The sequence below is a fragment of the Streptococcus pseudopneumoniae genome, from assembly GCF_001068775.1.
Taxonomy (GTDB): domain Bacteria; phylum Bacillota; class Bacilli; order Lactobacillales; family Streptococcaceae; genus Streptococcus; species Streptococcus pseudopneumoniae_N.
Window position 1 is genome coordinate 1 of the sequence record NZ_JWAJ01000106.1, and the last position, 57,671, is coordinate 57,671.

55 protein-coding genes and 1 riboswitch (1 of these 56 running past the window's edge) are annotated in these 57,671 nt (G+C 40.3%); of the genes, 33 read left to right on the forward strand and 22 right to left on the reverse strand.

What is annotated here, in order from left to right; all coding sequences use genetic code 11:
• Positions 1-153: 153 nt before the first annotated feature.
• The 3 genes from serS to ADF68_RS05640 form a co-directional block, all read right to left on the reverse strand.
• Positions 154-1,428 (reverse strand): serine--tRNA ligase, encoded by a 1,275-nt coding sequence (gene serS / locus ADF68_RS05630; protein WP_000884217.1) that lies wholly within the window; start codon positions 1,426-1,428, stop codon positions 154-156.
• Between the two features lie 213 nt (positions 1,429-1,641).
• Positions 1,642-2,013, reverse strand: coding sequence for a DUF956 family protein (locus tag ADF68_RS05635; protein WP_049548975.1), 372 nt, complete (start codon positions 2,011-2,013; stop codon positions 1,642-1,644).
• A gap of 2 nt (positions 2,014-2,015) precedes the next feature.
• Entirely contained in the window at positions 2,016-3,380 is a 1,365-nt protein-coding gene (locus ADF68_RS05640) for an aspartate kinase (protein WP_049548976.1), read from the reverse strand.
• 159 nt (positions 3,381-3,539) lie between these two features.
• Between ADF68_RS05640 and ADF68_RS05645 the strand changes: the two genes are divergently transcribed.
• From ADF68_RS05645 to ADF68_RS05720, 15 genes are all read left to right on the forward strand, one after another.
• Positions 3,540-4,100 carry a hypothetical protein gene (locus ADF68_RS05645; RefSeq protein ID WP_049548977.1) on the forward strand — a complete coding sequence of 187 codons (561 nt, stop codon included), beginning with the start codon at positions 3,540-3,542 and terminating at the stop codon, positions 4,098-4,100.
• A 110-nt stretch (positions 4,101-4,210) separates the two neighbouring features.
• A complete protein-coding gene (locus tag ADF68_RS05650; RefSeq protein WP_049548978.1) occupies positions 4,211-4,996 on the forward strand; it encodes an enoyl-CoA hydratase in 786 nt (261 codons plus the stop codon).
• Between the two features lie 90 nt (positions 4,997-5,086).
• A complete protein-coding gene (locus tag ADF68_RS05655) occupies positions 5,087-5,521 on the forward strand; it encodes a MarR family winged helix-turn-helix transcriptional regulator (RefSeq protein ID WP_049548979.1) in 435 nt (144 codons plus the stop codon).
• Positions 5,521-6,495, forward strand: coding sequence for a beta-ketoacyl-ACP synthase III (locus ADF68_RS05660; RefSeq protein WP_049548980.1), 975 nt, complete (start codon positions 5,521-5,523; stop codon positions 6,493-6,495). Before ADF68_RS05655 ends, ADF68_RS05660 begins: the two co-directional genes overlap by 1 nt.
• A gap of 56 nt (positions 6,496-6,551) precedes the next feature.
• Positions 6,552-6,776, forward strand: coding sequence for an acyl carrier protein (locus ADF68_RS05665; protein WP_000257840.1), 225 nt, complete (start codon positions 6,552-6,554; stop codon positions 6,774-6,776).
• A 221-nt stretch (positions 6,777-6,997) separates the two neighbouring features.
• Positions 6,998-7,972: an enoyl-[acyl-carrier-protein] reductase FabK gene (fabK, locus tag ADF68_RS05670; RefSeq protein WP_049548981.1), complete on the forward strand. Its 975-nt coding sequence runs from the start codon at positions 6,998-7,000 to the stop codon at positions 7,970-7,972.
• Positions 7,965-8,885, forward strand: a complete 921-nt coding sequence (gene fabD, locus ADF68_RS05675; protein ID WP_049548982.1) for an ACP S-malonyltransferase — start codon at positions 7,965-7,967, stop codon at positions 8,883-8,885. Before fabK ends, fabD begins: the two co-directional genes overlap by 8 nt.
• A gap of 31 nt (positions 8,886-8,916) precedes the next feature.
• A complete protein-coding gene (gene fabG, locus ADF68_RS05680) occupies positions 8,917-9,651 on the forward strand; it encodes a 3-oxoacyl-[acyl-carrier-protein] reductase (RefSeq protein WP_049548983.1) in 735 nt (244 codons plus the stop codon).
• A gap of 22 nt (positions 9,652-9,673) precedes the next feature.
• A complete protein-coding gene (fabF, locus tag ADF68_RS05685) occupies positions 9,674-10,909 on the forward strand; it encodes a beta-ketoacyl-ACP synthase II (protein ID WP_049548984.1) in 1,236 nt (411 codons plus the stop codon).
• Positions 10,910-10,911: 2 nt separating this feature from the next.
• Entirely contained in the window at positions 10,912-11,355 is a 444-nt protein-coding gene (accB, locus tag ADF68_RS05690; protein ID WP_049548985.1) for an acetyl-CoA carboxylase biotin carboxyl carrier protein, read from the forward strand.
• Entirely contained in the window at positions 11,352-11,774 is a 423-nt protein-coding gene (fabZ, locus tag ADF68_RS05695) for a 3-hydroxyacyl-ACP dehydratase FabZ (protein WP_049548986.1), read from the forward strand. Before accB ends, fabZ begins: the two co-directional genes overlap by 4 nt.
• A gap of 11 nt (positions 11,775-11,785) precedes the next feature.
• Positions 11,786-13,153 (forward strand): acetyl-CoA carboxylase biotin carboxylase subunit, encoded by a 1,368-nt coding sequence (gene accC / locus ADF68_RS05700; protein WP_049548987.1) that lies wholly within the window; start codon positions 11,786-11,788, stop codon positions 13,151-13,153.
• A 185-nt stretch (positions 13,154-13,338) separates the two neighbouring features.
• A complete protein-coding gene (gene accD / locus ADF68_RS05705; RefSeq protein WP_049548988.1) occupies positions 13,339-14,202 on the forward strand; it encodes an acetyl-CoA carboxylase, carboxyltransferase subunit beta in 864 nt (287 codons plus the stop codon).
• Positions 14,202-14,969, forward strand: a complete 768-nt coding sequence (locus tag ADF68_RS05710; protein WP_049548989.1) for an acetyl-CoA carboxylase carboxyl transferase subunit alpha — start codon at positions 14,202-14,204, stop codon at positions 14,967-14,969. Before accD ends, ADF68_RS05710 begins: the two co-directional genes overlap by 1 nt.
• A gap of 345 nt (positions 14,970-15,314) precedes the next feature.
• Entirely contained in the window at positions 15,315-16,040 is a 726-nt protein-coding gene (locus tag ADF68_RS05720) for a CPBP family intramembrane glutamic endopeptidase (RefSeq protein WP_049548990.1), read from the forward strand.
• A 54-nt stretch (positions 16,041-16,094) separates the two neighbouring features.
• On the opposite strand, the gene nusB is transcribed toward ADF68_RS05720, so the two are convergent.
• The 7 genes from nusB to gatC form a co-directional block, all read right to left on the reverse strand.
• Positions 16,095-16,517, reverse strand: a complete 423-nt coding sequence (gene nusB / locus ADF68_RS05725) for a transcription antitermination factor NusB (RefSeq protein WP_049548991.1) — start codon at positions 16,515-16,517, stop codon at positions 16,095-16,097.
• Positions 16,510-16,899 (reverse strand): Asp23/Gls24 family envelope stress response protein, encoded by a 390-nt coding sequence (locus ADF68_RS05730; protein WP_049548992.1) that lies wholly within the window; start codon positions 16,897-16,899, stop codon positions 16,510-16,512. Before ADF68_RS05730 ends, nusB begins: the two co-directional genes overlap by 8 nt.
• A gap of 28 nt (positions 16,900-16,927) precedes the next feature.
• Positions 16,928-17,488: an elongation factor P gene (gene efp / locus ADF68_RS05735; RefSeq protein ID WP_000568646.1), complete on the reverse strand. Its 561-nt coding sequence runs from the start codon at positions 17,486-17,488 to the stop codon at positions 16,928-16,930.
• Between the two features lie 376 nt (positions 17,489-17,864).
• Positions 17,865-18,908, reverse strand: coding sequence for a 2,3-butanediol dehydrogenase (locus ADF68_RS05745; RefSeq protein WP_049548994.1), 1,044 nt, complete (start codon positions 18,906-18,908; stop codon positions 17,865-17,867).
• 124 nt (positions 18,909-19,032) lie between these two features.
• The gene (gatB, locus tag ADF68_RS05750) at positions 19,033-20,475 is read right to left on the reverse strand and encodes an Asp-tRNA(Asn)/Glu-tRNA(Gln) amidotransferase subunit GatB (RefSeq protein ID WP_049548995.1); all 1,443 of its coding nucleotides are present in this window, start codon (positions 20,473-20,475) and stop codon (positions 19,033-19,035) included.
• Positions 20,475-21,941 (reverse strand): Asp-tRNA(Asn)/Glu-tRNA(Gln) amidotransferase subunit GatA, encoded by a 1,467-nt coding sequence (gatA, locus tag ADF68_RS05755; protein WP_049548996.1) that lies wholly within the window; start codon positions 21,939-21,941, stop codon positions 20,475-20,477. Before gatA ends, gatB begins: the two co-directional genes overlap by 1 nt.
• Positions 21,941-22,243: an Asp-tRNA(Asn)/Glu-tRNA(Gln) amidotransferase subunit GatC gene (gene gatC, locus ADF68_RS05760; protein WP_049548997.1), complete on the reverse strand. Its 303-nt coding sequence runs from the start codon at positions 22,241-22,243 to the stop codon at positions 21,941-21,943. The genes gatA and gatC overlap by 1 nt, the downstream gene beginning before the upstream one ends.
• Before the next feature lie 212 nt (positions 22,244-22,455).
• Here gatC and ADF68_RS05765 point away from each other — a divergent pair, with 212 nt between their 5' ends.
• Positions 22,456-24,000 carry a peptide chain release factor 3 gene (locus tag ADF68_RS05765; protein WP_049548998.1) on the forward strand — a complete coding sequence of 515 codons (1,545 nt, stop codon included), beginning with the start codon at positions 22,456-22,458 and terminating at the stop codon, positions 23,998-24,000.
• A gap of 549 nt (positions 24,001-24,549) precedes the next feature.
• Here the strand turns inward: ADF68_RS05765 and ADF68_RS05770 are convergent.
• From ADF68_RS05770 to trkA, 9 genes are all read right to left on the reverse strand, one after another.
• Complete coding sequence (locus tag ADF68_RS05770; RefSeq protein WP_049548999.1) at positions 24,550-25,887, reverse strand: dipeptidase; 1,338 nt, start codon at positions 25,885-25,887, stop codon at positions 24,550-24,552.
• A gap of 17 nt (positions 25,888-25,904) precedes the next feature.
• A complete protein-coding gene (locus ADF68_RS05775; protein WP_049549000.1) occupies positions 25,905-27,413 on the reverse strand; it encodes a YfcC family protein in 1,509 nt (502 codons plus the stop codon).
• Between the two features lie 94 nt (positions 27,414-27,507).
• Entirely contained in the window at positions 27,508-28,455 is a 948-nt protein-coding gene (arcC, locus tag ADF68_RS05780) for a carbamate kinase (RefSeq protein WP_049549001.1), read from the reverse strand.
• 281 nt (positions 28,456-28,736) lie between these two features.
• Positions 28,737-29,750 (reverse strand): ornithine carbamoyltransferase, encoded by a 1,014-nt coding sequence (gene argF, locus ADF68_RS05785; protein WP_186823206.1) that lies wholly within the window; start codon positions 29,748-29,750, stop codon positions 28,737-28,739.
• Between the two features lie 67 nt (positions 29,751-29,817).
• On the reverse strand, positions 29,818-31,047 hold the full coding sequence (gene arcA / locus ADF68_RS05790; protein WP_049549003.1) for an arginine deiminase: 1,230 nt from the start codon (positions 31,045-31,047) through the stop codon (positions 29,818-29,820).
• A gap of 355 nt (positions 31,048-31,402) precedes the next feature.
• Entirely contained in the window at positions 31,403-32,095 is a 693-nt protein-coding gene (locus ADF68_RS05795; RefSeq protein ID WP_049549004.1) for a CPBP family intramembrane glutamic endopeptidase, read from the reverse strand.
• 60 nt (positions 32,096-32,155) lie between these two features.
• A complete protein-coding gene (locus tag ADF68_RS05800) occupies positions 32,156-32,788 on the reverse strand; it encodes a hypothetical protein (RefSeq protein WP_049549005.1) in 633 nt (210 codons plus the stop codon).
• A gap of 163 nt (positions 32,789-32,951) precedes the next feature.
• Positions 32,952-34,391 (reverse strand): TrkH family potassium uptake protein, encoded by a 1,440-nt coding sequence (locus ADF68_RS05805; RefSeq protein WP_049549006.1) that lies wholly within the window; start codon positions 34,389-34,391, stop codon positions 32,952-32,954.
• A 3-nt stretch (positions 34,392-34,394) separates the two neighbouring features.
• Entirely contained in the window at positions 34,395-35,744 is a 1,350-nt protein-coding gene (gene trkA, locus ADF68_RS05810; RefSeq protein ID WP_049549007.1) for a Trk system potassium transporter TrkA, read from the reverse strand.
• 393 nt (positions 35,745-36,137) lie between these two features.
• Between trkA and ADF68_RS05815 the strand changes: the two genes are divergently transcribed.
• From ADF68_RS05815 to ADF68_RS05875, 13 genes are all read left to right on the forward strand, one after another.
• A complete protein-coding gene (locus ADF68_RS05815; RefSeq protein WP_049549008.1) occupies positions 36,138-36,641 on the forward strand; it encodes a tRNA (cytidine(34)-2'-O)-methyltransferase in 504 nt (167 codons plus the stop codon).
• Positions 36,642-36,689: 48 nt separating this feature from the next.
• A riboswitch (FMN riboswitch) is annotated at positions 36,690-36,908 on the forward strand.
• A 156-nt stretch (positions 36,909-37,064) separates the two neighbouring features.
• Positions 37,065-37,628, forward strand: a complete 564-nt coding sequence (locus tag ADF68_RS05820) for an ECF transporter S component (RefSeq protein WP_049549009.1) — start codon at positions 37,065-37,067, stop codon at positions 37,626-37,628.
• A complete protein-coding gene (locus tag ADF68_RS05825; protein ID WP_049549010.1) occupies positions 37,618-38,268 on the forward strand; it encodes a phosphatase PAP2 family protein in 651 nt (216 codons plus the stop codon). Before ADF68_RS05820 ends, ADF68_RS05825 begins: the two co-directional genes overlap by 11 nt.
• Before the next feature lie 27 nt (positions 38,269-38,295).
• On the forward strand, positions 38,296-38,715 hold the full coding sequence (locus ADF68_RS05830) for a ParB N-terminal domain-containing protein (RefSeq protein ID WP_049549011.1): 420 nt from the start codon (positions 38,296-38,298) through the stop codon (positions 38,713-38,715).
• Complete coding sequence (locus ADF68_RS05835) at positions 38,690-39,172, forward strand: GNAT family N-acetyltransferase (protein WP_049549022.1); 483 nt, start codon at positions 38,690-38,692, stop codon at positions 39,170-39,172. The genes ADF68_RS05830 and ADF68_RS05835 overlap by 26 nt, the downstream gene beginning before the upstream one ends.
• Positions 39,173-39,365: 193 nt before the next feature.
• Positions 39,366-39,791: a 50S ribosomal protein L11 gene (rplK, locus tag ADF68_RS05840; RefSeq protein ID WP_001085808.1), complete on the forward strand. Its 426-nt coding sequence runs from the start codon at positions 39,366-39,368 to the stop codon at positions 39,789-39,791.
• Between the two features lie 96 nt (positions 39,792-39,887).
• Entirely contained in the window at positions 39,888-40,577 is a 690-nt protein-coding gene (gene rplA / locus ADF68_RS05845; RefSeq protein WP_001085672.1) for a 50S ribosomal protein L1, read from the forward strand.
• A gap of 212 nt (positions 40,578-40,789) precedes the next feature.
• On the forward strand, positions 40,790-42,490 hold the full coding sequence (locus ADF68_RS05850; RefSeq protein WP_049549012.1) for an acetolactate synthase large subunit: 1,701 nt from the start codon (positions 40,790-40,792) through the stop codon (positions 42,488-42,490).
• Positions 42,483-42,959 carry an acetolactate synthase small subunit gene (gene ilvN, locus ADF68_RS05855; RefSeq protein WP_001253809.1) on the forward strand — a complete coding sequence of 159 codons (477 nt, stop codon included), beginning with the start codon at positions 42,483-42,485 and terminating at the stop codon, positions 42,957-42,959. Before ADF68_RS05850 ends, ilvN begins: the two co-directional genes overlap by 8 nt.
• 218 nt (positions 42,960-43,177) lie before the next feature.
• Positions 43,178-44,200 (forward strand): ketol-acid reductoisomerase, encoded by a 1,023-nt coding sequence (gene ilvC / locus ADF68_RS05860; RefSeq protein WP_000290683.1) that lies wholly within the window; start codon positions 43,178-43,180, stop codon positions 44,198-44,200.
• Positions 44,201-44,280: 80 nt separating this feature from the next.
• Positions 44,281-45,531: a threonine ammonia-lyase IlvA gene (gene ilvA, locus ADF68_RS05865; RefSeq protein ID WP_049549013.1), complete on the forward strand. Its 1,251-nt coding sequence runs from the start codon at positions 44,281-44,283 to the stop codon at positions 45,529-45,531.
• An 82-nt stretch (positions 45,532-45,613) separates the two neighbouring features.
• Complete coding sequence (locus ADF68_RS05870) at positions 45,614-46,510, forward strand: SPFH domain-containing protein (RefSeq protein WP_000243418.1); 897 nt, start codon at positions 45,614-45,616, stop codon at positions 46,508-46,510.
• 105 nt (positions 46,511-46,615) lie between these two features.
• Positions 46,616-46,831 (forward strand): hypothetical protein, encoded by a 216-nt coding sequence (locus ADF68_RS05875; RefSeq protein WP_001140700.1) that lies wholly within the window; start codon positions 46,616-46,618, stop codon positions 46,829-46,831.
• Between the two features lie 444 nt (positions 46,832-47,275).
• Here the strand turns inward: ADF68_RS05875 and ADF68_RS05880 are convergent, their stop codons facing one another.
• Positions 47,276-48,016 (reverse strand): amino acid ABC transporter ATP-binding protein, encoded by a 741-nt coding sequence (locus tag ADF68_RS05880; protein WP_049549014.1) that lies wholly within the window; start codon positions 48,014-48,016, stop codon positions 47,276-47,278.
• Entirely contained in the window at positions 48,016-49,581 is a 1,566-nt protein-coding gene (locus tag ADF68_RS05885) for an ABC transporter substrate-binding protein/permease (RefSeq protein WP_049527370.1), read from the reverse strand. Before ADF68_RS05885 ends, ADF68_RS05880 begins: the two co-directional genes overlap by 1 nt.
• 130 nt (positions 49,582-49,711) lie before the next feature.
• Here ADF68_RS05885 and ADF68_RS05890 point away from each other — a divergent pair, with 130 nt between their 5' ends.
• On the forward strand, positions 49,712-51,604 hold the full coding sequence (locus ADF68_RS05890; protein ID WP_049549015.1) for a DUF2207 domain-containing protein: 1,893 nt from the start codon (positions 49,712-49,714) through the stop codon (positions 51,602-51,604).
• A 61-nt stretch (positions 51,605-51,665) separates the two neighbouring features.
• A complete protein-coding gene (locus tag ADF68_RS05895) occupies positions 51,666-52,511 on the forward strand; it encodes an undecaprenyl-diphosphate phosphatase (RefSeq protein ID WP_049549016.1) in 846 nt (281 codons plus the stop codon).
• Between the two features lie 37 nt (positions 52,512-52,548).
• Here ADF68_RS05895 and dinB read toward each other — a convergent pair whose 3' ends face one another.
• Entirely contained in the window at positions 52,549-53,610 is a 1,062-nt protein-coding gene (gene dinB, locus ADF68_RS05900; protein WP_049549017.1) for a DNA polymerase IV, read from the reverse strand.
• A 237-nt stretch (positions 53,611-53,847) separates the two neighbouring features.
• Between dinB and pflB the strand changes: the two genes are divergently transcribed.
• A complete protein-coding gene (gene pflB / locus ADF68_RS05905) occupies positions 53,848-56,163 on the forward strand; it encodes a formate C-acetyltransferase (protein ID WP_049549018.1) in 2,316 nt (771 codons plus the stop codon).
• A gap of 403 nt (positions 56,164-56,566) precedes the next feature.
• A protein-coding gene (locus tag ADF68_RS05910; protein WP_049549019.1) for an AAA family ATPase crosses the window boundary here: on the forward strand, positions 56,567-57,671 show its 5' portion. It continues 998 nt past the right edge of the window; the window shows 1,105 of its 2,103 coding nt (coding positions 1-1,105); the start codon lies at positions 56,567-56,569; its stop codon lies beyond the right edge, outside the window.

The following is a 57,671-nucleotide window of genomic DNA, read 5'->3' on the forward strand; positions in this document are numbered from 1 at the left end:
TGCCAAGTTGTAGTACTTTTTTCGAGGCTCTTTTGTCTTGTTCTTGTTTCAATTGACTATAAATAAAAACAGGTAGAATGAAAGATTTCTACCTGTTTCTTTTGAATTACTCAAAAAGAGGAAGCTCAGCCTCCTCTTTTTACATCTACTTAATTATGGTTTGATAACTTCAGCTCCACCCATGTATGGACGAAGAACTTCTGGAATGGTCACAGAACCATCTTCGTTTTGATAGTTTTCAAGGATAGCAGCGACGGTACGTCCAACAGCAAGTCCAGAACCATTCAAGGTGTGAAGAAGTTTAACCTTACCATCTGCTTCATCACGGTAACGGATTTGGGCACGACGTGCTTGGAAATCTTCTGTATTTGAACAGCTTGAGATCTCGCGGTAGGTATTTTGCGCTGGAATCCAAACTTCCAAGTCGTAAGTCTTAGCAGCTGAGAAGCCCATATCTCCTGTAGAAAGAGCAACTACACGGTATGGTAAGTTTAGTTTTTGAAGAATGTTTTCAGCGTTGGCTGTCATCTTTTCTAATTCTTCGTATGATTCTTCAGGTTTGGCAAATTTCACCATTTCAACCTTGTGGAATTGGTGCAAACGAATCAAGCCACGAGTATCACGACCAGCAGAACCAGCTTCTGAACGGAAAGATGGGCTCATAGCAGTAAAGTAGATTGGCAAGTCTTTTCCGTCAAGGATTTCATCACGATAGTAGTTTGTCAGAGGAACTTCAGCGGTAGGAATGAGGACGTAGTTCGTATCTTTCAATTCAAACGTATCTTCCTTGAATTTTGGATATTGTCCTGTACCAAACATTGAATCATGGTTAACCATGTAAGGTGTGATGACTTCAGTATAACCTTCCTTTCCATGCTCATCCAACATAAAGTTGTAGATAGCACGTTCCAAACGAGCCCCAAGTCCTTTGTAGAATAGGAAGCGCGCTCCAGTTACCTTTCCACCGCGTTCCCAGTCAAGGATACCAAGGTCTTCACCAAGATCCCAGTGGGCTTTTGGTTCAAAGTCAAACTCGCGAGGAGTTCCCCAACGGCGAACTTCTACGTTATCATCCTCGTCAGCACCGATAGGCACGCTATCAGCTGGGATATTTGGAAGAGTAGTGGTAAATTCTGTCAATTTAGCATCAATCTCCGCCAACTCAGCATCAAGAGCTTTTACCTCGGCAGAGAGGGTTTGCATAGCTGCAATCTTGTCGTCTGCATTTTCTTTGTTTCGCTTAGCTTGGGCAATTTCAGCAGAAACTGTGTTACGCTCTGCCTTGAGAGTTTCAACCTTAACCAAGATGTCACGTCGTTTGGCATCGATTTCTTTCATCTCATTCAAGATAGCAGCATCTACACCACGTGTAGCTAGTTTTTCAGCGACAGCATCAAAGTCTGTACGAATACGTTTGATATCTAACATATAAACTCCTTTGTGAAAAAAGCACACCTGACAACGCGTTGGAGTGGCAGGGCCACGGTTCCATCCAACTTCACAGGTGTGCACTTGATTCTGTATTTGATTTAAAATAACGGTAGAATTTCAATTAAATCCTCTATCTGCTCGCAGCACCCGCAGACTTTCTGAAAGAAGGAAGTAACCTACTTATCCGTTGCTATGATTATACTAAACTTTTTATTTTTTTGCAAATAGATTTTTAATTTTTTGACCAATGATTTGGACTAAGGTAGGAAGTTTGACTACCTTGTCATTTCCCAATTTTTCACGAGCAATCTTAAGGATTTTTCCAGAGTCTTTTGAGGCGAAGAGGAATTTTCCTTGATCTGTAAAGATTTCAAAATGACGACTGACCTTGCGGCCTGAAACATTGGCTCCGATTTGGTTAACGCTGGACCATGGGATTTGAATATAGTCCTCGACATTACGATCTGCGTAAAATTCTAGCGCATGATCTCCAACCAGAAATTTTCCAACCTTTCCTGTAATGGAGAGATAGGAGGTTCCAGTTGTTTGCAAGTCGACGACCTTGTTGAGGGATTGTGCCATGTTTAGTCTTCCTTATTTTCACCGAAAAATGCTTGGTAGAGAGCTTTAAGAGCGGCTTTTTCTTGGTCTTTTTGGACAACAAACATGATAGAAACTTCACTAGAACCTTGTGACATCATTTGGATGTTAATGTTGTTTTCAGATAGGGCACGAGTGGCTGTAGCAGTTACCCCGATATGGCGCTTCATTTTTTCCCCAACAATCATAATGATAGAGAGGTCGTGTTCGATTTCAGCGTGGTCTACCTCTGCTTTTTGAACTAACTGACGAAGGATTTCTTCTTCTTTAATAGGAGTTAATTCTCGTGAACGTAAAATGATAGATAGGTCATCGATACCAGTTGGCATATGTTCCCAACCAATATTAAGGTCCTCAAGAATCTGAAGAACTTTACGACCAAAACCGATTTCGCGGTTCATCAGATACTTAGACATATTAATGCTGACAAAGCCAGAATCACCAGCGATCCCAACAACTGGGAATTTGTCGCTGCTATGTTGTAGCACAATGCGAGTACCTGGGTGGTCTGGATTGTTGGTATTTTTAATGACAAGAGGAATTTTCCCACGGTAGGCTGGTAGAAGTGCTTCATCGTGTAGTACAGAGAATCCAGCATAGGCCAATTCACGCATTTCACGGTAGGTCAACTCAGGGATCGAGTGTGGTTGGTGTATAATACCTGGGTGGGCTGCAAAGATACCATCAACGTCTGTAAAGTTTTCATAGAGGTCTGCCTTAACACCGGCAGCAATGATAGAACCTGTAATGTCTGATCCTCCACGTGAGAAGGTACAGATTTGATCCTCCTTAGTAACACCGAAGAAACCAGGGATAACAAGAACTTCAGTTGAATTTGTCAATTCCTCGATTTTATCGTAACTTGATGGGATGATACGTGCATTTCCAGGTTCGCTCGTAACGACGATACCAGCTTCTCTAGGATGAACATAACGCGCCTCCAAGCCATTTTGGTTAAAGTAGGCTGCAATCAACTTGGCATTGTTATTTTCTCCAGCTGCTAGAAAGGTATCATAGAGAAACTTATTATCTTCAATTGGAAGAGTTGCAAGAGCACGGATGCTTTTTGAGATTTTTTCTAGAACTGTTGGTTTGAGTTTTAGCTCACTAACCATGGCAGCATAACGATCAATAATCCAGTTTTGACGTTTACTGATATCGTTACCAGCTACATAGTCGCGGTAGTATTTAATTAAGGCATCTGTCACCTTAGTATCCTCGGCGTCACGTTTGCCTGGAGCAGATACAACTACGAAACGACGTTCAGGGTCACTTTTTACAATGTTTAGAACTTTTTCTAACTGACTAGCAGAGGCAAGTGAACTTCCACCAAATTTTACAACCTTCATAAGAACTCCTAAAGTAAGTATTTTATACGATTATAGCAGAAAGAGGGGCTTTTTTCAATCTGGAAAATATCCTATACAATTGTTTGAAAGTCTCATCAGGAAAGCTTATAATAAAGATGTAGGAGGAAAGACTCTTCTGATGAAAGGAGTTGGGGGAAGATGATTAAAAGAGTGGTTTGTTTAATTTTACTAGTCCTTACCTTCGTGATGATTCCTACAAATATTGGAGCAAGGTCTCATCCTCTTCCCAGTGGTCGTTTGACGGGAGAAGAATTAGCGATGGAGTATGCTCAGGAGCGTCATATTTCAGTTGAGAGGGCTAAAATTATCTTATCTATCGGCTTGTCAGATAGTAAGGCAAGGACCTATCGAATTCTCTCTGAAAAGATTATCGTTAATCCTGACTATGAAGCTAGAGTCAAGTTTTATTGTCGAACAGATGAAAGTGGACAATTTAGAGGAATCACGAAACTCTTAGCTACAAGTCTGGTCACCAAGGACGGGGATAAGGAAGCTCCTTTTACAGGCAATTTTTTTGCCTACCTTGAAGATCCAAATCGTGTTTTTTACATGGTTTCAGGAGAATTCTACCACAAGGGATCCAACCAAGAACAGCTCTATCAGAGAGAAGGAGGACGAATGCTTGAAGTGATTTATGATTTCATGGATGATACAAGTACTGGTTTTCCTGTATTTTTAGAGACCAAACTAAGATTTTAAAATCGGCCGAGACACTTTCGGTCGATTTTTCTCTTGTTTAAAAAGTCAGAAAAAGATATAATTTGAAAATAAAACAATTTAAATATCATTGTAATTTAAAAGGAGTGGCTATGAATCATATTATCTATCAAGTTCAGGACGATCTAGCGATGCTTACTCTGAATCGTCCCGAGGTAGCAAATGGTTTTCATATTCCTATGTGTCAGGAAATTTTAGAAGCCTTAGAATTAGCTGAAAAAGATAGTGCTGTTTCCTATATTCTCATCAATGCAAGAGGCAAAGTTTTTTCTGTCGGAGGAGACTTGGTAGAGATGAAACGAGCTGTCGATGAGGATGATATTGCATCCTTGGTTCAGATTGCAGAATTAGTCAATGCCATTTCTTATAAACTGAAGCAAATTCCTAAGCCTATCATCATGGAAGTAGACGGAGCAGTTGCTGGAGCTGCGGCTAATATGGCTTTAGCAGTTGATTTCTGTATTGCTTCTGACAAAGCTAAATTCATTCAAGCCTTTGTAGGCGTGGGCCTGGCTCCAGATGCGGGTGGTTTATTCTTGCTGACACGATCACTAGGAGCGGCTCGGGCAACGCAACTGGCTATGACCGGTGAAGCTTTTACAGCTGAGAAGGCTTTAGAAGTAGGAGCTGTCTATCGTCTGTGTGCTAGTGAGCAACTGGAAAAGGCAAGAGAGCAACTATTGAAGAAGTTGAGAATAGGATCTACTAACTCATACGCAGCCATTAAGAAATTGGTCTGGGAGAGCGAGTTTAAGCAGTGGCATGAATATGCCAAATTGGAACTGGAGCTACAGGAAACTCTATCTTATACCGAAGATTTTAAGGAAGGTGTTCGTGCACATTCTGAAAGAAGACATCCAAAATTTTGGGGGAAATAATAAAATACTTGCGCAATTCTTTGAAGTTTGATATACTTTTTTTGTCAAATGTTTTGATAGTTAAACTTTTTGATGAGGGAGGGAAGAAAATTGGACTACCAACGGATCAATGACTATTTAACATCTATTTTTAATAACGTCTTGGTGATTGAGGAAATGAGTTTGAGAGGTAGTCGTTTCAAGGATATCTCCATCAAGGAAATGCACACGATTGATGTGATTGGCAAGTTTCCAGATGTGACTCCAAGTCAAGTGTCTAAAGAGTTGATGGTAACTCTAGGAACCGTGACAACTAGCTTAAACAACTTGGAACGAAAAGGTTATATCGAGCGCTTGCGATCAGATCAGGATCGTCGTGTAGTACATCTGCATTTGACCAAGAAAGGTCGACTCGTACATCGTCTCCATAAACGTTTCCATAAGGCCATGGTCGAAAGAATTATCGAAGGCATGAGCCCAGAGGAACTGGATGTTATGAGTAAAGGTTTGACCAATCTTTATCAATTTTTGGAGGATTTGAAATAATGGCTTTTGCAAAAATAAGCCAGGTTGCTCATTATGTACCAGAGCAGATTGTCACAAATGAGGATTTAGCTCAGGTTATGGATACGAGTGATGAATGGATTTCAAGTCGAACTGGGATTAAGGAACGTCGCATTTCTAAGACAGAATCAACAGGAGATTTGGCAACGGCAGTTGCAAAACAACTCCTAGAGAAGGCAGGGATTTCTGCTGAAGAGTTGGATTTTATCATCCTAGCTACGATGACACCTGACTCAATGATGCCTTCTACTGCAGCACGTGTACAGGCTCGTATTGGTGCTCGTAAGGCCTTTGCATTTGATCTAACCGCCGCTTGTAGTGGCTTCACCTTTGCCCTTTCAACTGCTGAGAAATTCATATCATCTGGACGATTTGGCAAGGGCTTGGTCATCGGTAGTGAAACTATGTCCAAAACCTTAGACTGGACAGATCGTTCAACAGCTGTCCTATTTGGAGATGGAGCTGGTGGCGTCTTGTTAGAAGCAAGCGATAAGCAACATTTCCTAGCGGAAAGTCTCAATAGCGATGGTTCACGTAGTGAGTGCTTGACCTATGGGCAGACAGGTTTGACTTCCCCATTTTCAGTTCAAGAAAAGCCAGATGCTTTCTTGAAAATGGATGGCCGAGCAGTTTTTGATTTTGCAATTCGAGATGTTGCTAAGTCTATCAAGGAGACCATAGAGATGAGTCCTGTATCTGCAGAAGAACTAGACTATCTCCTGCTTCATCAGGCCAATAACCGTATCTTGGATAAGATGGCTAGAAAAATCGGTGTAGATCGTGATAAGCTTCCCGCAAATATGACCAAGTATGGCAATACTAGTGCGGCAAGTATTCCGATTTTACTTTCAGAGTGTGTAGAAGAAGGGCTCATCCATTTGGATGGTAGCCAAAAAATACTCTTGTCAGGCTTCGGTGGAGGTTTGACATGGGGCACGCTTGTTGTTACAATTTAGGTAATCATGTGGTAAACACATTGTTATAAAAACTATTTATTTTAAAGGAGTCTATCATGGCAGTATTTGAAAAAGTACAAGAAATTATCGTTGAAGAACTTGGAAAAGATGCATCAGAAGTAACGCTTGAATCTACTTTTGATGATTTGGATGCAGATTCATTGGACTTGTTCCAAGTAATCTCTGAAATCGAAGATGCTTTTGATATCCAAATCGAAGCAGAAGACAACTTGAAAACAGTTGGTGACTTGGTTGCTTATGTTGAAGAGCAAACAAAATAATTTATACTCTTCAAAAATCAAATTCAAACCACGTCAGCTTCGCCTTGCCGTACTCGAGTACAGCCTTCGGCTAGCTTCCTAGTTTGCTCTTTGATTTTCATTGAGTATTAAATAAATGGAGAAGGAGTAGGGAAACCCGCTCCCTCTTGTTCAGGTAATAGTTTGACAGTCAAAGTATAATATGGTCGAACTATTACCTAAGCAAGACTCATGGAGGCACTATGAAAACACGTATTACAGAATTATTGAATATTAAATATCCTATCCTTCAGGGAGGAATGGCCTGGGTTGCTGATGGTGACCTAGCGGGTGCTGTTTCAAAGGCAGGTGGTTTGGGTATCATCGGTGGAGGAAATGCTCCCAAGGAAGTGGTTAAGGCCAATATCGATAAGATTAAATCATTAACAGACAAGCCATTTGGTGTCAACATTATGCTTTTGTCTCCATTTGTTGAAGATATCGTTGATCTTGTGATTGAAGAAGGGGTTAAGGTTGTTACAACTGGCGCAGGGAATCCAAGTAAATACATGGAACGATTCCATGAGGCAGGGATTACTGTTATTCCAGTTGTCCCAAGTGTGGCTTTGGCAAAACGCATGGAAAAAATTGGTGCGGATGCTGTCATTGCTGAAGGTATGGAAGCCGGTGGACACATCGGTAAATTAACGACCATGACCTTGGTTCGTCAAGTTGCAGCTGCTGTTTCAATTCCTGTTATCGCTGCTGGTGGTATTGCAGACGGTGAGGGAGCTGCAGCTGGATTTATGCTTGGTGCAGAAGCTGTGCAAGTAGGAACTCGTTTTGTAGTTGCTAAAGAATCAAATGCTCATCCAAACTATAAAGCTAAGATTTTAAAAGCTCGTGATATTGACACAACGATCTCAGCACAACATTTTGGACACGCAGTTCGTGCCATTAAAAACAAATTGACTCGTGATTTCGAGCAAGCTGAAAAAGATGCCTTTAAACAAGAAAATCCAGACTTAGAAATTTTTGAACAAATGGGCGCAGGAGCCTTAGCTAAGGCTGTTGTCCATGGTGATGTGGATGGCGGTTCAGTTATGGCTGGTCAGATTGCAGGTCTGGTTTCGAAAGAAGAAACTGTTGAAGAAATCTTAAAAGATATTTACTACGGTGCAGCTGAAAAGATTCAAGCAGAAGCTGCTCGTTGGGCAGGAGTTACAAGAAATGACTAAAACAGCCTTTCTATTTGCAGGTCAAGGAGCCCAGTACCTAGGAATGGGACGTGAGCTATACGACCAATATGCTATCGTCAAGGAAACAATCGACCAAGCTAGCCAAGTCTTAGGGTATGACCTTCGTGACTTGATTGATAATGATGAAACAAAGCTAAATCAGACTTGTTACACGCAACCAGCTATTTTAGCTACGTCCGTTGCTATTTACCGACTACTAAAGGAGAAAGGTTATCAGCCTGATATGGTGGCAGGTTTGTCTCTTGGAGAATATTCTGCCCTGGTAGCTAGTGGTGCCTTGGATTTTGAAGATGCAGTGGCTCTAGTTGCAAAACGTGGGTCTTATATGGAAGAAGCAGCACCAGCAGGATCAGGGAAAATGGTAGCTGTGCTTAATACACCGGTTGAAGTAATTGAAAAAGCTTGTCAAGAAGCCTCTAAACTTGGTGTTGTAACTCCAGCTAACTACAATACGCCGAGTCAGATTGTTATTGGTGGTGAGGTAGTGGCGGTAGATCGTGCGGTTCGACTCTTGCAAGAAGCAGGAGCAAAACGTTTAATTCAGCTCAATGTTTCAGGTCCTTTCCATACAGCTTTGCTGGAAACTGCTAGTCAGAAATTAGCTCAAGTCTTGACAGAGATTGAGTTTTCTGACTTTGCTTGTCCACTTGTTGGCAATACAGAAGCAAAGGTCGTGGAAAAAGAACGCATTGCAGAACTCTTAACTCGTCAAGTTAAGGAACCGGTGCGTTTTTATGAAAGTATTGCTCTTATGCAAGAAGCTGGTGTGAATCGTTTTATCGAGATTGGTCCTGGGAAGATCTTGTCAGGATTTGTCAAAAAGATTGATAAAACAGCTCAACTTGCAAATGTGGAAGATCAAGCAAGTTTACAAGCACTCTTAGAAAATTAGCCAAACTGGTAGAAGTTTTGAAAGGAGAAACATGAAACTAGAAAATAAAAATGTCTTTATCACAGGCTCAAGTCGAGGAATTGGTCTTGCCATTGCTCATAAATTTGCCAGCTTGGGAGCCAATGTTGTCTTGAATAGTCGTGGTGAAATCTCTGAGGAGCTTCTAGCTGAATTTAAACCATACGGAGTGAAGGTCCTTGCTATTTCTGGTGACGTTTCTAATTTTGCGGACGCAAAGCGTATGGTGGACCAAGCCATTGAAGAGCTGGGTTCAGTTGATGTCCTCGTTAATAATGCTGGGATTACTCAAGACACTCTCATGCTTAAGATGACAGAAGAAGATTTTGAGAAGGTTTTAAAAGTCAATTTGACAGGTGCCTTCAATATGACACAATCAGTCTTAAAACCGATGATAAAAGCTCGCGAAGGTGCTATCATCAATATGTCTAGTGTCGTTGGTCTCATGGGAAATATCGGTCAAGCGAACTATGCTGCTTCAAAGGCAGGATTGATTGGTTTTACCAAGTCTGTAGCACGTGAGGTTGCCAATCGCAATGTGAGAGTAAATGCTATTGCGCCAGGAATGATTGAATCGGATATGACCGCTGTCTTGACAGATAAAGTAAAGGATGCCATGTTGGCGCAAATTCCGATGAAACAGTTTGGACAAGCAGAGCAGGTGGCTGATGTGACAGCCTTTCTTGCTAGTCAAAATTATCTAACAGGACAAGTAATTGCAATTGATGGTGGACTAACCATGCAATAAGAGTTAAAATAGAGGTAGAAGAATGAAACTGAATCGAGTAGTAGTGACAGGTTATGGAGTGACATCTCCAATCGGAAACACACCAGAAGAATTTTGGAACAGCTTAAAAACTGGTAAGATTGGAATTGGTGAAATTACTAAGTTTGATCATAGTGAATTTGCAGTGCATAATGCGGCAGAAATCAAAGATTTTCCTTTTGACAAATATTTTGTAAAAAAAGATACCAATCGTTTCGATGATTATTCTTTGTATGCGCTATATGCAGCACAAGAAGCCGTTAATCATGCAGGTCTTGATGTAGAAGCTCTGGATAAGGATCGCTTTGGTGTTATCGTTGCTTCAGGTATTGGTGGAATCAAGGAAATCGAAGATCAAGTCATTCGCCTTCATGAAAAAGGTCCAAAACGTGTGAAACCGATGACCCTTCCAAAAGCTTTAGCAAATATGGGCTCAGGAAATGTTGCTATGCGCTTTGGTGCTAATGGTATTTGTAAATCTATCAATACTGCTTGTGCTTCTTCAAATGATGCAATCGGGGATGCCTTTCGTTCCATTAAGTTTGGTTACCAAGACATCATGCTAGTTGGTGGTTCTGAGGCTTCTATCACTCCATTTGCCATTGCAGGCTTCCAAGCCTTGACAGCTCTTTCAACAACAGAGGATCCAAGTCGTGCCTCTATTCCATTTGACAAAGACCGTAATGGTTTTGTCATGGGAGAAGGGGCAGGGATGTTGGTTCTTGAAAGTCTAGAGCACGCAGAAAAACGCGGTGCAACTATTCTAGCTGAAGTTGTTGGTTACGGGAACACTTGTGATGCCTACCATATGACTTCACCACATCCAGAAGGACAAGGAGCTATTAAAGCCATCAAATTAGCCTTGGAAGAAGCTGAGATTTCTCCAGACCAAGTAGCCTATGTCAATGCTCATGGAACCTCGACTCCTGCCAATGAAAAAGGAGAAAGTGGTGCCATTGTATCTGTTCTAGGTAAGGATGTTCCAGTTTCTTCAACCAAATCCTTCACAGGTCATTTGCTGGGAGCAGCAGGGGCTGTTGAAGCCATTGCTACTATTGAAGCTATTCGTCATAGCTATGTTCCAATGACAGCTGGAACGAAAGAATTATCAGACTATATCGAAGCGAACGTTATCTATGGACAGGGATTGGAGCGTGAAATTCCATATGCTATCTCAAATACCTTTGGATTTGGTGGGCATAATGCAGTCCTTGCTTTCAAACGTTGGGAGAATAAGTAAAGATGAATTTAAATGAAATCAAAGACTTGATGGCGCAATTTGACCAGTCAAGCTTGAAAGAATTTTCTTATAAAAATGGAACGGATGAGTTGGTCTTCAGTAAGAATGAAGCGAAACTTGTTGCAGAAGCAAGTCCAGCACCTCAAGCTCCAACTACAACACCAATTGTAGAAACAGATTCAGAAACAAGCGTTACTGAATCTGTAGCTGAAGGAGATCTAGTAGAGAGTCCACTTGTCGGAGTTGCTTACTTGTCTGCGGGACCAGACAAACCTAATTTTGTTTCAGTTGGTGATACTGTTAAAAAAGGCCAAACCTTGGTCATCATAGAAGCCATGAAGGTCATGAACGAAATTCCAGCACCTAAAGACGGTGTCGTAACAGAAGTTCTTGTTGCTAATGAAGAAATGGTTGAGTTCGGGAAAGGCTTGGTACGTATCAAATGATTGATATTCAAGGAATTAAAGAAGCTTTGCCTCACCGCTATCCCATGCTCTTAGTGGATCGTGTTTTGGAAGTCAGCGAAGATACAATCGTTGCCATTAAAAATGTGACGATTAACGAACCTTTCTTCAATGGTCATTTTCCTCAATACCCAGTTATGCCAGGAGTCCTCATTATGGAAGCCTTGGCTCAGACAGCAGGTGTTTTGGAATTGTCTAAACCTGAAAAAAAAGGGAAACTTGTCTTCTATGCTGGTATGGATAAGGTTAAGTTTAAGAAACAAGTTGTTCCTGGTGATCAGCTTGTCATGACAGCAACGTTTGTCAAACGTCGTGGCACAATCGCTGTAGTAGAAGCGAAGGCAGAAGTAGATGGTAAGCTTGCAGCAAGCGGTACTCTGACCTTTGCTATTGGAAACTAGGGAGGTTTTCCATGTTTCGTAAGATTTTAATTGCCAATCGTGGTGAAATTGCTGTTCGTATTATTCGTGCGGCTCGAGAGTTAGGAATCGCAACAGTCGCTGTCTATTCGACTGCTGACAAGGAAGCTCTCCACACTCTTTTGGCTGATGAGGCTATCTGTATCGGCCCTGGGAAGGCTACAGAATCTTATCTGAACATCAATGCCATCCTTTCAGCTGCGGTATTGACTGAAGCTGAAGCTATTCACCCTGGATTTGGATTTTTAAGTGAAAATTCCAAATTTGCAACCATGTGTGAAGAAGTCGGTATCAAATTTATCGGGCCATCAGCTCGAGTAATGGATGTCATGGGAGATAAAATCAACGCCCGTGCTCAGATGATTAAGGCTAAGGTACCCGTCATTCCTGGTTCAGATGGTGAAGTCCATACTGCTGAAGAGGCTCTTGCTATTGCCGAAAAGATTGGTTATCCAGTCATGCTTAAGGCATCAGCTGGAGGTGGTGGTAAAGGGATTCGTAAGGTTGAAAAGGCAGAAGATCTTGTTTCAGCCTTTGAAACAGCCTCTAGTGAATCTAAAGCCAACTTTGGTAATGGGGCTATGTACCTAGAGCGTGTGATTTATCCTGCTCGACATATTGAAGTACAGATTCTTGCTGACCAGATGGGTCATGTTATTCACCTAGGTGAGCGTGACTGTTCGCTTCAGCGGAATAACCAAAAAGTTTTAGAAGAAAGTCCTTCAATTGCTATTGGGAAGACACTGCGTAATGAAATTGGTGCTGTAGCTGTTCGTGCAGCGGAGTCTGTTGGTTACGAGAATGCTGGTACTATTGAGTTTCTATTGGATGAAGCAAGTGGTAAATTCTACTTTATGGAGATGAATTCTCGTATTCAAGTAGAGCATCCTGTTACAGAATTTGTTTCTGGTGTGGATATTGTCAAGGAACAGATTCGTATTGCAGCAGGTCAACCATTGGCTTTGAAGCAGGAAGATATTGTTCTAAAAGGTCATGCCATTGAGTGTCGTATTAATGCGGAAAACCCAGCCTTTAATTTTGCACCAAGTCCTGGTAAGATTACTAATCTCTATCTACCAAGTGGTGGTGTTGGCTTGCGTGTTGACTCTGCAGTTTATCCAGGTTACACTATTCCACCCTACTATGAGAGTATGATTGCTAAGATTATTGTTCATGGTGAAAATCGTTTTGATGCTCTTATGAAAATGCAACGAGCTCTATATGAACTCGAAATTGAAGGAATCGTCACCAATGCTGATTTCCAACTAGATCTAATCTCTGATCGTCGCGTGATAGCAGGGGACTACGATACTTCCTTCTTGATGGAGACCTTCTTACCACACTATCAAGAAAAAGAATAATGTAATACTCTTCGAAAATCTCTTCAAACCGCGTCAGCTTCGCCTTGGATTATATATGTGACTGACTTCGTCAGTCTTATCTACAACCTCAAAGCAGTGCTTTGAGCGACCTGCGGCTAGCTTCCTAGTTTGCTCTTTGATTTTAATTGAGTATAAAAATAGTATAAGACCGAAAAGGGGGATGTATGGCTCTATTTAGTAAAAAAGATAAATATATTCGAATCAATCCCAATCGTTCGACTGTAAATCAACCTCAGATCAAGCCAGAGGTTCCAGATGAGCTCTTCTCCCAATGTCCAGGTTGCAAATACACGATTTACCAAAAGGACTTGGGGAGTGAGCGTATATGCCCTCACTGTGGCTATACCTTCCGTATTTCAGCTCAAGAGCGTTTAGCTTTAACCATTGATATGGGTACGTTTTTGGAAATGTTTAAAGGGATTGAGACTCAGGATCCTTTGAATTTTCCAGGCTATCGTAAAAAATTGACTTTGATGCGTGAAAAGACAGGTCTTGATGAGGCTGTTGTAACAGGAACAGCTTTGATTAAGGGAGAGAAGGTTGCCCTTGGCATCATGGATTCTAACTTTATTATGGCGTCAATGGGGACAGTTGTTGGTGAGAAAATCACTCGCTTGTTCGAATATGCGACCGCTGAAAAATTACCTGTCGTATTGTTTACAGCTTCTGGCGGAGCACGCATGCAGGAAGGAATCATGAGCTTGATGCAGATGGCCAAAATCTCTACAGCAGTCAAACGTCATTCCAATGCAGGTCTCTTTTATCTGACAATCCTTACTGATCCGACGACTGGAGGTGTAACAGCTTCCTTCGCCATGGAAGGGGATATCATCTTGGCAGAGCCGCAAAGTCTGGTTGGTTTTGCTGGACGCCGTGTGATTGAAAATACTGTAAGGGAAGACTTACCAGAGGATTTCCAGAAGGCAGAGTTTCTTCTAGAGCATGGCTTTGTAGATGCAATTGTAAAACGGCGAGAATTGCCAGATATGATTGCTCGATTAGTAAGGTTGCATAAGGGGGATCGTTGATGAATATAGCGAAAATCGTCAGAGAAGCACGTGAACAAACCCGCTTAACTGCCTTGGACTTCGCAACAGGAATTTTTGATGACTTTGTAGAGCTACATGGTGATCGCTCTTTCAGAGATGATGGTGCTGTGGTTGGTGGTATCGGATGGTTGGGAGACCAAGCAGTAACTGTAGTTGGAATCCAAAAAGGTAAAAGTTTACAAGATAATCTTAACCGTAACTTTGGACAACCCCATCCAGAAGGCTATCGCAAGGCCCTTCGTTTGATGAAGCAAGCTGAAAAGTTTGGTCGTCCTGTTGTTACCTTTATCAACACTGCTGGTGCCTATCCAGGTGTAGGGGCAGAGGAACGTGGACAAGGTGAAGCTATCGCCCGTAATCTCTTTGAAATGAGCGACCTAAAAGTGCCCATTATTGCCATTATTATCGGAGAAGGTGGCTCTGGTGGAGCTCTAGCTCTAGCAGTCGCGGACCGTGTTTGGATGCTAGAAAACTCTGTCTATGCAGTTCTCAGTCCCGAAGGCTTTGCTTCTATCTTATGGAAAGATGGAACTCGCGCCATGGAAGCAGCTGAGTTGATGAAAATCACCTCGTATGAGTTGTTGGATATGCAAGTTGTAGATAAGGTCATTTCTGAAGTTGGTCTTTCAAGCAAAGATTTAATCAAGCAAGTGAAGGAACAACTCCAAGCAGAACTCGATGTACTTGGTAAACTTCCGCTAGATCAACTCATTGAAGAACGTTATCAACGCTTTAGAAAATATTAAAAAGAAAGCTAGAACTAGGAAAAGGTTCTAGCTTTTTGGCTTCTATAAAAAGACATTTCAGGATTAAGAATTGACAGTTGAGGAAATAACTGCTAAAATAATCAAAAAAATATGTATAATGAACATATAGGCTTAGAAACATATTATTTAAGAAGCTACTTGACAGATATATTTACAGTTCTTTCGTTTGAAGAGTTAGAGCAAGTTTCAGGCGGTGGTATGATTTGGATGTTTGATGAAAGAATTTGGATTTGACCTAGTATAGCAACAAATCAGAAAACTATACTTGTTGATGTGACTAGACGTGGTTCTGGTGTTGGTTATTGATAAGTTAAAGGAGTGAGTATGAAAAAACTAGGGCATTTGGGAACCTATATATTACTGGTATTTTTATCGGTTTATCTACTAGAGTTTAGTAGTCTTCATATGGCTAAGTTTTTAGGATGGGGGATAGATGGATATTCTATCATTTCAGCAGTTGGTGAAGTAACTCTTTTAGTGGTGTTTGTCTGCTGGTTGAAAAAGAAAAAAATGCTCTTTATCCTTGAAAAACAGTCATGGAAATGGTCAAGGCTTTTCTACCTTGTAATAAGTCTAGTGGCTACTTATTTTGTTCGTCAATTGTTGGATACTTTTCAGTTACAGTTTCATCACTTAATTGATAACAAGTATATCTTTCAAGACCTTATTTCGACTTTATATTCTAATGGACAACCTACTTTTTTAGCGACTAGTTTCCATTTTATATCGAGTGTCATCGTTGCTCCTATATTTGAGGAGAGCGCTGATAGAGGGTATTTTATGAATACCTTCTTTCCAAACTCCAAGTATTATCTGGATGTTATCTTATCAGCCCTTATCTTTGGAATCAGTCATTTGGTATTTTCCCATCGCGATCCTATCAGTTTAATGTTTTATAGTTTAGGCGGTTTCTTCTATGCCCTTGTCTACCGTTGGACAAAGAACCTGAAAATTACAATCCTATGCCATAGTTTTTTCAACTTTCTCACTTATGCAAAGCCCATCTGGATTTTTGTTTATAATTATGTCTATTACCACTTTTTTAGATAGTAGAAGGGAAAGAAAAAAGTGTTTGATAATTGTCAAACACTTTTTCTATATTATTTAATCTTCTTCTGTCACAAATTGACTGAGGAGTCCGTTGATAAAACGGGCTGATTTTTGATCTGAAAAGCTTTTAGCAAGCTCAATGGCTTCGTTAACAGCTACGAGTTGAGGAGTGTCAAATGAAGTAATTTCAAAAACTCCTAGGCGTAGAAGAGTTTTTTCCACTAAAGTCAGACGATCGATGGTCCAACCAGTTTTCAAATGTTGAGTGATTTGTTTATCCAGATCATCCTTTTTAGCTTGGACACCAGAAACGAGCTCTACAAGGAAGTTAGGAAGTTGTACGTCTGTATCTTCGCGATCATGTGTGTAGGCGAAGCGACAAGCAGTTTCTAGATCTGAACCAAATTCAAGACTCATCAAGGCTTGGAAAGCACACTTACGTAGTTCACGTCTAGATTCTAATAATGGACTAGTCATTGAGGAAGTCCTCGTCGAATAAGTCTTTCAATTCTGGTTTTGGTGTTTTATCTGGAACGATACCAGCAACGTGAATGTTGACGGCAGTGATTTCAACATCAGCCATATTGCGGACAGCATCCTTAACAGCTTTCTGGATAGCCATAGCAACCTTAGGAACTTTGACACCGTACTCTAGGTAGAGGTAGATATCAGCTGTGAGCTCATCGTTTGCTTCTTTTAGATATACGCCACGACCAAGAGAAAGTTTTGAAAGGGTGTCAGATACTGATTTGTTTGAAAAAGAGTGTACGCCTTCAACTTTCGCAGTTGCGATAGCAATAATTTTTTCAAGTACACGTGGGGCGATGACGATTTCGCCAAGTTGTTCTTCAATTCCCATAGAATGACCTCTTTCTAGTTTCTAGAGATTAGGCGCGAGAAACGTAAGTTCCTTCTGCAGTGTTGATAATCAATTTTTGTCCTGCTTCGATGAAGTCTGGAACGTTCACGACAAGACCAGTTTCCATTGTTGCTGGTTTACCAGAACCTGTAACAGTAGCACCTTTGATAGATGGTTGTGTTTCAGCAACTGTCAATTCAACAGTAGTTGGTACAGTCACACCGATTACTTCAGTTCCGTAGAATTGGATTTTTACATCTGAGTTTTCAAGGATGTAAAGCAATTCGTTTTCAACATTTACAACAGGAATTTCGTATTGGTCATAAGTTTCTGTATTCATGAAGTAAGCTGTGTCGTCCATTTTGTACAAGTATTGAGCTGGAACTGTTTCGATAATAGCTTGCTCAAATTTTTCTTCTGGGCGGTAGCTTGTTTCAAATGTTGAACCAGTACGGACATCACGCAATTTCATACGCATGATAGTGTTTCCTTTACCTGGTTTGTGGTGGCTAGCTTCCAAAACGCGGATCAATTTTCCTTCTGCTGTTTCAAAGGTCATACCAGCTTTTAGTTTACTTGCTTCAATCATGTTTTTACCTCTTTAATAAATATTATTACTCTTCATTCTACCATAAAATCTTCTGGAAATAAAGTCAAAATAGTTAACGGGAGATGGTAGGGGAGAAAAAGAATATTGCCTAGTCAGGTGGAGTGGTTAATGTTAAAGAGTATCCACTATATTTCTTCTCATACTCAATGGAAATCAAAGAGCAAACTAGGAAGCAAGCCGCAGGTTGCTCAAAACACTGTTTTGAGGTTGTGGATAGAACTGACGAAGTCAGTAACCATATATACGGTAATGTGACGCTGACGTGGTTTGAAGAGTTTTTCGAAGAGTATTATATTTCAAAAGGCCGAAGTAAGCTTACTCCGACCTGTTAGTATTGTCTTAAAAAGATTGATTTTTATTCTGGTTCTACCAAAATTTTAATTTGTGACTTATCTTGAGTTAATTCGATAAAGCCTTCTTCGACTATATTTTCCAATTTAATTTTCTTAGTAACTAATTTTTCAGCAGAGAAGTAGCCTTGTTCCATCAATTCTAATACTTTAGGGAAGATATGACGATAAGCAATGATTCCTTTTAGTGTCTTTTCTTGGATTGCAAATTCATTCGGATTAATATTTGCTTCTCGTTCCCAGATAGAGACCACCATACACTCACCTGCTTTATGTACGGCAGCTAAGGCTTGTCCTAAAACTACTGGCACACCCGTTACTTCATAAGAAACATCTACACCACCGTTTGTTAAACGATGAATAGCTTCAACAGCTGTTTCACCTTCTTCCGGACGGACAACTATAGCTCCTAACTCTTCAGCTTTTGCTTGACGTTCAGGTGATAGTTCAACAGCATAAATCTTAGAAGCACCCGCTGCACGAAGGGCTTCTACAATTAAAAGACCAATCGGACCTAAGCCAAAGACAGCAGCAGTATCACCAGTTTTTAGTGCTGATTGACGAACTGCATAAACTGCAACAGCAGCTGGCTCAGTGAGAGCAGCTTGCTCATAGCTTAAGCTATCTGGAATGACATGTACTAAGTCACCGTCTAAAACACAATATTTGGCAAATCCACCGTCTGCAGCCAAACCGACAAAATTAAGGTTTGGATCCAAATTATAATTACCAACTAAGTTATTCTTAGCTAGAATTGGTTCTACAGCAACACGATCACCAACTTTAACACGAGTAACATCGCTTCCGACTTCTACAATTTCACCAGAAAATTCATGTCCCAGTGTTACTGGTGCTTTTTGACCAGAATAGACATGTTCTTCTGTTGGGATGAAGATAGGGCCATCTAAAAATTCGTGGAGGTCAGTACCACAAATTCCTGTGAATTTAACAGCAACTTTTACTTGGTGCGGAAGTACCTCAGGGACTTCTACTTCTTGAATACGAACATCTTTTGCTGCATGCCAGCGAGCTGCTTTCATTGTAGCCATATGAATAACTCCTTATTGTTGCGATTTTTAGTTTTCCTTTTAGGAAACTTTACATGCAATATTGTAAACGCTTTCCTTGTATTTGTCAAGAAAAACCAACCTCAGGGCTGGTTTCTTTTACATATTAATCTTCTTTCAACTTAGCCAATTCTTGGGCAAGTAGCTTGAGGGCGACTTGTGGGTTGGCTTGGCCTTTGGTTGCTTTCATGAGGAATCCTGTGAAGGCTTTGTCAGCGTTACGTTTTCCTGACTTGAAGTCGGCAACAGCAGCTTCGTTATCTGCAAAGACTTGGTGGATAATTGGAATCAAGATTTCTGGATCTGAGATTTGAACCATACCTGATTTCTCCACGTATTCACGCGCACCTCCACCATTTTTAGCCAGGTGGACAAAGACTTTCTTGGCAATCTTAGACGAGATAGTGCCGTCTTCGATGATGGCAATCATTTCAACCAAGTTTTCTGGTGTCAATTCGATTTGTTCCAGTGTTTTGCCTTCGGCATTCAAGAATTGAGCAACTTCCCCTTGGAGCCAGTTAGAGACTTGTTTAGCATCGCCACCGAGGGCAACAGCTTTCTCAAAGAAGTCAGAAGTGACTTTATTAGCAGTCAACTGACTAGCATCGTAGTCTGATAAACCAAGGTCAGATACATAACGCGCACGGCGTTCTTTTGGAAACTCTGGCAACTCTGTACGCATTTCCTCAATCCACTCATCTGAGATTTCAAAGAGTGGTAGGTCTGGTTCTGGGAAGTAGCGGTAGTCTGCAGCACCTTCCTTGACACGCATGAGGATAGTTGCCTTGTTCGCTTCATCATAACGACGTGTTTCTTGGCGGATTTGACCACCAGAGCGAAGTATTTCAGCCTGACGTTGCACTTCGTATTCAAGACCTTTACGAACGTTTGAGAAGGAGTTGAGGTTTTTCAACTCAGTTTTGGTACCAAATTTCTCTTGACCATAAGGACGAAGAGAGATGTTGGCATCTACACGCATAGAACCTTCTTCCATCTTAACGTCAGAGATACCAGCGTATTGGATCACTTCCTTGAGGGCTGTTAGATAAGCGTAGGCTTCTTCTGGTGAGCGCATGTCGGCTTCAGATACAATCTCAATCAATGGCACGCCTTGACGATTAAGGTCGACATAAGAGAAACCATCCGTACCGTGGGTGTTCTTACCAGCGTCCTCCTCTAGGTGAGCACGCTCGATACCGATTTTCTTAGTTGTTCCGTCTTCTAGTTCCACTTCAATCCATCCGTTGTAACCAATTGGCTCATCAAATTGAGAAATTTGATAGGCTTTAGGATTATCAGGATAGAAGTAGTTTTTGCGATCAAAGTGCATCTTCTTGTGGATGTCCATGTTGAGGGCAAGAGCTGCCTTGATACCAGCATCGACAACACCCTTATTGAGAACTGGTAGTACGCCTGGGAAAGACCAGTCAATCACGTTAGTGTTGGCATTTTGGTCATTTCCAAAGTGGGCAGAAGTAGGTGAGAAGATTTTTGAATTGGTGTTGAGCTCTACGTGGACTTCAAGTCCAATGACTGTTTCAAAGTTCATTAGTTGTCACCTCCAAAAATCACGGGTTGTTGTTTGTGGTAGTCTGTTGTTGCTTCAAAAGCAGCAGCAGCTTGGTAGATAGTTTCTTCTGAATACTTAGGACCAATCAATTGGAGTCCTACTGGTAGACCTTGAACAAATCCTGCAGGAATTGAAATTCCTGGTAGACCAGCCAAGTTGACAGGAATTGTTAAAAGGTCAGCCAAGTACATGGCAACTGGGTCATGGTTGAGTGAGTCCAAGTCATAAGCAACACTAGGAGCAGTTGGACCCAAAATCAAGTCATAATCCGCAAAGACGTTTTCGAAATCTTGAATGATGAGGGTACGGACTTGACCAGCTTTCTTGTAGTAGGCATCGTAGTAACCTGATGAAAGACTGAAAGTACCTAGCATGATACGACGTTTCACTTCTTCACCAAAACCTTGGCTACGGCTGTTTACATAGATTTCATCAAGGTTGGTTGCATCTTCTGCGCGATAGCCGTAACGGATACCGTCAAAACGTTGCAAGTTTGATGAAGCTTCTGATGAAGCGATGATGTAGTAGACGGCAACACCGTATTTAGAGTGAGGCAGGCTCACTTCTTCGACGATGGCACCCAGTTTTTCAAAGTGTTTGGCAGCATTAAGAATAGTTTCCTTAACTTCTGGGTCAATCCCTTCGCCAAGATATTCTTTAGGCAAAGCGATTTTCATGCCCTTGATGTCTTGGCCGATTTTTGAAGTAAAGTCAGCAATGCGGACAGGAGCAGAAGTAGAGTCTTTAGCATCTTCGCTAGCAATAGCATTGAGCAAGAGAGCATTTTCCTTAACAGTTGGAGCAAAAGGACCAATTTGGTCCAATGAGCTACCAAAGGCAATGAGACCGAAACGTGAAACCGTTCCGTAGGTTGGTTTGAGACCAACAATCCCATTGAAGGCAGCAGGTTGGCGGATGGAACCACCAGTATCAGAACCAAGTGACAAGCGAACTTGTCCTGAGGCTACAGCTGCGGCAGAACCACTTGATGAACCACCAGGAACCTTGCTTTGATCCCAAGCGTTTTTAGTCGCACCATAGTGTGAAGTTTCACCTGAACCACCCATGGCAAATTCGTCCATGTTAGTTTTCCCTACGACAATCATGCCGTTCGCTTTTGCATTGGCAACGGTTGTCGCATCAAAGATTGGCTCATAGTTGTAGAGCATTTTTGAGGCAGCAGTTGTCAGGATGCCGTCTGTAGAGATATTATCCTTAACCGCAAGTGGAATTCCTGAAAGGATATTTTCAGCATCGATTCCAGCTTGGTCAATAGCCTTGGCTTGAGCAAGAGCTTGGTCTTCAGCGATGGTAACAAAAGCGTTGATAGCTGTCTCGCGAGATTTGATATCTTCAAGTGTTACTTGCGTTAGTTCGGTTGCAGAAATTTCCTTAGATACAAGGAGGTTGTGCAACTCTTCAATCGTTTTATTGTTAAAAGTCATTAGGCATCTCCTCCATCATCCAGAATAGCTGGTACCTTGATATAGTAGTTATCTTTTTCAGGTACATTTTTAAATAAGCGATCACGGTCAGTTCCTTCTTCGGCTACGTCTGGGCGAAGAACGGTCTTGCGATCTGCCATGGTAGTCGTTGCTTCAACACCAGTAGTGTCGACTTCGCCCAGCAATTCGACCATATCAACAATTTTTGAGAGTGTTGTCGCAAACTCAGCAGTTTCTTCTTCTGAGAATTTTAATTTTGAAAGATTGGCAACGTGAGTTACCTCTTCTTGCGTAATTTTCATCTGGTATCCTTTCGTGAAATGATGATTATTTATCTGTTCTATTTTACCATATTTTCCTATAAATAAGGGAGGCGGAACTGAAAAGAAATAGAAATTGAAAAAAATGCTAAAATCCGATATAATGGAGTGTTGAAAGGAATGGTAAAATCCAATGTAGAAATCATTCTTAGCCATTGAAACAAGAAAAATAGAGAATCAAAGAAAGAGAACTTATGAATATTCAAGAAGAAATTAAGAAACGTCGTACCTTTGCCATTATCTCTCACCCGGACGCGGGGAAAACAACCATCACTGAGCAATTGCTCTACTTTGGGGGCGAGATTCGTGAGGCTGGTACTGTAAAAGGAAAGAAAACAGGGACTTTTGCCAAGTCTGACTGGATGGATATCGAGAAACAACGTGGGATTTCGGTAACCTCATCTGTCATGCAGTTTGACTATGATGGCAAGCGTGTGAATATCCTAGACACGCCAGGGCACGAGGACTTCTCAGAAGATACCTATCGGACCTTGATGGCGGTGGATGCTGCGGTCATGGTAGTGGACTCTGCCAAGGGTATCGAGGCCCAAACCAAGAAATTATTTGAGGTTGTCAAACACCGCGGGATTCCAGTCTTTACCTTTATGAACAAGCTGGACCGTGACGGTCGTGAACCACTAGATCTCTTGCAAGAATTGGAAGAAGTCTTGGGTATTGCAAGTTATCCAATGAACTGGCCAATCGGAATGGGGAAAGCCTTTGAGGGGCTCTACGACCTCTATAACCAACGTTTGGAACTCTACAAAGGGGATGAACGTTTTGCCAGCCTAGAAGATGGCGATAAACTCTTTGCTAGCAATCCATTCTATGAACAAGTTAAAGATGATATTGAGCTTTTGAATGAAGCAGGAAATGAATTCTCAGAGGAAGCCATTCTTGCAGGTGATTTGACACCAGTATTCTTTGGATCAGCTCTTACTAACTTTGGTGTTCAGACCTTCCTTGAGACTTTCCTCAAGTTTGCTCCAGAACCACATGGACACAAGAAAACAGATGGCGAAATTGTGGATCCGTATGACAAGGATTTCTCAGGTTTTGTCTTTAAAATTCAAGCCAACATGGACCCTCGACACCGTGACCGCATCGCCTTTGTTCGTATTGTATCGGGTGAATTTGAGCGTGGCATGAGTGTCAATCTCCCTCGTACTGGTAAAGGGGCTAAACTTTCGAATGTGACTCAGTTTATGGCGGAAAGTCGTGAAAATGTCACTAATGCCGTGGCTGGAGATATCATCGGGGTTTACGATACAGGTACTTATCAGGTTGGGGATACACTAACTGTTGGAAAAAATAAGTATGAATTTGAACCACTGCCAACCTTTACTCCTGAGATTTTCATGAAAGTTTCTGCTAAGAACGTCATGAAACAAAAATCTTTCCATAAGGGAATCGAGCAATTGGTTCAAGAAGGAGCTATTCAGCTTTATACCAACTACCAAACAGGTGAATATATGTTGGGTGCCGTTGGTCAATTGCAGTTTGAAGTCTTCAAACATCGTATGGAAAATGAGTACAATGCAGAAGTGGTTATGAGCCCAATGGGTAAAAAGACCGTTCGCTGGATCAAGCCTGAGGACTTGGATGAGCGTATGTCTTCAAGTCGAAACATCTTGGCTAAAGACCGCTTTGACCAGCCTGTCTTCCTCTTTGAAAATGACTTTGCCCTCCGCTGGTTTGCGGACAAGTATCCAGATGTAGAGTTAGAAGAGAAGATGTAGATCGCCAAAGTTACTTGATTGTGTAACAATCTAAGTAACTAACGCCAAGTTTCTATGGAACTTGGCTAGGCGCTCCACTAGTAAAGTTTTACGAATAGTATCGATTCGTAAAACTTTACGTCGTGACGGGTAGAAATTGGGCTACCTGCTTGCCTCACTAACTACGTTTGGCAAATGGAATCGATTTGCTAAACTGTGTGTCGTAATGTAACAATCGGTAACCGCTATGGCAGTTTGCCTAGTAACAGAAAGGAAGCGGTCTAGCTGCCTGCCTTTCTAACTGCGTTTGGCAAATAAAATCGATTTGTAAAACTCAGTGTCGTAACGTGTAGAAAGTGGCCTAGCTAACTGCCTTACTAACTTCGTTTGCCAAATAGAATCGATTTGCCAAACTCAGTGTCGTAGTGAAAAAGAGTATCTGAGTTTGTAACTTACCTTAAAACTATTGCAAAAAGCCAAGAAAATCCCTTCCTTGGCTTTTGTTGTGACTTGCTATTTAGAATTTTCCTAAAACTCCGTCCCGATTTGGGACGGAGTTTAGGAGGTCTTTTAGGTCGCTAATCGGTAAACAGCTTCAGCATAGATATCCATAGCCTGATAGAGATCATCTAAGATAGCATATTCATTTGCTTGATGTTCTGTTTGCTCTCTTCCTGGGAAGAGGGCGCCAAAAGCGACACAGTTTGGCATCGTACGTGCAAAGGTTGCACCGCCAGATGATAGAGCGGGACTCTTGTCACCAGTTTTTTCTTCATAAACTTGCATGAGAGTAGTGACGAGCATACTATCTCTTGCCACGTAAAGTGGTGCTAGGTAGTCAAATTCTTGGTAGCTAAGTTGGTAAGCTTTTGCGCACTCTATCAGCTGATGAACAAGGGCATCCTTGTCTGCAAGGACTGGGATTCGGATATCAATTCGAATCTCAGAACTTTCGGGAGTAATGGTTAAGGCGGCCACATTAAAGGATAAATGTCCAGAAGGCTGGTCGCTGATATCACCAAAGATTCCTTTTCCTTGACCATCTTGACCATCTTGACCAACTTCTTTGGCAAGAAATGTAAGTGCAGGATGGGATTGAATGGAATCAAGGACGGTGGCTAATCGAATGACTGCATTAATCCCTTGGCTAGCATCCTTGGCATGCTTAGATAGTCCTAGAACAGTAAGGTTCTGGTCATTTTGTTGATAATCGTAGCCAGCAGATATGAGGCCTGTCTGGATCTGATCCATAAGTGGTCCTTGATAGGTTGCCTTATCAGGTACGACATTAAATGCTCCGCCTACATCTAAGGCGAGTTGTTCTGATCCAGGTCCATGAAGTTTGACCTGAAGGAGTCCTTTTTCTGCATAGGTTAATGGAAATGATGAGTCGGGAGCAAATCCCATGCTGGCTTGCTCTTCAATGGCATTATATCTTGCCATACAACGCCAAAGTGTTTCTTCATCAGTGCCAAATATGAACCGAACCCGTTTTTTGAATTGAATTCCTTGGTCAAGCAGGCTTTTGACTGCGTAAAGGGCTGCAAGAGAAGGTCCTTTATCATCCTGAGAACCCCGACCATAAACCCGCCCATTTCTGATACTAGCTTCAAATGGAGGAGTTTCCCAGTCTGTCAAATCGCCTGCAGGAACTACATCTAGGTGGCAGAGGATGGCAAGGAGATCCCCCTCTCCAACTTCTGCATACCCATAATATCCTTGAGGATCAAGGTAGGTTTTAAAACCAAGTTCTTGACATAAGTCCAGCGTTTTTTTCAGGACATCTTGAATTGCTTGACCAAAGGGAGTGCCATTTTCACCTTCATTGAGAACAGAAGGATAAGAGATGATTGTTTTCAAACTTTGAAGAAAATCCTCTTTGATTGATTCTGTAATATAGGATTTCATCCGTATTTCCCTCTTTATTATAAGAATGGCACAAAGGTACCTAAGATAAGAAGTAGAATACTTGCAACGACAATGACGATGACGAGTTTTCCAACAAACTTCCACCAAGTTCCAAGGCTGACACGACCAAGAGCAAGAGCACCCATAACAATACCTGAAGTAGGAGTCACAAGGTTAAGGACACCAGATGCAGATTGGTAGGCAGTGACGATAAGGCTTGCTTTAACATTGACGAACTCTCCAAGAGGAGCCATTATACCCATAGTTGCACTAGCAAGACCAGATGAAGAAGGAATGAGGAAGGACATAGGTAGGTAGAAGATATAGGTCAATACGATGAAGATTTGAGGAGAAAGACCTTGAAGGCCAACTTCACCCCAGTGTAGGATGGTTGCAGTAATCATACCATCGTTCATGATAACTTGGATACCACGAGCAACCGCACAAATCAAGGCTACTGAAAGCAAATCTGCAGCACCAGTTAGGAAGGTTGAGACAATCTTGCTTTCTTTGAGACCATAGACAACACCAATCAAAATCCCCATAACGGCAAAGAGCATAGCGCCTTCTGGGAAGTACCAGCTACCAAATGGTTGAGCAGATGAACCGATAACTCCTCCAATTACAGGAAGGCCGATTAACCAATTCTTGAAGTCTTCAAATACAGTAACATGCAAATCAACCCAAGGGATGAAACTTGCAATCATAATGATAAAGGTTAATACAAACAAAGCGAGGACATGTTTTTGTTTCTTGCTCAAAGTAGATGGTGCATCATCGTTTTCTGAAACATTAAAGTGTTTGATATCTTCTTCGCGTTGAGCGTAAACGAGTGATTTAGTAGGATCTTTTTGAATCTTTTCTGCATAACGATAGACAAAGTAAGTGCTGATACCTGTCATTACAAACCAGAAGATAACACGGAGAATAACCCCATCCATAGAAGAGATTCCTGCAGTATCAGAGGCGATAACTGTAGCAAATGGATTCAATGTAGATGCCAAACAACCAACTTGAGAACCTAGTAAGATGATGGCTACGGCAGTGATACTGTCAAAACCAACTGCCATCATTACAGGGACAAGAAGGGGATAGAAGGCCATGGTTTCTTCCCCCATACCATAGGTAGTTCCTCCAAGTGCGAAGAGGGGCATGAGGATGAGAATCAACATTTTTTCGCGGCCCTTGTATTTTTTAACGATGGAGGCAATCCCTACATCGAGTGTACCAGTAGCGTTTACGACACCAAGGAAACCTCCGACCATAAGGATAAAGAAGGCAACGTCGATTGCTGCGCTAGTTGGTTCGTGACCGAGCATGGCACGAATTGGTGCCATAAAGACATCGTAAATCCCTTGAGGATTAGAGTCAACAGTTTGATAGGTACCTGCGATGAGGTTACCTGCTTCATTGGTATCATACTTACCTGCAGGAATGACCCAGGTCAAAAATGCCATAATGGCAATGATGATGATCAAAACAGTGTATGATGAAGGCATTTGAAACCTTTTTTTATTTTCACTCATTTGTTTTTCCTCCTAAACTATGTCACACAGTATAAAAACGAATGATGGTGGCAAGAGTGCTGACTAAACTTTCTTGTAAGGTATCACTAAGATATTAATCTTTAACGATGATTGTTCCGCTATCAGATTCAATCAAGGCTCCCAAATTGCTGAGGGAAGTGATGACGGCTTTTCCTGCTGGACGATTGGTTACAAAATCAATGGCAGCTTGGATTTTTGGTAGCATACTACCAGGAGCAAATTGCCCCTCTTGGATGTATTCTTGGAGTTGGCTAACAGTTACCTGCTCCAATTTTTCTTGATTTGGTTTGTTATAGTTGACATAAGCATAATCTACGCCAGTCAAAACGATGAAGAGATCGGCTTCAACCAGTTCTGCCAAGCGTTGAGATGCAAAGTCCTTATCGATAACGGCTTCTACCCCCGATAGGTAACCGTTTTCATTTTCGATTACAGGAATACCTCCACCGCCTGCAGCGATGACAACTTGACCTGCGTTTAGCAATGCTCGGATACTATCGATTTCTTTGATGTGGATAGGTTTTGGCGAAGCAACGACCTTACGCCAACCGCGACCTGCATCCTCTTTGAAGGTTGCTCCAGTTCTTTCGCTTTCTGCTTTGGCATCTTCTTCTGAGTAGAAAGGACCGATTGGTTTGCTTGGGTTAAGAAATGCTGGATCATCTTTGTCTACGACTACTTGCGTTACAACAGACGCAACAGGTTTTTCCAATTTCAAATCAAGCAAAGCATTATCTAAAGCATTTTGGAGCCAAAAACCGATACTACCTTCAGTCATGGCTACGAGTGAGTCTAGAGGGAAGACTGGATTTTTTTCGGAATCTGCTGCTAGATGTTGAAGGAGCAAGTTACCGACTTGCGGTCCATTGCCATGGGTGATAATCAATTCATCACCATTTTGGATGAGTTTCACCAGATGGCGTGCTGTTTCTGCCAGAGCTGCTTCTTGGGCTTGAGCAGATGGATCGGTAGAGAGAATAGCATTCCCTCCAAGAGCGACAACAATTTTACGATGAGACATGAGCGCTCCTTTCTTTTGGATGGATAAAAACCAATTTTGGTTAAAAGCTTGGATTTGGAAGTTGAGAAGAAGGCTTTCTACAAACGAGCAGAGTTGGAATTCTAGACATGTAAATAACTGGGGAGGCAGTTAATTTTTTGTTATGAGGTTTAGGTTGAATGTTAAGCTAGTAGCTTGAATGTGACTGTTTTCAAATTCCAACTCAGAGCTCGTAACTATTACAAAAAGGGACCGGACTAAAACACTAGTCTCAGCCCCTAAGCTGTTTCTTATAGTTGGTATCACACTTTAGGAATATAGAGATTTCCTAGTGTAGCAGCCATAACGGCTTTGATGGTGTGCATACGATTTTCTGCTTGATCAAACTGACGAGCATATTTGCTATGGAAGACCTCATTAGTTACTTCCATTTCTTTTACACCAAATTTCTCAGCTACTTGTCTGCCATAGATTGTATTTGTATCATGAAAGGCTGGTAAGCAGTGGAGGAAGATTAAGTCTTCATTGCCTGCTTTCTTAATAAGCTCCATATTTACTTGATAAGGTTTTAGCAAAGCAACGCGTTCTGCAAACTTATCTTCTTCGCCCATAGATACCCAAACATCAGTGTAAAGGACATCAGCCCCTTTTACAGCTTGATCAGCATCTTCTGTGATGAGAATGTGAGCCCCACTTTCTTTGGCATATCCCTCAGCCAGTGCAACAACTGCTTGATCTGGGAAGAGTTCTTTTGGTGAAAAGACATGAACGTTCACACCAAGGATTGCTCCTGTTACTAGAAGGCTATTGGCAACATTGTTACGACCGTCACCACAGTAAACCAATGTCAAACCTTCAAGATGTCCGAAATTTTCTAGTACTGTCAAATAGTCTGCAAGCATTTGAGTTGGGTGCCATTTATCCGTCAAGCCATTCCAAACAGGAACACCAGAGAATTCAGCTAATTCTTCAACCATATCTTGACTAAAACCACGGAATTCAATACCATCAAACATACGTCCCAAAACTTTTGCGGTATCTTCCGTAGTTTCTTTTTTACCTAGTTGAATATCGTTGGCCCCCAGGTATTCTGGATGTGCACCAAGATCGATTGCAGCAGTTGTGAATGCTGCGCGTGTACGGGTAGAAGTTTTTTCGAATAAAAGAGCAATATTTTTACCAGCTAGATAGCGGTGTTCGATGTTTCGTTTTTTAAGATCCTTCAAGTGAGCTGAAAGTCCAATCAAATATTCGAGCTCTGCACGGGTAAAATCTTTTTCAGCTAGAAAACTTCTTCCTTGAAATACTGAATGTATCATTCTATATATCCTTTTCTAACAAGCATGATTCTGCTAGCAGATGCTAGGCAGAAATAGGAAGAATTTAAATGTCTTCGCGTTCAAACGGCATTGACATACAACGAGGTCCACCACGACCGCGTACCAACTCCCTGCCGCGAATCTTAATGAGACGAAGTCCATATTCTTCAAGTTTCTTATTGGTCACAGTGTTGCGTTCATAAACGACTACGACACCTGGTGCGATAGCGAGTGTGTTAGAGCCATCATTCCATTGTTCACGAGCAGCTGCAACAATATTACCATCACCACAAGGAATGAGTGTAACTTTTTCTAAACCAAGGTTTTGAGCAAGGAGTTCTGCCAAATCTCCTTTTTCTTCAACAATCTTGAGTTCTTCATTTTCGTAAGTGACGGAATAGACACGAAGATTGCCTTGGATTTCTGGGTGGATTGTAAATTTGTCATAGTCTACCATGGTGAAGACAGTATCCAAGTGCATGAACTTACGGCTGTTTGAAAATTCAAAAGCCAAAACTTTCTTGAAGCCAACATTCTTTTTGAAGATATTAACCAAAAGTTTTTCGATAGAAGCGGCATCGGTCCGTTGAGAGATCCCAACTGCTAGGACATCTTTTGAAAGAACAAGTTCATCTCCACCTTCAATCCGAGTAGTTTCTTCACGGTTATAGATGAGCTCTACTTTGCCACCATAAATTGGGTGATGCTTGAAGATGTACTTACCATAAAGTGTTTCGCGATTGCGTGTATCGGCGTACATGTGATTAAGTGATACTGCATTCCCGATAGTCGCAAATGGGTCGCGGGTGAAGTAAAGGTTTGGCATTGGATCGATGGCAAACGGATAGTCAGATTCAACCAAGTCAGTTAATCCTTTGCCTTCTTCAGGGATGTCAGGCAATTCAACTTTTTGAACACCTGCCATTGTTTTCTTGATCAGTTCAAGATTGTCGTCAATATCATGAAGCAGTTTTCGGATGGCATTTTTAGTTTGTCGACCACGAATATTTGCTTCGTTGAGATATTCTTCGATGAACTGGTCGCGTATTTCTGGAGAAGTTAATGATTCAGCAGCCAACTGTTCAAGATAGAGCACTTCGATTCCTTCGTCACGGAGTGCTTGAGCAAAGGCGTCGTGTTCACTTTGGGCATCTGCTAAAAATGGGATGTCATCAAAGAGCAACCTCTCAAGGTGATCTGGCATCAAGTTTTCTAATTCTTGACCCGGACGGTGCAACATAACTTTTTTCAGTTTCCCAATTTCTGAGAAAACATGAATTGGATGTGAAGACATGTGGATCCTCCTTTTTTTCTCGTGTGTACCAAATGATATTGGTATCGCTTACAAGCTAATAGTATCACAAATTAATATGCATTACAAGGGATATGATAAGGCCTAAAAGGCTTTAAAATGGCTATTTTAAAGTATTTCTTACATTTTTTTTATAAGAATATTCACAAATATACATGTTAAGTTAACTTATTTTTATATTCTATAAAATTTATGCATAAAAATATTTTTAAAATTTTTTTAAAAAAATTTGAGATTGTAGAAAAAGGTGGATTTTCTGAGGTGAAAAGTTTGTTGAAACAAAAAATCCCTTAGACTAGGACGATTGATCTAGCCTAAGGGAATGAATAGTTGGGTATTACATACCGAAATTTTTCATAAAAATTATGAAGAGTGCCATTAAGATGAAGCTGATACTATTAAGTAGCATATGGACTGAGATAGACATTTCCAAACGTCTGGTACGATAAGCAGTCCAAGTGAGGACGGCTGACATCCAGCCATAAATCAAGAAGGAAGGGAGATTAGAAGGTCTGTGCGCAAGGAGGAAGATCAACCAACCAATAATATAGCCAAACTTTTCGTAGCCTTGGAAGAGTTTGGTAGGAATAATCCCGCGACAGATGATTTCTTCACAAATAGGTGCGATTAAAACGATGAGGAAGAAACTGCTAATCAGAGAGCTTTCAGAAATAAGGTTGTTAATTACTTGCTGATTAGAAGTTGTTGTTTGTTTTATGAGTTGTAACCAGATGCCACCTACAAGATTTCCAACAAAGATTGTCAAATAACTCAAAACAATACGAGGAAGATCATTAATCGTTAAGAGTTTAGGCTTAAATACTAGTAACTTGCTCTTATGGGCTCCGTATAAAAAGATAGCAAGTACAAGAATCGAAATAAGAGCTACGATAAGTGATGACCATATAGGCTCAATCTGACTTATTGCTAGCAGAGCTAGAGTTTGCATCGGGATTTGAGAGAGCACGATGGCTACTAACAAAATCCCAAACCACGCGAGTCGTTTACGAAAATCTTTAAAAAAGTTCATTGATATGTCTCCTAAAATTTTTATCTAATTATAGCACAATTGCTGAGAAGATTCTATTTGTTACCATAAGATGAAAGTACAGACGACAAATAGAATATCCCGAATCAAATGACCGTAGAATGATACCTCCTGTCTCAAATTTTTTGGGAATAAAAAACTGAGAAATAGAGCACCAAGGCCAATATAAAAAGCAATCGATAAAATGGTGATTGGATTACGTAGGAAGATTAAAATAGAAATGATGATGACGGAAAATCTCACTTCCTTGCTACTGGAATCTTTTTGTAACCTTCTCCATTTTTTCAAGGGGAGAAAGGTAACGAGATCAACTCCAAAGAGAAAAAAGAAGGAGGGAAGGATGAGTTCTACAGCTTCTTTTTGAAGTAAGTTAACAGTGACGATACTCTCTGACAGAACAAGTCCAACACCACAGAGATTGACAATAACCATCATACTATACAATAAAAAGATAAAGCGACTCCTATCAATCAGTCTATCTCTTTTTAGGTTGTGACTAGATAAATAATGCATAAAGGCACAAGACCCAGATAATCCTAATAAAGCCAGTAGAAAATAAAAACAGGATTGTTTGAGGGCCAGAGAGGTTCCAGACCAAAAGATACAACTACAAAATGCCAGTTGGATTAAGGCAAAGAACAAGAGTAGTCGAATTGATTTCATGACTTTTTCCATAAAGTATCCCCTATATTTTTTTCTTATTATAGCTAAAAGATAGGAGAGAAAAATCCTTAAATTCCCAATTGTCGATTTTTAGAGCTGTCTTGTCTTTTGAAACTAAAAAATCCCCCTTCAAGGGTTCCTTGAAGAGAGAAGATAGGGTGTAAAGTTGATTGTTCTAACGTTTAGACCAGGTTCGCTTCATAAAGAGCAGTATGATTGGATAGATTTCCAGACGTCCTGCAATCATTGCAAAAGATAGTAGAAGTTTTGAAAATGGACTAAAAATTGAGAAACTTGCAGTTGTTCCTAAAATAGGACCGATATTGTTAAAACAACTGAAAACAGCACTCGTGACAACCATTAAATTATTGGTATCTAAACTGACGATGAAAATCAAACTGAGTAGAATCATGATATAAACCACAAAATACTTCAGGATCTTGTGCTGGGTATCCTTATCAATAACCGTTTGATTAACCTGAAGGGTTAACACACGGTGAGGTGATATGGTAGACAAGACTTGATTTTTAGCAATTTTAGACAGGATGACTCCACGGATGATCTTGAGACCACCAGCGGTAGAACCAGCAGAACCACCGATTGCCATCAGCATTAGCAAGATGTATTGAGAAAACAAAGGCCAGTTCGTGATATCTCCATATCCAAAACCAGTAGTGGTAATGATGTTAGATACTTGGAAGAAGGCCATCTCAAAGCTTTGAGAAACTCCGCTATAGAGATGAAGCGTGTTGAGTGTGATTAGACCAGTAGATATAGCCACAATCAAGAGATATGCTCGGAGTTCTTCATCAAAAAAGAATTCCTTGATACGACGGAGCATGAGGTAGTAGTAGAGATTGAAATTGACACCAAACATCAAAACCCCGACACTTGTCAGATAGGTGATGAGAGAACTGTGATAGTGGGCAATTCCGTCATTATAAACAGTAAAGCCACCAGTACCAGCAGTACCCATAGCGATAACAAAACTATCGTAGAGTGGCATCCCAGCAAGGTAATAAATAACTACAAAGAGGGCAAACATAGCCAGGTAGAGGATATAAAGGATTTGAGCTGTATTTTTTAGCTTAGATACAACCTTGCCAAATACTGGTCCTGGAACCTCAGCCTTCATAACTTCTAGGTGACTATTTTTAGCATTGTCCATAATAGCTAGGGCAAAAACCAGTACCCCCATCCCTCCGATGAGGTGGGTAAAACTCCTCCAAAATAGAAGAGAACGACTTAAGACAGAAACATAATTTAAAATGGTTGCTCCCGTTGTTGTGAAGCCAGAACTAATCTCAAAGAAGGCATCTATCATATCGGGAATTTGCCCTGAAAAGACAAAGGGAAGGGCACCAAAGAATGACCAGAGGATCCAACAGAGAGCTACAATTAAGACCCCTTCTTTTGCATAGATTCGCTGTTTTTTAGGCTTGCTGATGATGCCAAGAAGACCTAGAACAACAAGGATTCCGATGGTAGAGAAAAGAGCTGTAAAAACTTGACTTGATTCTCGATAATAAAGAGCAATGCTAACTGGAACTAAGAGTAGACCAGCCTCGATCAAGAGTAGCTTTGCAAGAAGAAATCGTACCATACTTCTATTCATAGCTTACCTCTCTAACAGATCATAGATTTTGGTGATATTTGATAGTAGTGTGATGACAACTAACTTATCACCGACTTGAAGGCTATCTTCACCAGTTGGGAAGATGGTTTTCCCATTACGAATAATAGCAGCGATCAACAAATCTTTTTTGAATTTAAGTTGAGACAATGGTTTGCCAGTCATTTTATTGGCTTCCTTGATGAGAAATTGAAGAGTCTCAATATGTCCATTTGCAAGGTGGTGCATCGCTTGAAGATCTGAATATTGGGCATTGGCACGACCGTGGATAAAGTGCATGATAGCATCTACAGCGATGGTTTTTGGTGTGATAATACTAGAAAACTCAGGTGCATGGATAATCTCTAAAAGGCTAGTTCGATTGACCTTGGTGATGTTTTTCTGAACACCAACACTATCTAAGAACATAGATGTAATAATGTTTTCTTCGTCAACGCCAGTGAGAGTTGCGACAGCATCGTAGTGTTGGGCGCTTTCTTCTAGGAGGATATCTTTTGCGGTTCCATCACCTTGCACAATATAGAGTTTTGGATATTTTTGACTGAAAAATGCTGCGCGATCTGGATTGAGTTCAATGACCTTGGTATCAATACGGCTATCTTTCAAAATACCAACAAGGTAGTAAGCGATTTTTCCAGCTCCAATAATGAGTAAACTTTTAACGACACGAGATTTGACATAGTTATGAAAAAGCATCATGTCTACACGGTTACCTGTAACAAAAATCCGATCCTTATCTTGGAGGACCATATCCCCACTTGGAATCATGAGCTTATGATCGCGTTCAATGGCACAAACGATAACATTACCAAACTTTTTACGGAAATCAACAATAGACATCTGACAAATATTACTATCAATTCGAACCTTGAATTCCATCAAACTAACCAAACCACCTGCAAAACGCTCAACAGAAAGAGCATTTGGGAAGTCGATGATATTAGCGATAGCACGAGCTGCAAGGAGTTCTGGATTGACAATAAGAGAAAATCCGAGAATATTTTTTTCTTTAAAGTAAGGGTTGGAATACTCAGGATTGCGAACACGGACGATGGTTTCTTTAGCCCCCATCTTTTTAGCTAAGACAGCAGAGACCATATTGACCTCGTCATATTGAGTCATAGCGATGAAAATATCGCAGTCTTGAACATTGGCAGCTTCTAGCATGGCAAAGTCAGCACCGTTTCCTGCAATTCCAATAATATCAAAACGGCTTGTCATATAATTAAGAACCGTTTCGTTCTGTTCAATTAGGACAACATCATGATTGTCAGCGACAAGTGAACGACAAAGGGCAGAACCAACTTTCCCCCCTCCGACAAGAATAATCTTCATATTAAATAACCTACTTTTTCAATATGTATCTATCATACTCTTTTTTAGAATAAAATGCACTCGGCAACCGACTCTTTTCATTATTAGGGTAGAAAATTGTCCCACTGATAATCTTACTTGTTCAAAATTTAAGATATAAATCAGCTATTTTCGTGTAATTCTAATGAATACATAAGCATTTTTAGCTAATGTAAATATGTTTGTAAAAAAATTGAAAAAATCAAGTCATTTCTATTGACAATCAAGCTGAAAGTGATATACTAAAACAGTAGTTTCGCTGATTTACTTCAAACCTGTTGTGAGGTAAGTTAACGATGCCTTAACCACGCTGTTTGCTGAGCTTGACTCCGGGCAGTGTGGCTATTTTTTTGCACTAGTGAGAGGAAACAAGGCATGGCAAATCACATTGTATTATTTGAACCCCAGATTCCACAAAATACGGGTAATATTGCTCGTACTTGCGCAGCAACGAATGCGCCCCTTCATATTATCAAACCGATGGGTTTTCCTATTGATGATCGTAAGATGAAGCGGGCAGGTCTAGATTATTGGGACAAGCTTGAGATTCATTTTTATGATAGCTTGGCTGATTTTATGGGAAAAATGGATGGTCAGCTCTACCTGATTTCCAAGTTTGCAGAAAAAGTCTATTCAGATGCAGATTTCACGACAGAAGGAGATCATTATTTTCTCTTTGGGCGTGAAGATAAGGGCTTGCCTGAGGAATTTATGCGTGAGCATCCAGAAAAGGCTCTCAGAATTCCGATGAATGATGAACATGTTCGTAGCCTGAATGTATCTAATACAGTATGTATGATTGTCTATGAGGCTCTCCGACAACAAAACTTTGTGGGCCTCGAACTGGTTCACACTTATGAAACAGATAAATTGAAATAAACACTTAGATAAAATGCTTGCGCTTGCAAGCTTTTTTTGTTATCATAAAGGGGTCTTCAGGGCTGGGTGAGATTCCCGACCGGCGGTGAATTTGACTAGCTATTTTAGCTTTCTCTTCGTTGTCTTGTCTCGATATACTTTAAGTATTATCTTCGACTGCGACGTCTAGATAAATCTAAAATATCTTAGCCAAATAAGTCCGCGAGCGCAAGCTGATGTGGTGAGATTCCACAACCGACAGTATAGTCTGGATGGGAGAAGACGAAAGAATGGCTTTGTCTATTCTAATTGATTTTTTATAGGTAAATTGCAACCGCTTGCTAAAAAGAGTGAGGGGAAACTTTTGGAATATAAAAATAGAGGGTAGATAGAGGAATCCTTTCCAACTTCTTCTGATTTTATAGAAAATTGGAGGAACCTGTTATGACAAACACACGTCGACTTTCGACCATTGCAATTCTATCAGCGCTTTCATTTGTGTTGATGTACTTTGACTTTCCGCTTTTGCCAGCGGCATCCTTCTTGAGGATTGAGTTCAGTATTTTACCGGTCCTTGTGGGATTGGTAGTCTTGGATTTACCAGCAGCTTTTGGAGTGCTTTTCCTTCGGTCCTTGTTGAAAATTCTTTTGAACAATCAAGGGGTTAGTACCTATATTGGTTTACCGATGAATATTGTTGCCTTGGGAGTCTTTGTACTTGCTTTTGGTTTGATTTGGAAAAAAGAGCGTACAACCATGCGTTTCGTCCTAGCTTCAATAGCTGGTACGCTTGGTTTGACTCTAGCTATGCTAGTTCTGAACTACGTCTATGCTGTTCCTTTGTACGCTAGGTTTGCTAATTTTGATATTGAGAAAATCTTAGGATTGAGCAACTACCTGATGACTATGGTCTTGCCTTTTAATCTGATTGAAGGTATTATCTTTGCCATCTCTTTCTGGTTGTTGTTTGTCCTTTTGAAACCAACTTTAAAATACTATGAAAGATAAACAAACATATTTGATGAAGGGCTCTTTTGCCCTTTTGCTTTTTGTAATTTTAGGTTATATTGTCAAGTTTTACCCTAATATGCTGATTGGCTTTGATCAACCAATCCAGACTGCTATTCGAGGTGACTTACCTGCTTCCTTGACCTTTCTTTTCAGAACAATCACACATTTAATTGATATCCCAGTCATTATCACTTGGGTTCTCATTGTAGCTTTTATTTTTTACCGTAAGCGATGGAAACTGGAAACTTATCTCATGCTAGGGAATTTGACTTTAGCTGGAATCTTAATCGTAACTTTTAAAAATATCTACCAACGACCTAGACCAGAAATAGTACATCTAGTGGAGGAAAAAGGTTTCTCATTTCCTAGTGGACATTCTCTGGCTGTGACGCTCATGGTAGGATCTTTGATTGTGATTTTGAGCCAACGGATTAAGAATACAACTTGGAGAAAAATCGTTCAAATCTTGCTAAGTTTATACATCGTCAGTGTATTGGTATCAAGAATTTATCTGGGAGTTCACTACCCATCAGATGTGATTGCCAGCCTTTGTGTAGGCCTAGGAGTTTTGTTTATGGAGTTTCCTTTCTATGATAAACTGCGTTTTCAATGGCGATTTACAGGCAAGCAGAAGTAGGCATTAACTCTTCTTGAGGAGAAAGAAATGGAAGTCAACATAAAAGATCTTCATCCGAGTCAACTATACTTATCAGAAGAGAAATTACAAGATATCCAGATGCTTTATCAATCGGTAGAAAAGCACAATATCAATCCAATCAGTGTTCTTGCATTTGGAGATTATTTGTTGATTACAGATGGGCATCACAGGGCTTATCAGGCTTTGTTGGTAGGCCAGGATACAATTTCTGCTGAGTGGGATAGAGATGGAGGTGATGAACTCTATCATCTTTATGCGCAAGCTTGTGAGAAAAGAAAGATATACTCTGTTCTGGATTTAAAAAATCAAATCTTACCTCAAGATGAGTATGAGGCAAAGTGGTATAACTGGTGTGATGGTTTTAATCAAGCAGCGGAGCTAGTATTAGGATTAGAAAATGATGACAAAAATCATTCAGATAGATGATTCCTTGCGTCTAGTTCCCTATTTTTTAGCAGATCATCATGATGCAGCTTTGGCCTGGTATCAAGATGTGGATTTGGTGGAACTTGTAGACGGTATTAGAATACCTTATAGTCCGGAAAAATTAAATGCCATGTATTCCTATTTAGAAAGACACGGGGATTTGTTCTGGATTGAGTTTCGAGAAAAAGGAGAGTGGCTTCCAATTGGGGATGTAACCTTATCTCAGGAAAACCTTCCTATTGTGATTGGCAATCCAATTTATCAACATCAAGGACTTGGACGCAAGGTTTTGAAGGCTTTGATTGATCTAGCTCGGCAAAAGGGTTGGAAACAATTGAACGTTCAAGAAATCTATACTTTCAATCGTACCTCTATAAGATGTTTTGAGTCTCTTGGATTTGTGGAAAGAGGCGCTACTGAAAAGGGCTTGAGTTTTGTACTGACTTTGAGCGAATGAATTCACTCCATCGTGGTAGAAGATTTTGAAGATTAATTGCACCAAAAAAGTGTAACATAAAGAAATGTCAAAAATAAAAATTTCTCTTGCATTTTTTTTAAAATAGTGTATAATAGATGGGTATGTGTAAAGCATACTTGTGGGAGGTAAAAATCTCTAAATTACCGCCAAAACCACAAAGGAGGATTTAAAAATGGCTAAAAAAGTCGAAAAACTTGTAAAATTGCAAATCCCTGCTGGTAAAGCTACACCAGCTCCACCAGTTGGACCTGCTCTTGGTCAAGCTGGTATCAACATCATGGGATTCACAAAAGAGTTCAACGCTCGTACTGCTGACCAAGCTGGTATGATCATTCCAGTTGTTATTTCAGTATACGAAGACAAATCATTTACTTTCGTTACAAAAACACCACCAGCTGCTGTTCTTTTGAAAAAAGCTGCAGGTGTTGAAAAAGGATCAGGTACACCTAACAAAACTAAGGTTGCTACAGTTACTCGTGCACAAGTACAAGAAATTGCAGAAACTAAAATGCCAGATTTGAACGCTGCAAACATTGAGTCTGCAATGCGTATGATCGAAGGTACTGCTCGTTCTATGGGATTCACTGTTGTTGACTAATCAATAACATCCCTATATAACCCGCAAGACTTCATCATTTCGAGAAGTGACGTGGGAGATGAAAATCGATTGAACCACTTACAAGGAGAATAGAAAATGGCTAAAAAAAGCAAACAACTTCGTGCTGCTCTTGAGAAGATCGACAGCACAAAAGCATACAGCGTAGAAGAAGCTGTAGCTCTTGCAAAAGAAACTAACTTTGCAAAATTTGATGCAACTGTAGAAGTTGCTTACAACTTGAACATTGACGTTAAAAAAGCTGACCAACAAATCCGTGGAGCAATGGTATTGCCAAACGGTACTGGTAAAACAGCTCGCGTTCTTGTATTTGCACGTGGTGCAAAAGCTGAAGAAGCAAAAGCTGCTGGTGCAGACTTCGTTGGTGAAGATGACCTTGTTGCTAAAATCAACGACGGTTGGTTGGACTTCGACGTAGTTATCGCTACACCTGACATGATGGCTCTTGTTGGACGTCTTGGACGTGTCCTTGGACCTCGTAACTTGATGCCAAACCCTAAAACTGGTACTGTAACAATGGATGTTGCTAAAGCAGTTGAAGAGTCTAAAGGTGGTAAAATCACTTACCGTGCTGACCGTGCAGGTATCGTACAAGCTATCATCGGTAAAGTTTCATTTGAAGCTGACAAGTTAGTAGAAAACTTCAAAGCATTCAACGAAACAATCCAAAAAGCTAAACCAGCTACTGCTAAAGGAACTTACGTAACAAGCTTGACAATCACAACTACTCAAGGTGTTGGTATCAAGGTTGACGTTAACTCACTTTAATTAGTAATGATTTAACATGAAAGGTTGAAGACAAATTTGTCTCAACCTTTTTTCTATTAAAAAAATAAAAATACGTATAAACTTTCTAATCTATTTGATATTGTAAAGTATCTAGATAGAAAATTCAGAAAATTTGCTCTTTTCTCTTGAAAATTTTTGAAAAAATGGTATGATAGTAACAAGCTATTTTTAAGAGAAGAGAAAGGGGAACGATGGAGAAAATCATTTTAGACTCACCTAAGACGGGATCGGATCTTGTTTTGGAAACACTTCGCGACTTAGGAATCGACACGATTTTTGGTTATCCTGGTGGAGCAGTACTTCCTTTATATGATGCTATTTATAATTTTAAGGGAATCCGCCATATTCTAGGTCGCCATGAGCAGGGCTGTCTTCACGAAGCTGAAGGTTATGCTAAGTCAACAGGAAAACTGGGTGTTGCAGTCGTCACAAGCGGACCAGGAGCTACAAATGCCATTACAGGGATCGCAGATGCTATGAGCGATAGTGTTCCCCTTTTGGTCTTCACAGGACAAGTTGCAAGAGCGGGAATCGGTAAGGATGCTTTTCAAGAAGCTGATATCGTTGGTATCACCATGCCAATCACTAAGTACAATTATCAGGTTCGAGAAACTGCGGATATTCCGCGAATTATTACAGAAGCTGTGCATATTGCGACTACAGGTCGTCCAGGGCCAGTCGTCATTGACCTACCAAAAGATGTTTCTGCGCTTGAGACAGACTTCGTATACTCTCCAGAGATAGATTTACCAAGTTATCAGCCAACACTTGAGCCAAATGATATGCAAATCAAGAAAATCTTGAAGCAATTGTCTAAGGCTAAAAAACCAGTCTTGCTAGCTGGGGGTGGGATTAGTTACGCTGAGGCTGCGGCAGAGTTAAATGAATTTGCAGAGCGTTATCAAATTCCAGTTGTGACAAGTCTTTTGGGACAGGGAACAATTGCAACTAGCCATCCACTGTTTTTGGGAATGGGCGGAATGCATGGTTCCTTTGCAGCAAATATTGCCATGACTGAGGCTGATTTCATGATTTCTATTGGTTGCCGCTTTGATGACCGTTTGACTGGAAATCCTAAAACCTTTGCTAAGAATGCAAAAGTAGCGCATATTGATATCGATCCAGCAGAGATTGGTAAGATTATCGCTGTTGATATCCCGGTTGTTGGAGATGCTAAAAAGGCCTTGCAGCAGTTACTAGCTGAGCCAATCGTTCGTAACAATACTGAAAAATGGATTGAAAAAGTTACCAAAGATAAGAATCGTGTTCGTTCTTATGATAAGAAAGAACGTGTGGTTCAACCTCAAGCAGTTATTGAACGCGTCGGTGAGTTGACCAATGGCGATGCCATTGTTGTAACAGACGTTGGACAACACCAAATGTGGACGGCTCAATACTATCCTTACCAAAACGAGCGACAACTCGTAACATCAGGTGGTCTAGGAACCATGGGATTCGGAGTTCCAGCAGCTATTGGTGCTAAGATTGCTAATCCAGATAAAGAAGTTGTTCTCTTTGTCGGAGATGGCGGTTTCCAGATGACTAATCAGGAATTGGCAATCTTAAATATTTACAAGATTCCAATCAAGGTCATCATGCTTAATAACCATTCACTCGGGATGGTTCGCCAGTGGCAAGAAGCCTTCTATGATGGTCGAACTTCAGAGTCGGTCTTTGATAGCCTTCCAGATTTCCAATTGATGGCTCAAGCCTATGGAATTAAGAATTATAAGTTTGATAATCCTGAAACTCTTGAGAAGGATTTGGAAGTCATCATGGAAGATGAACCAATGTTTATTGAAGTAGACATTTCTCGGAAAGAACATGTTTTACCGATGGTACCAGCTGGTAAGAGTAATCATGAGATGTTGGGGGTGAAGTTTAATGCGTAGAATGTTAACAGCCAAACTTCAAAACCGTTCAGGTGTTCTCAATCGCTTCACAGGAGTCTTATCGAGACGTCAAGTCAATATCGAAAGCATTTCTGTTGGCGCAACCGAAAATCCAAATGTGTCACGGATTACCATTATCATCGATGTTGCCTCACATGACGAGGTGGAGCAAATCATCAAACAACTGAATCGTCAGATTGATGTAATTCGTATTCGTGATATTACGGATCAGCCCCACTTAGAACGAGAAGTAATTCTTATAAAGGTTTCAGCGCCTGCTGAAAAACGTGCAGAAATTTTGGCTATTATCCAACCTTTCCGTGCAACAGTAGTCGATGTAGCTCCAAGTTCCATTACCATTCAGATGACTGGGAATGCAGAAAAGAGTGAAGCTTTGATTCGAGTCATTCGACCTTACGGTATCAAGAATATCGCTCGTACGGGTGCAACTGGATTTACCCGCGACTAATACTCTTCGTAAATCTCTTCAAACTACGTTAGCGTCGCTTTGCCGTAGGTATATGTTACTGACTTCGTCAGTCTTATTTACAACCTCAAAGCAGTGCTTTGAGCAACCTGCAGCTAGCTTCCTAGTTTGCTCTTTGATTTTCATTGAGTAAAAGAATCCAACTTAAATTTGTTAAACCAGCCTAACAGGCAATAAAAATAGAAAAGAGAGAAAAAACTATGGCAGTTCAAATGGAATACGAAAAAGATGTAAAAGTAGCAGCACTTGACGGTAAAAAAATCGCCGTTATTGGTTATGGTTCACAAGGACATGCGCACGCTCAAAACTTGCGTGATTCAGGTCGCGATGTGATCATCGGTGTACGTCCAGGTAAATCTTTCGATAAAGCAAAAGAAGATGGTTTTGACACTTACACAGTAGCAGAAGCAACTAAATTGGCTGATGTTATCATGATCTTGGCACCAGATGAAATCCAACAAGAATTGTACGAAGCAGAAATTGCTCCAAACTTGGAAGCTGGAAATGCTGTTGGATTTGCACATGGTTTCAACATTCACTTCGAATTCATCAAAGTTCCTGCAGATGTTGATGTCTTTATGTGTGCTCCTAAAGGACCAGGACACTTGGTACGTCGTACTTACGAAGAAGGATTTGGTGTTCCAGCACTTTACGCTGTCTACCAAGATGCAACAGGAAATGCCAAAAACATCGCTATGGACTGGTGTAAAGGTGTTGGTGCAGCGCGTGTAGGTCTTCTTGAAACAACATACAAAGAAGAAACTGAAGAAGATTTGTTTGGTGAACAAGCAGTACTTTGTGGTGGTTTGACTGCCCTTATTGAAGCTGGTTTTGAAGTCTTGACAGAAGCTGGTTATGCTCCAGAATTGGCTTACTTTGAAGTTCTTCACGAAATGAAATTGATCGTTGACTTGATCTACGAAGGTGGATTTAAGAAAATGCGTCAATCAATTTCAAACACTGCTGAGTATGGTGACTATGTTTCAGGTCCACGTGTAATCACTGAACAAGTCAAAGAAAACATGAAAGCAGTTCTTGCGGACATCCAAAATGGTAAATTCGCCAACGACTTTGTAAATGACTACAAAGCTGGACGTCCAAAATTGACTGCCTACCGTGAACAAGCAGCTAACCTTGAAATTGAAAAAGTTGGTGCAGAATTGCGTAAAGCAATGCCATTTGTCGGTAAAAACGACGATGATGCATTCAAGATCTACAACTAATTTTTAAGAATATAAACAGAAGGCGAGTTGGGGGGAACCTAACTCGCTTTTTATCTTGAAAACTCATCTAGGAGGAGATTATGCTAAGTGCAAAAGATGTGGTGAAAGCCCACAAGGTTTTGAGTGGTGTAGTAGCCAATACACCACTTGACTACGATCATTATTTATCCGAAAAATACGGAGCGAAAATTTATCTTAAAAAGGAAAATGCTCAACGTGTCCGTTCTTTTAAAATTCGTGGAGCTTATTACGCTATCTCGCAATTGACAAAAGAGGAACGTGAACGTGGTGTAGTGTGTGCTTCAGCGGGAAATCACGCTCAAGGAGTTGCCTACACATGTAATGAGATGAAGATCCCTGCAACAATCTTTATGCCAATTACGACACCTCAACAGAAAATTGGTCAGGTCCGTTTCTTTGGAGGAGATTTTGTGACTATCAAATTAGTAGGGGATACTTTTGATGCTTCAGCCAAGGCTGCTCAAGACTTTACTGTAGCTGAAAATCGTACTTTTATTGACCCCTTCGATGATCCCTATGTTCAAGCTGGCCAGGGTACGGTAGCCTATGAAATTTTAGAAGAAGCTCGTAAAGAATCTATTGAATTTGATACTGTCTTGGTACCAGTTGGAGGTGGAGGCCTCATTTCAGGTGTTTCTACTTATATTAAAGAAACTAATCCAGCAATTGAAGTGATTGGTGTTGAAGCAAATGGTGCTCGTTCTATGAAGGCTGCCTTTGAAGCTGGGGGACCGGTTAAACTTAAAGAAATTGATAAATTTGCGGATGGGATTGCAGTACAAAAAGTAGGGCAGTTGACCTATGAAGCAACACGAAAAAATGTTGAAACTCTTATCGGTGTAGATGAAGGATTGATTTCTGAGACCTTAATTGATCTTTATTCTAAACAAGGGATTGTAGCTGAGCCTGCGGGTGCTGCTAGTATTGCAGCCTTGGAAGTATTATCCGATTATATTAAGGGCAAGACCATTTGTTGTATCATTTCTGGAGGGAATAATGACATCAACCGTATGCCAGAGATGGAAGAACGTGCCTTGATTTATGATGGTATCAAGCATTACTTTGTAGTGAATTTCCCACAACGTCCGGGAGCACTTCGAGAGTTTGTAAATGATATCTTAGGACCTCATGATGATATTACTCGTTTTGAATATATCAAACGAGCTAGCAAGGGAACTGGTCCAGTATTGATAGGGGTTGCACTTGCTGATAAGCACGATTATGCGGGATTGATTCACCGGATGGAGAAATTTGACCCATCTTATATTAACTTGAATGGGAATGAGACCCTATATAATATGCTTGTTTAATATGCTATGAAATTTTTATCATATCATTTGCCTAACCTATTTACAAGTGCTATAATGTAAATGAAGAAAGGGGGAGATTCCCATGGTTTTAAAAGTTATACTTGTTCTAATTATTCTAATGCTTATTGTAGGAGCTATACTAATGAGCTCAATCTATGTTGTTCGACAACAATCAGTAGCTATCATTGAACGATTTGGTAAGTATCAAAAGTTGAGCAATAGTGGTATTCACCTAAGAGCACCATTTGGGATTGATAAAATTGCAGCTCGTGTACAACTGCGTCTCTTGCAAAGTGAAATCGTTGTGGAAACCAAGACTCAAGATAACGTATTTGTGACGATGAATGTTGCAACACAGTACCGAGTAAATGAACAAAATGTTACAGATGCTTACTATAAACTAATGAGACCTGAGGCTCAAATCAAATCTTACATTGAAGATGCATTGCGCTCATCAGTTCCTAAGTTAACTTTGGATGAATTGTTTGAGAAAAAGGATGAAATTGCATTAGAAGTTCAAAAACAAGTAGCGGAAGAAATGTCAACGTATGGGTACATTATCGTCAAAACGCTCATTACCAAAGTAGAGCCGGATGCGGAAGTCAAGCAATCGATGAATGAAATCAATGCTGCTCAACGTAAGAGAGTAGCAGCACAAGAATTGGCCGAAGCAGATAAAATTAAGATCGTAACAGCGGCCGAAGCAGAGGCAGAAAAGGATCGCCTACATGGTGTGGGGATCGCAGAGCAACGAAAAGCAATTGTTGATGGACTTGCTGATTCTATTAAAGAGTTAAAAGGAGCCAATGTTGAATTAACTGAAGAGCAAATCATGTCAATCTTGTTAACTAACCAGTATTTAGATACATTGAATAATTTTGCAGAAAAACAAGGTAATAATACAATTTTCTTACCAGCAAATCCTAACGGAGTTGAAGATATACGAACCCATATATTATCGGCTTTAAAAGCCAAGTAAACCAAATCTTAACGTCTTATTTGATTGGATATATGTTTTTTTATTGACAAATGCCATAAAAACGTATACAATTAAATATCGTAAAGAATAAAATAGGAGAAAAACATGGCTAAGACTAACTTTGAAAAAGTAGAATCAGTTGTTAGCTGGGTTCGTGATAAGAAGATCACTGGTTATCGTATTTCTAAAGAAACGAATGCACGTGAAATGTCTATCATTGCTCTAGCTCAAGGACGTGCAAAAGTTAAAAATATTTCCTTTGAAACAGCCCTTGGATTAATTGATTTCTATGAAAAAAATCATGAAAAATTTGAAGATTAATCTTTGGATACAAGCAGACTCTAATTAGGGTCTGCTTTTATTTATGGAATGGAGAAATAGCCATGCTATGACCTACTCAACAAATCTATTTGTTAGGATGAGCTAGGTTGACAGGAGAGGAGTGATCTCATACTCTTCGAAAATCAAATTCAAACCACGTCAGCTTCGCCTTGCCGTACTCAAGTACAGCCTGCGGCTCGCTTCCTAGTTTGCTCTTTGATTTTCATTGAGTATCACTCATGAAAATCAAATAAAAGATTAGGAATATAGCTACAAGCAATACTTGCTCAGAAAGCAGAAGATGGCATCGAAGATATAAAAATAGGTCGGAATAAAAAACTCCGACCTTGATTTTTATGTTCATGAGCCTTTGACTCAATGTTGATTGGGGATTGAAAAGGAATACAACTCTTAGTTTAAGAGGTTTATCCAACCGCTTTTATCTTATCCTAAATAGCGTTGTAAAAATTCTCTTGTACGTTCCTCTTTAGGATTTGTAAATAAATCTTCAGGTTTGCCTTCTTCTGCAATCACACCTTTGTCCATAAAGATGACACGGTGTGATACGTCACGAGCAAATTCCATTTCGTGGGTTACAACGATCATTGTCAAGCCTTCTTGAGCTAGTTCTTGCATGATTTTTAGAACTTCACCGACCATTTCAGGGTCAAGGGCTGAAGTAGGCTCGTCAAAGAGAATGGCATCAGGATTCATAGAAAGCGCGCGAGCAATGGCTACACGTTGCTTTTGACCACCAGAAAGTTGTTTTGGTTTAGCTTGCCAGTAGCGCTCTCCCATTCCAACCTTTTCAAGGTTTTCTTTAGCAATTTTCTCTGCTTCTGATCGTTCACGTTTGAGAACGGTTGTCTGTGCAACAATCGTATTTTCAAGAACGTTGAGATTTTCAAAGAGGTTAAAGGATTGGAAAACCATGCCTAGTTTTTCACGATAGTGAGTGAGGTTATACCCTTTTTCAAGTACGTTTTCACCGTGATAAAGGATCTCACCATCAGTTGGTGTTTCGAGAAGGTTGATAGAACGTAGGAAGGTTGATTTACCACTACCGGAACTACCGATGATAGAAATCACTTCTCCTTTATGAATAGTGAGAGAGATGTCTTTTAAGACCTCGTTTTGCCCGTAGGATTTTTTGAGGTGTTTGATTTCAAGGATTGGTTGACTCATTATTTCAAATCCTCCGTTTGCATTTGGTTAGCACCTGTCGTGTAGGTATCCATATCCATACGTTTTTCGATGAAGCGTAGGATACGCGTTACTGTGAAGGTGAGGACAAAGTAGATAACTGCGATGATGGTAAAGGTTTGGAAGTACTGGTAGGTTTGTGTTGCTACTGTATTTCCTGAGAAGTAAAGTTCTACAACAGAGATAACGTTCAATACAGAAGTATCCTTGATGTTGATGACGAACTCATTACCAGTCGCTGGTAGAATATTTCGAACAACTTGAGGCAAAACAATCTTACGCATGGTCTGGTTATGAGTCATGCCAAGTGCAGTTGCCGCTTCAAATTGTCCCTTATCAACAGCTAGGATACCACCACGGACGATTTCAGTCATGTAGGCACCAGTGTTGATCGAAACGATAAAGATAGCAGCTAGCGTACGGTCTAGATTGATTCCGAAAGCTTGAGCAGTTCCATAGTAGATAACCATAGATTGTACAATCATAGGTGTCCCACGGAAAATTTCAATATAGATATTGAGAATCCAACCGATTAGTTTTTGGATGCCGAAAATAAATTGATTTTCTGATAGAGGTGCTGTACGGAAGACACCGATAGCAAGACCGATAGCGAGACCAACGATGGTACCGATAATTGAAATGAGAAGTGTAATACCAGCACCACGCAAGAGTTGTTGCCAGTTTTCAGTCAGAATTTTAGCGACTTGGCCAAAGAAATTACTGTTGCTTTCCTCTGTCGTTGTAGATTCTGCTGGTTGCTCTTTGATCATACGATCCATGAGCGCAACTTGTTCATCTTTAGAAATGGTTTCAATACTGGCATTGATTTGGCTGATACGGTTATCATCTTTACGAAGTCCAATAGCGATAGATGTATCTTCTTCACCAGTTTTAAAACCAGGTTCAGGCTGAATCATTTTGAACTTAGCGTTTGCTGATTCGGCAGTTAGGGCTTCAGGACGTTCAGAAACATAGGCATCAATGACACCAGCTTCAAGAGCTTGACGCATTTGGGCGAAATCTCCCATGGCAGTTTCCTTCTGAGCGCCTGAGATTTGTGAAATCAAATCATAAAGGTAAACACCTTGTTGAGAAGTGATTTTTGCTCCGCTAAAGTCCTCTAGTGATTTGGCGTTTGCATAGGCAGAATCTTTTTTGACCAAAAGTACTGGTTCGCTAGTATAGTAGCTGCTTGAAAATGCAATTTCTTGTTTGCGTTCAGCAGTTGGGCTCATACCTGCAATGATCATATCAATCTTACCAGAAGTAAGGGCTGGAACAAGTCCTTCCCACTTGGTTTTAACAACCAAGGGCTCTTTGCCTAGGTCCTTAGCAATTTTTTTAGCTATTTGGACGTCGTAACCATTAGCATATTGGTTGGTTCCATCGATTTTGACAGCGCCGTTACTGTCGTCATCTTGAGTCCAGTTAAAGGGTGCGTAGGCTGCCTCCATACCGATGCGTAAATATTCATCGGCTTGGACCTGGCTAACTAGTCCTAAAGTAAGGGCCAGGCTAGCAAGGATAGTTAAGCATAATTTTTTCATGTTTTCTCCTATTTCTAGTCTAAAATTGCTTCTCTCTATTGTATCGAAAATTAGCAAGTTTTTCAATCCTAGTAAACCCTTACTTGGAAAAAAATGATATAATGAGAAAAAGGTCAAAAGAGGCTATATTATGAAAAAAAGATGGTTAATAGTACTTATATTTACATGTCTGATAATTGTTCCCAAACTGGTTTTTGCCGTGGATTTCAGCATTCCATCCTATAAAGGAGAACTGTATATTCATGCAGATAATACAGCGGAATTTAGGCAGAAGATAGTTTACCAGTTTGAGGATGATTTTAATGGCCAAATAGTGGGACTTGGTCGTGCAGGCAAGATGCCTAGCGGGTTTGAAATTGATCCTCATCCAAAGGTTGAGGCATCGAAAAATGGTGCTAAACTGACAGATGTTACTAGCGAAGTGACAGAAGAAAAGAATGGTTATACTGTTAAAGTCTATAATCCAGGTCAGGAAGGGGACAGGGTCGAAGTGGAACTTACCTGGCAATTGAAAAATCTTCTTTTCTTATATCATGATATCGCTGAATTAAATTGGCAACCCTTAACAGATAGTTCAGAATCTATTGAAAAGTTTGAGTTTCATGTGAGGGGAGATAAGGGGGCTGAAAAACTCTTTTTCCACACAGGTCAACTTTATAGAGAGGGAAGTATTGAACAGAGTGGTCATGACTATACTATTCGCTTAGACAATCTTCCGTCTAAGCGCGGAGTTGAGTTGCATGCCTACTGGCCTCGAACTGATTTTGCTAGCGCTACAGATCAGGGCTTAAAAGGGAATCGTTTAGAAGAGTTTAATAAGATAGAAGACTCGATTGTTAGAGAAAAAGAGCAGAGTAAACAACTCGTTACTTGGGTGTTTCCTTCAATACTTTCCATCTCCTTGTTATTGAGTATCTGCTTCTATTTTATTTATAGAAGAAAAACCACTCCTTCAGTCAAATATGCCAAAAATCATCGTCTCTATGAACCGCCGATGGAATTAGAGCCTATGGTTTTATCAGAGGCTGTCTACTCGACCTCCTTAGAGGAAGTGAGTCCTCTAACCAAAGGAGCAGGAAAATTCACCTTTGACCAACTTATTCAAGCTACCTTGTTAGATGTGATAGACCGTGGGAATGTCTCTATTATTTCAGAAGGAGACGCAGTTGGCTTGAGGCTGGTAAAAGAAGATGGTTTGTCAAGCTTTGAGAAAGACTGCCTAAATCTGACCTTTTCAGGTAAAAAAGAAGTTGCTGTTTCCAATTTGTTTGCAGATTATAAGGTTTCTGAGAACCTTTACCGTGGAGCGAAAGCTACTGATGAAAAACGGATTCAAACAAAAGGCCGTAAACTCAAATATTCTTTTGAAAGAGCATTGAAAGAGATGCAAGACGGAGTAAGAAATCGAGTTTCCTTCTGGGGGCTCCCAGATTATTATCGCCCCTTGACTAGCGGGGAAAAGGTCTTGCAAGTGAGCATGGCTGTTTCTACTATTTTCCCACTAATCATCGGATTTGGTTTGTTCTTGTATAGTTTGGACGTTCATGGCTATCTTTACCTCCCCTTGCCAATACTTGGTTTTCTAGGTTTAGTTTTGGCTGTTTTCTATTATTGGAAGCTTCGACTAGATAATCGTGATGGTGTCCTAAATGAAGCAGGAGCAGAAGTCTACTATCTCTGGACCAGTTTTGAAAATATGTTGCGTGAGATTGCACGACTGGATCAGGCTGAATTGGAAAGTATTGTTGTTTGGAATCGTCTATTAGTTTATGCAACTTTGTTTGGATATGCTGACAAGGTTAGCCATTTGATGAAGGTTCACCAGATCCAAGTTGAAAATCCAGATATCAATCTCTATGTAGCCTATGGCTGGCATAGCATGTTTTATCATTCAACAGCGCAAATGAGCCATTATGCCAGTGTCGCAAATACGGCAAGTACTTACTCAGTATCTTCTAGTAGTGGAAGTTCTGGTGGTGGATTTTCTGGCGGCGGTGGTGGCGGCAGCATCGGTGCCTTTTAAAGAAAACTAAACACAGCTTATAAAAGTATGATATAATGGAGGATAGAAAAAGGAGTTATCTATGTATCTTATTGAAATTTTAAAATCTATCTTTTTTGGTATTGTTGAAGGAATCACGGAATGGTTGCCGATTTCAAGCACTGGTCACCTGATCCTAGCGGAAGAATTTGTCCAATATAAAGACCAAAGTGAAGCCTTTATGTCTATGTTTAACGTGGTTATTCAACTTGGTGCAATCTTAGCCGTTATGGTTATCTACTTTAACAAACTTAATCCTTTCAAACCAGGGAAAGATAAAGTTCAAGTTCGTAGAACTTGGCAATTATGGTCGAAAGTATTTGTTGCGACTTTACCTCTTCTCCTTGTCTTTAAGTTTGATGATTGGTTTGACACTCACTTCCATAATATGGTTTCAGTAGCCATTATGTTGATTGTTTATGGGGTTGCCTTTATCTATCTTGAAAAACGTAACAAAGCGCAAGCGATTGAGCCAACAGTCACAGAGCTAGACAAGTTGCCTTATAAAACGGCCCTCTATATCGGACTTTTCCAAGTCTTGGCTCTTTTACCTGGGACTAGCCGTTCGGGTGCCACTATCGTTGGTGGTTTGTTAAATGGAACTAGTCGTTCGGTGGTAACTGAGTTTACCTTCTATCTAGGAATTCCAGTTATGTTTGGAGCTAGTGCTTTGAAGATTTTTAAATTCATCAAAGCGGGAGAAGTCTTGAGTTTTGGTCAATTCTTCTTGCTCTTGGTAGCAATGGTAGTGGCTTTTGCAGTCAGCATGGTTGCCATTCGTTTCTTGACCAGCTATGTAAAAAAACACGACTTTACAATGTTTGGAAAATACCGTATTGTCCTAGGTAGTGTCTTACTACTTTATAGCTTCGTTCGATTATTTGTATAAGAAAAAAGCCTTGAGGGAAGCTGCTTCCTTCAAGGTTTTAAAATCCAGTCACAGTGACACCCAATAAGCGAACGTCTTTATCTTTATCTGTCAGAGATTCGTAAAGTTGGATAGCTATTTGTGAAATAGTTTCAGCATCTTGGATCTTTTGAGATAAGCTTTTCCGCTTAGTCATTGTAGAAAAGTCAGCATAGCGGATTTTTAAAATAACAATCTTTCCAGATTTTTCATTTTTTTGAAGACTCAGGGCAACTTTTTCCGAAAGGAGAGTTAGCTCTTTTTTGATATCCTCTTCTAGATTGAGAATTTTACTATAAGTTTTTTCTTTTCCAATAGATTTACGAATGCGATTGGATTTGACGGGAGAATTATCAATGCCACGAGCCTTGCGATACAGGTCAAAACCGAGTCGACCAAAACGATCAATGAGACTAATTTCAGAAATTTTTAAAAGATCAGCACCTGTAAATACCCCCATTTGATGCAATTTCTCAACTGTTTTCTTACCTACACCGTGGAATTTAGCGATATCCATTTGTTTGAGAAAATCTTCAGCTTCATCAGGGAGAATAACTGTCAGACCTTGAGGTTTTTGGTAATCGCTGGCTATTTTAGCTAAGAATTTATTATAAGACACACCAGCAGAAGCGGTCAGATGAAGTTCTTGCCAAATATCTTGTTGGATTAGTCGAGCGATTTTAACAGCGGACTTGATGTCGAGTTTGTTTTCAGTCACGTCTAGATAAGCTTCATCGATACTCATAGGCTCGATATTATCCGTATAACGTTTGAAAATAGCTCGAATCTGTTGACCGACAGCAGTATATTTTTCGTAGTTTCCAGAAATGAAAACAGCTTGAGGGCAACGTTCATAGGCTTCTTTAGAACTCATAGCTGAGTGGATGCCAAAGACTCGCGCTTCATAACTACAGGTAGAAACAACTCCTCGACCACCAGTTTTTCTAGGATCACTACCAATCACAACTGGCTTCCCTTTAAGATTGGGATTGTCTCGAATTTCAACAGCAGCAAAAAAGGCATCCATGTCAATATGGATGATTTTACGAGATAAATCATTCATTAGTGGGAAAATCAACATGAAGAAACCTCTCAGTGCTAGTTTGTTTAATTTTATTATACTCTTTTTCTGAAAAAATGAAAACCAAGTAATTCTTTTCAAAAATATAATACAGTTTTATTTATTTTTGAAACTGTATTAGAAAAGAAAGTGCTAAAAAAGAGATTTTCTACTTGTTGAAATCGTTTACTGTATGTTATACTGAGTACATGAATGTAACAGATGACTGTTACTAGAAAGAAAAAAGAGGACATTAACATGGTTGTTAAGACAGTTGTTGAAGCACAAGACATTTTTGACAAAGCCTGGGAAGGCTTTAAAGGTGTTGACTGGAAAGAAAAAGCAAGTGTGTCTCGTTTCGTTCAAGCAAACTACACACCTTATGATGGAGATGAAAGCTTCCTTGCAGGACCAACAGAACGTTCACTTCACATCAAAAAAATCGTAGAAGAAACTAAAGCACATTACGAAGAAACTCGTTTCCCAATGGACACTCGTCCAACATCTATCGCTGATATCCCTGCAGGATTCATCGACAAAGAAAACGAAGTTATCTTTGGTATCCAAAATGACGAACTCTTCAAATTGAACTTCATGCCAAAAGGTGGTATCCGTATGGCTGAAACTACTTTGAAAGAAAATGGATACGAGCCAGACCCAGCTGTTCACGAAATTTTCACTAAATACGTAACAACTGTTAACGACGGTATCTTCCGTGCTTACACTTCAAACATCCGTCGTGCTCGCCACGCTCACACTGTAACTGGTCTTCCAGATGCATACTCACGCGGACGTATCATCGGTGTTTACGCACGTCTTGCTCTTTACGGTGCAGACTACTTGATGCAAGAAAAAGTAAACGACTGGAATGCAATCGAAGAAATCGATGAAGAAACAATCCGTCTTCGTGAAGAAATCAACCTTCAATATCAAGCATTGCAACAAGTTGTACGCTTGGGTGATCTTTACGGAGTTGATGTTCGTAAACCAGCGATGAACGTTAAAGAAGCTATCCAATGGGTAAACATTGCCTTCATGGCTGTCTGCCGTGTTATCAACGGTGCGGCTACATCTCTTGGACGTGTACCAATCGTATTGGATATCTTTGCAGAACGTGACCTTGCTCGTGGTACATTTACTGAATCAGAAATCCAAGAGTTTGTTGATGATTTCGTTATGAAACTTCGTACAGTTAAATTTGCTCGTACAAAAGCTTACGACCAATTGTACTCAGGTGACCCAACCTTCATCACAACTTCTATGGCTGGTATGGGTAACGACGGTCGTCACCGTGTTACTAAGATGGACTACCGTTTCTTGAACACTCTTGACAACATCGGTAACTCTCCAGAACCAAACTTGACAGTTCTTTGGACTGACAAATTGCCATACAACTTCCGTCGCTACTGTATGCACATGAGCCACAAACACTCTTCAATCCAATACGAAGGTGTAACAACAATGGCTAAAGATGGATATGGTGAAATGAGCTGTATCTCATGTTGTGTATCTCCACTTGACCCAGAAAACGAAGAACAACGTCACAACATCCAGTACTTCGGTGCTCGCGTTAACGTTCTTAAAGCTCTTCTTACTGGTTTGAACGGTGGTTACGACGATGTTCATAAAGACTACAAAGTATTTGATATCGAACCAATCCGTGACGAAGTTCTTGAATTCGAATCAGTTAAAGCTAACTTTGAAAAATCTCTTGACTGGTTGACTGACACTTACGTAGATGCTTTGAACATCATCCACTACATGACTGATAAGTACAACTACGAAGCTGTTCAAATGGCTTTCTTGCCAACTAAACAACGTGCTAACATGGGATTCGGTATCTGTGGATTCGCTAACACTGTTGACACATTGTCAGCTATCAAATACGCTACAGTTAAACCAATCCGTGATGAAAATGGCTACATCTACGATTACGAAACAATCGGTGAATACCCACGTTGGGGTGAAGATGACCCACGTTCAAACGAATTGGCAGAATGGTTGATCGAAGCTTACACAACTCGTCTACGTAGCCACAAACTTTACAAGAATGCAGAAGCTACAGTTTCACTTTTGACAATCACATCTAACGTTGCTTACTCTAAACAAACTGGTAACTCACCAGTCCACAAAGGTGTATACCTCAACGAAGATGGTTCAGTGAACTTGTCTAAACTTGAATTCTTCTCACCAGGTGCTAACCCATCTAACAAAGCTAAAGGTGGATGGTTGCAAAACTTGAACTCACTTGCTAGCCTTGACTTTGGTTACGCAGCTGATGGTATCTCATTGACAACTCAAGTTTCACCTCGTGCTCTTGGTAAGACTCGTGACGAACAAGTTGATAACTTGGTAACAATCCTTGATGGTTACTTCGAAAACGGTGGACAACACGTTAACTTGAACGTTATGGACTTGAACGATGTTTACGAAAAGATCATGTCAGGTGAAGACGTAATCGTACGTATCTCAGGATACTGTGTAAATACTAAGTACCTCACTCCAGAACAAAAAACTGAATTGACACAACGTGTCTTCCACGAAGTTCTTTCAATGGATGATGCATTGAGCTAAGATTCATAAATAGTAAATAAAAACCAGTCATTTTGACTGGTTTTTTGGTATAAAAAAATATTTAAAAAAAGTTGGTCAAAATTGGTCAAATATCTTGACTAATACTGACCAAAGTGATATACTAAGGACATAAGGATAAGGAAATCCTTAGAAAACCTTGATTTTAAGGTGATTGTGTAATTTATCTTAAGGTCAAAGTATGGGTAAAACCTAGAAAAGAGGTACAACCTATGAATAACATTAGTATTTTTAGAAATCCAATTACAAAATCTGTATTGGATAAAGAGAAACCAGAAATTATACGTAGAGTAGCAAAGTGCTAGTCTAAAATTTTTAAAACAAAGGTCAGAAAAAGTCAAATTATTTTGACTAACTAATTTTTAAATTAAACGAGGTATAAAATATGAATAACAACTTTAATAACTTTAACAATATGGATGATTTGTTTAACCAATTGATGGGCGGTATGCGTGGATATAGTTCTGAAAATCGTCGTTACTTGATTAACGGTCGTGAAGTAACACCTGAAGAATTTGCTATTTATCGTCAAACAGGTCAACTGCCAAGTGAAGGAAGTGACCAAGCTCAGTATGTTCAAGGTAAAGCTATGAAACAAGATGGTATTCTTGCAAAACTTGGACGTAACTTAACAGCAGAAGCTCGTGAAGGTAAGTTGGATCCAGTTATTGGACGTAATAAGGAGATTCAAGAAACTTCTGAAATCCTTTCTCGTCGTACAAAGAATAACCCAGTTCTAGTCGGTGATGCTGGTGTTGGTAAAACGGCAGTAGTAGAAGGTCTTGCCCAAGCTATCGTGAATGGTGATGTTCCAGCAGCAATCAAGAACAAAGAAATCATTTCAATTGATATTTCTGGACTTGAAGCTGGTACTCAATATCGTGGTAGCTTTGAAGAAAACATTCAAAACTTGGTAAACGAGGTTAAAGAAGCTGGAAATATTATCCTCTTCTTCGATGAAATCCACCAAATCCTTGGTGCAGGTAGCACAGGGGATGGTCAAGGATCTAAAGGTCTTGCTGATATTTTGAAACCAGCTCTTTCACGTGGTGAATTGACAGTGATTGGGGCAACAACTCAAGATGAATATCGCAACACTATTTTGAAAAATGCTGCTCTTGCTCGTCGTTTCAACGAAGTAAAAGTTAATGCACCATCTGCTGAAGATACTTTCAAGATTCTCCAAGGGATTCGTGATCTTTATCAACAACACCACAATGTTATCTTGCCAGATGAAGTATTGAAAGCTGCTGTTGATTATTCTGTTCAATATATTCCACAACGTAGCTTGCCAGATAAGGCTATCGACTTGGTCGATGTGACAGCTGCTCACTTGGCAGCACAACACCCAGTGACAGATGTACATGCTGTGGAACATGAAATTGAAGAAGAAAAAGCTAAACAAGAAGCTGCAGCTGCTAAAGAAGATTACGAAGCAGCCCTTAATGCAAAAATTCGTATCGAAGAACTTGAAAAGAAAATTGCCAACC

Bases quoted from the DNA above. Each gene is read 5' to 3' on its own strand.
- serS (WP_000884217.1), bottom strand. From the start codon at position 1,428: ATGTTAGATATCAAACGTATTCGTACAGACTTTGATGCTGTCGCTGAA.
- ADF68_RS05635 (WP_049548975.1), bottom strand. From the start codon at position 2,013: ATGGCACAATCCCTCAACAAGGTCGTCGACTTGCAAACAACTGGAACC.
- ADF68_RS05640 (WP_049548976.1), bottom strand. From the start codon at position 3,380: ATGAAGGTTGTAAAATTTGGTGGAAGTTCACTTGCCTCTGCTAGTCAG.
- ADF68_RS05645 (WP_049548977.1), top strand. From the start codon at position 3,540: ATGATTAAAAGAGTGGTTTGTTTAATTTTACTAGTCCTTACCTTCGTG.
- ADF68_RS05650 (WP_049548978.1), top strand. From the start codon at position 4,211: ATGAATCATATTATCTATCAAGTTCAGGACGATCTAGCGATGCTTACT.
- ADF68_RS05660 (WP_049548980.1), top strand. From the start codon at position 5,521: ATGGCTTTTGCAAAAATAAGCCAGGTTGCTCATTATGTACCAGAGCAG.
- ADF68_RS05665 (WP_000257840.1), top strand. From the start codon at position 6,552: ATGGCAGTATTTGAAAAAGTACAAGAAATTATCGTTGAAGAACTTGGA.
- fabK (WP_049548981.1), top strand. From the start codon at position 6,998: ATGAAAACACGTATTACAGAATTATTGAATATTAAATATCCTATCCTT.
- fabD (WP_049548982.1), top strand. From the start codon at position 7,965: ATGACTAAAACAGCCTTTCTATTTGCAGGTCAAGGAGCCCAGTACCTA.
- fabG (WP_049548983.1), top strand. From the start codon at position 8,917: ATGAAACTAGAAAATAAAAATGTCTTTATCACAGGCTCAAGTCGAGGA.
- fabF (WP_049548984.1), top strand. From the start codon at position 9,674: ATGAAACTGAATCGAGTAGTAGTGACAGGTTATGGAGTGACATCTCCA.
- accB (WP_049548985.1), top strand. From the start codon at position 10,912: ATGAATTTAAATGAAATCAAAGACTTGATGGCGCAATTTGACCAGTCA.
- fabZ (WP_049548986.1), top strand. From the start codon at position 11,352: ATGATTGATATTCAAGGAATTAAAGAAGCTTTGCCTCACCGCTATCCC.
- accC (WP_049548987.1), top strand. From the start codon at position 11,786: ATGTTTCGTAAGATTTTAATTGCCAATCGTGGTGAAATTGCTGTTCGT.
- accD (WP_049548988.1), top strand. From the start codon at position 13,339: ATGGCTCTATTTAGTAAAAAAGATAAATATATTCGAATCAATCCCAAT.
- ADF68_RS05710 (WP_049548989.1), top strand. From the start codon at position 14,202: ATGAATATAGCGAAAATCGTCAGAGAAGCACGTGAACAAACCCGCTTA.
- ADF68_RS05720 (WP_049548990.1), top strand. From the start codon at position 15,315: ATGAAAAAACTAGGGCATTTGGGAACCTATATATTACTGGTATTTTTA.
- nusB (WP_049548991.1), bottom strand. From the start codon at position 16,517: ATGACTAGTCCATTATTAGAATCTAGACGTGAACTACGTAAGTGTGCT.
- ADF68_RS05730 (WP_049548992.1), bottom strand. From the start codon at position 16,899: ATGGGAATTGAAGAACAACTTGGCGAAATCGTCATCGCCCCACGTGTA.
- efp (WP_000568646.1), bottom strand. From the start codon at position 17,488: ATGATTGAAGCAAGTAAACTAAAAGCTGGTATGACCTTTGAAACAGCA.
- ADF68_RS05745 (WP_049548994.1), bottom strand. From the start codon at position 18,908: ATGGCTACAATGAAAGCAGCTCGCTGGCATGCAGCAAAAGATGTTCGT.
- gatB (WP_049548995.1), bottom strand. From the start codon at position 20,475: ATGAACTTTGAAACAGTCATTGGACTTGAAGTCCACGTAGAGCTCAAC.
- gatA (WP_049548996.1), bottom strand. From the start codon at position 21,941: ATGACTTTTAACAATAAAACGATTGAAGAGTTGCACAACCTCCTTGTA.
- gatC (WP_049548997.1), bottom strand. From the start codon at position 22,243: ATGAAAATTACGCAAGAAGAGGTAACTCACGTTGCCAATCTTTCAAAA.
- ADF68_RS05765 (WP_049548998.1), top strand. From the start codon at position 22,456: ATGAATATTCAAGAAGAAATTAAGAAACGTCGTACCTTTGCCATTATC.
- ADF68_RS05770 (WP_049548999.1), bottom strand. From the start codon at position 25,887: ATGAAATCCTATATTACAGAATCAATCAAAGAGGATTTTCTTCAAAGT.
- ADF68_RS05775 (WP_049549000.1), bottom strand. From the start codon at position 27,413: ATGAGTGAAAATAAAAAAAGGTTTCAAATGCCTTCATCATACACTGTT.
- arcC (WP_049549001.1), bottom strand. From the start codon at position 28,455: ATGTCTCATCGTAAAATTGTTGTCGCTCTTGGAGGGAATGCTATTCTC.
- arcA (WP_049549003.1), bottom strand. From the start codon at position 31,047: ATGTCTTCACATCCAATTCATGTTTTCTCAGAAATTGGGAAACTGAAA.
- ADF68_RS05795 (WP_049549004.1), bottom strand. From the start codon at position 32,095: ATGAACTTTTTTAAAGATTTTCGTAAACGACTCGCGTGGTTTGGGATT.
- ADF68_RS05800 (WP_049549005.1), bottom strand. From the start codon at position 32,788: ATGGAAAAAGTCATGAAATCAATTCGACTACTCTTGTTCTTTGCCTTA.
- ADF68_RS05805 (WP_049549006.1), bottom strand. From the start codon at position 34,391: ATGAATAGAAGTATGGTACGATTTCTTCTTGCAAAGCTACTCTTGATC.
- trkA (WP_049549007.1), bottom strand. From the start codon at position 35,744: ATGAAGATTATTCTTGTCGGAGGGGGGAAAGTTGGTTCTGCCCTTTGT.
- ADF68_RS05815 (WP_049549008.1), top strand. From the start codon at position 36,138: ATGGCAAATCACATTGTATTATTTGAACCCCAGATTCCACAAAATACG.
- ADF68_RS05820 (WP_049549009.1), top strand. From the start codon at position 37,065: ATGACAAACACACGTCGACTTTCGACCATTGCAATTCTATCAGCGCTT.
- ADF68_RS05825 (WP_049549010.1), top strand. From the start codon at position 37,618: ATGAAAGATAAACAAACATATTTGATGAAGGGCTCTTTTGCCCTTTTG.
- ADF68_RS05830 (WP_049549011.1), top strand. From the start codon at position 38,296: ATGGAAGTCAACATAAAAGATCTTCATCCGAGTCAACTATACTTATCA.
- ADF68_RS05835 (WP_049549022.1), top strand. From the start codon at position 38,690: ATGACAAAAATCATTCAGATAGATGATTCCTTGCGTCTAGTTCCCTAT.
- rplK (WP_001085808.1), top strand. From the start codon at position 39,366: ATGGCTAAAAAAGTCGAAAAACTTGTAAAATTGCAAATCCCTGCTGGT.
- rplA (WP_001085672.1), top strand. From the start codon at position 39,888: ATGGCTAAAAAAAGCAAACAACTTCGTGCTGCTCTTGAGAAGATCGAC.
- ADF68_RS05850 (WP_049549012.1), top strand. From the start codon at position 40,790: ATGGAGAAAATCATTTTAGACTCACCTAAGACGGGATCGGATCTTGTT.
- ilvN (WP_001253809.1), top strand. From the start codon at position 42,483: ATGCGTAGAATGTTAACAGCCAAACTTCAAAACCGTTCAGGTGTTCTC.
- ilvC (WP_000290683.1), top strand. From the start codon at position 43,178: ATGGCAGTTCAAATGGAATACGAAAAAGATGTAAAAGTAGCAGCACTT.
- ilvA (WP_049549013.1), top strand. From the start codon at position 44,281: ATGCTAAGTGCAAAAGATGTGGTGAAAGCCCACAAGGTTTTGAGTGGT.
- ADF68_RS05870 (WP_000243418.1), top strand. From the start codon at position 45,614: ATGGTTTTAAAAGTTATACTTGTTCTAATTATTCTAATGCTTATTGTA.
- ADF68_RS05875 (WP_001140700.1), top strand. From the start codon at position 46,616: ATGGCTAAGACTAACTTTGAAAAAGTAGAATCAGTTGTTAGCTGGGTT.
- ADF68_RS05880 (WP_049549014.1), bottom strand. From the start codon at position 48,016: ATGAGTCAACCAATCCTTGAAATCAAACACCTCAAAAAATCCTACGGG.
- ADF68_RS05885 (WP_049527370.1), bottom strand. From the start codon at position 49,581: ATGAAAAAATTATGCTTAACTATCCTTGCTAGCCTGGCCCTTACTTTA.
- ADF68_RS05890 (WP_049549015.1), top strand. From the start codon at position 49,712: ATGAAAAAAAGATGGTTAATAGTACTTATATTTACATGTCTGATAATT.
- ADF68_RS05895 (WP_049549016.1), top strand. From the start codon at position 51,666: ATGTATCTTATTGAAATTTTAAAATCTATCTTTTTTGGTATTGTTGAA.
- dinB (WP_049549017.1), bottom strand. From the start codon at position 53,610: ATGTTGATTTTCCCACTAATGAATGATTTATCTCGTAAAATCATCCAT.
- pflB (WP_049549018.1), top strand. From the start codon at position 53,848: ATGGTTGTTAAGACAGTTGTTGAAGCACAAGACATTTTTGACAAAGCC.